Genomic DNA, 56,893 nt, shown 5'->3' with positions numbered 1-56,893 from the left:
GCATAGGGCATCATCAGGAAAACCTGATAGGGCACGATGCCGCCCGAAATTTGCTGCAGACGAACCTGATAGGCATCGAAGGCGGCGAAGAGGACGGCGCCGATCAGCGCCTTTCCTGGCCGCCATGAGCCAAAGACGACGAGTGCGATGCAAATCCAGCCGCGTCCATTGATCATCTGGAAGAAGAACGAGTTGAAAGCCGAGGTGGTGAGAAAGGCGCCGCCGACCGCCATCAACGCGCTACCGACGACAACGGCGCCCATGCGGATGCCCGTGACCGAAATGCCCTGCGCTTCGACCGCTGACGGATTTTCGCCGGCAGCACGAACGGCGAGACCGATGGGCGTGCGATAGAGGATCCAGGCAACGGCTGCAACCGAGATGAATGCGAGATAGGTCAATGGCGTCTGGGTAAACAGCGCCTCGCCAACGACCGGGATGCTGGATAAGCCCGGGATCGGCAGGGGCTGGAACGGCTCGATTTTGGGCGGCGACGTCACTTCGGGCAGCGCAAGGCGATAGACGAAATAGGTAAGGCTTGTGGCAAGTAGCGTAACACCGATGCCGACGACGTGCTGCGAAAGGCCGAGTGGTACCGTAAGCGTCGCATGCAGCAGGCCGAACATGGCACCGAAAAGGGCAGCGACCAGCAAGCCGGCCCAAAGATCGCCGCCGGAATATACGGTAAACCAGCCGGCGAAAGCGCCTACCGTCATGATCCCCTCGATGCCGAGGTTAAGAACGCCCGCGCGCTCGCAGATCAACTCGCCCATCGTCGCGAAAATCAGCGGAGATGCTATGCGGATTGCGGCAACCCAGAAAGAAGCGGTGAAGAGGATTTCGAGCGCGTCCATGTCACCTCCACCTGATTCGGAATCGCGTCAGAAGGATCGCGACAACCATCGTCAGTAACGAGGTGGCGACCATGACGTCGGCTATGTAACTCGGTACCTTGGCCACTCGGCTCATGGCATCTGCGCCGACGAAGATGCCGGCGACGAAGATGGCAGAGGCGATGACGCCGAGCGGATTCAGCATGGCCAGCATAGCGACGACGATGCCCGCGTAGCCGTAGCCTGGCGACAGGTCGAGCGTCAGGTTGCCTTTGAGCCCGGAGACTTCGGAAAAACCCGCGAGAGCGGCCAATCCTCCCGAAAGCAACGCCGTCTTCATCAGAGTGCGGTCGACCAGAATTCCGACAAAACGTGCGCCCTCGGGATTGATGCCGACGGCGCGCATTTCGTAACCGAGAACCGTCTTTTTCATGACGAGCCAGATGAGGACGGCCGAAGCAAGGGCGATGATGAAGCCATAGTGCAGGCGCTTGCCCTGGATAAGGCGCGGCAGTTGTGCTTCGGCAATGACCTTCTGCGATTGCGGCCAGCCGAGCCCCATCGGATCCTTGAGCACACCTTCGAGCAGCATCGACACGAACAGCAGGACGATGAAGTTAAGCAGCAACGTTGTGACCACCTCGTCGACGCCGAAACGCGTCTTCAGCACGGCTGGGCCGAGCAGAAGCAACGCGCCTGCGGCCATGACGGCGACCATAATTACCGGGATTAGAACAACCGAAGGCAGGGGCAGTGCGCCCGTTCCCAGCGCCACGGTGACGACGCCACCGATGTAGAGTTGGGCTTCTGCGCCGATGTTCCAGAGCTTTGCCCGAAAGGCGACGGCGATCGCCAAACCCGTGAAGATCAGTGGCGTCGCCCGGGTCAAGGTCTCTAGGAATGCGAACTGTGAGCCGGCCGCCCCCTTCGCCACAAGATAGAAGACGGACAGTGGGGAAGCGCCGGCGGCGAGAACCAGTACCGACGTCAGCACCAGTGTGGTGCCTATGGCAGCCAGCGGAAACAGCAAGGTGATCGCCAGGGACAGCGCGGGTTTCGGTTCAAGCCGCATGATCGCCGCGCTCCCCGCTGTGGCCCGCCATCAGTTCCCCCAGTTCCCGAATGCTGCGTTCGCCCCTTGCAGAGGGTGTGGAAAGGCGCCCCTTGAACATAACGAAGATGCGGTCGGACAATGCCAGGACTTCTTCGAGATCTTCCGAAATGAGCAATATCGCGGCGCCCCGATCTCGCGCTAAGAGCAGCATGCGATGAACATAGGCGACGGCGCCGACATCGAGGCCGCGTGTCGGCTGACTTGCCAGGATGACCGCGGGGTCGGCATCAAGGGCCCGGCCGAGAATGAGCTTCTGCATGTTGCCGCCTGAGAGTAGGCGTATGCGTGCTTCGGGCGAAGGGCATTTGACGTCGTAGTCGGCAATGAGTTTCTCTGCGAAACGCCCGGCGGCTTTCCAATTCAGGAAGCCCATGCGGCTGAACCGAGGGCTTCGGTAGCGTTCGGCGATGACATTTTCCGTCACGCTCATGTCGCCGATGCTGCCGATAGCGTGGCGGTCTTCCGGAATGCGGGCCACGCCATGTGCGAGCGCGGCGCGCGGCGACCAGTCGGCGACGTCCCGTCCAGCGATGGAAATGCTGCCGCTGGTGGGACGCCGGATGCCGGCTATAAGGGCAGCAAGGACAGCCTGACCATTGCCGGCGACGCCGGCAATTCCGGTGATTTCACCGGCTGTAAGGGTGAGCGATACTTTGTCGAGGCCCGCCCCGTTGTAGGCCGTTGCGGAGACCTGTTCGAGTGCGAGCAGCGGTGCTCCGAGCTTCAGCGGACTGACGTTGGCTGGCTTGACCTCTTTTCCAACCATGAGCGCTGCCAGTTCTTTGCGATCGGTCGAACCTGTTTCGCGCTCACCGACGAGCTGGCCGGAACGCAGAACCAGCACACGATCGCTGACGGCCATCACTTCGTGTAATTTATGAGAGATAAAGATGATCGACAGGCCTTTGGCGACGAGCAGCTTCAGCGTCCGGAACAGTGCCTCAGTCTCGGCGGGGGTTAAGACAGCCGTCGGCTCGTCCATGATTAGGATTCGGGCTTCGCGATAAAGAGCCTTTAGAATCTCGACGCGCTGTCGCTCGCCGACTGAAAGGCTGGAGACGGTAGCTGTGGGGTCGACGGCGAGGCCGAAATCGGCGGACAATCGCTCGATGCGCCGTCGCGCGGCGGCCCGGTCGAGCCGCAGGCGCCAAATGCTCTGCGTGCCAAGCGCAATGTTTTCCTGCACCGTCATGTTGTCAGCGAGGGTGAAGTGCTGGTGAACCATGCCGACGCCGGCATCTATGGCAGCGCGCGGATCTCCCGGCGGCAGCGGCTTGCCAAATGCCTCGACGGTTCCTTCGTCGGCGACGTAGTGGCCGAACAGAATGTTCATCAGAGTCGTCTTGCCGGCGCCGTTCTCCCCGAGAAGTGCTATGACTTCGCCCTGCTTGAGTTCAAACGAAATGCCGTCGTTAGCCCTGAGTGGGCCGAAGCGCTTGGTGATGCGGGAAAGACGAAGGGCGGTTTTGCTAGACACGTCGGCGACCGGAAGAGGAGTTGTGGGGACTTCCTTTCCCGTCCAAGGAGAGAATGGTCGCTGTTGGCGAAGTGTAATTCCTGGTCCGCCACAGCCGACCACTTCTCCCATGAACGCGAGGAAGGAAGGCTAGGTCGACTTCGGCTCGGCGTCGTTGATCTCGACGGCGAACGAACCGTCCTTGATCATCTTTTCCTTTTCCGCGACCTTGACCTTGATGGCGTCCGGAACCTTGCTCTCAAAGGTGCCGAAAGGCGCCAGTGAACAGCCGCCGTTTTTCATGAAGGAATAGATGCCATAGTCGTCAGCCTTGAACGCGCCGGCCTTCACTTCGCTGATCGCCTTGTCTAGCGTCGGTTCGAAATGCCACAGTGCGGATGCGACAACGGTGTCCGGATAGTCCGCCTGGGTATCGATGACATTGCCGATGGCCAAGACCTTCTTCTCCTTGGCGGCGTCGGACACACCAAAACGTTCAGCATATAGCAAGTCCGCACCCCCATCGATCTGGGCGAAAGCGGTCTCTTTGGCCTTTGGCGGATCGAACCATGAGCCGATGAAGGCGACCTGGAATTTGGTGTCCGGGGCCACTTCCTTCACGCCGGCCATGAATGCATTCATCAGCCGGTTAACCTCTGGGATCGGATAGCCTCCCACCATGCCGATGTTCTTGGACTTCGTCATTGCGCCGGCGACAAGGCCGGACAGATAGGATGCGTCCTGGATATAGTTGTCGAAAACTGAGAAGTTCGGAATAGCGGCGTCGGGCTTGAAGCTCGAGCCCATCAGAAAGGCGACATCCGAGTAGTCTTTGGCAACCGTGCGGGCCGCATCCTCGACGCCGAAGACCTCGCCAAGGATCAACTTGTGACCCGCCTCGCAATACTCACGCATGACGCGCTCGTAATCGTTGTTCGCGGTGTTTTCCGAATAGACATATTCGATGTCGCCGCGCTCCTTGGCTGCATTCGCTGCCTTGTGGATACGACTGACCCACTGCTGCTCGACCGGAACGGTGTAGATGGCCGCCACCTTTATCGGATCCGCAGCGAGCAGACGGCCCGGCAGACCCGTCGCCGCCACCACGGCGGAAGCGCCAGCAGCTTTGATCAGGGTTCTTCTGGAAATGGCAAAATTGAAGGAATCGCTTTGCATTAAGTTCCCCTCTGATTGATTGCGCGTTTGGCGCGCGTCTTTTTTACCACTTGGTCAATGTAGGGGAAGTTGGAGTTTGCAGCAATTGGGGTGTGGTACGCCATTCAACCGGATATGACGCAGCTTGCGCGACAAGCTCTGTGCAGTCTGAACAAAGACGTGTCGCGTCTGAAGCCGCTAACCGATCATTCAAGTTGGAGGCCTCACTTGAAGACCGAGAGCCGTGCGTACTTTGGGCGCAGTTTCGAGAAACCGGTTTCTTGGTTGCGACCTGGGCGAACAAGTTCCAGTGCGACCGGCAAAGCAAGTGTGAGATCGGGCTGAAGTCGATCCACTGCAGCTGTGTCCAACGACGTCTTTCGCGCTTCTCTTTCAATAGCGAAGATGGTCTAAGGTCGTGGCTGGGAGACTTTTGAAGGGGCCAGGTCACCAGGATCATGCGTTGTCCAGAGGCATGAGCAGTGGAGCCGGAAACTGGAGCTTCTATCCTGATAAAGAAGCGGAGGCGCGTGAATGTTTCTGATCGACCGTGAACTTGAGGCGCTCACCGTTTTTCGGCGCGAGCTGCACCGGCGGCCGGAAGTCTCGGGCGAGGAGCGGGAGACGGCGGATACGATCGTCAAGGCTCTGGCCGAGACGAAACCGGATGCGGTGATCACAGGTCTTGGCGGGCACGGAGTGGCGGCGATCTATGAGGGCCGAGAGCCAGGGCCGACGGTGATGGTGCGTGCCGAGCTCGACGGGTTGCCGATCGAGGAGATCTCGGAGATCGGCCATCGCTCGGAGATCAAGGGCAAGGGGCATCTCTGCGGCCATGACGGCCACATGACGATCCTGATGGCGCTTGCCAAAGGGTTCGCTCAAATACGGCCAGCGAAGGGGCGGGCGATCCTGATGTTCCAGCCGGCGGAGGAAAACGGCGCCGGTGCTGCGGCGGTGCTTGCCGACCCAAAATTTGAAGAGATCAAGCCGGATCTCGTCTTCTCGCTGCACAACTTCCCGGGATTAAGTTTTGGCCGTGCGGCGCTGCGCTCAGGGCCGGTCAATTGCGCCTCGCGGGGCATGCGGATTTCGCTTTCCGGCAAGACCGCGCATGCCTCGACGCCGGAGGACGGCATTGCGCCGACCTTTGCGATGGCCGCCTTGCTTTCCGGGCTGACGGCGCTTGGCAACAACGGGCCGCTTAACGAGGATTACACGCTGGTCACGGTGACGCATGCCCGCCTCGGCGAGGCGGCCTTCGGCATCAGCCCCGGCTATGCCGAGATCTGGGCGACGCTGCGCACACTGACCGACGAGCGCATGGCCGATCTCGTCGCCCGGGCCGAGTGGCTGGTTGCGAAAGAGGCCGGTGCTGCCGGGCTGAAGGTCACGATCGGCTACGAGGACGTGTTCCACCAGTGCAGCAATGCGGAACGCGCCGTGACGGCGCTTGGACGGGCCATGGACGAGGAGGGCGTCAGCCGTGACCGCGGCGAGGGCGTGCTGCCAATGAAGGGTTCGGAGGATTTCGGGCTTTTCGGGCGCGTGGCGCCAGCGGCGATGTTCTTCCTCGGCGCTGGCGAAAACCACGCGCGGCTGCACAATCCTGATTATGATTTTCCCGATGGCCTGATCGGTATCGGCGCCAAGGTGTTCATGCGGGCGATCCGCAACGAACTGGGGTGAGGGCGCCGGACGGTCGCTTGCACGGCGGGCGCCGTGACGGCACTCTCTCACAGTGCGCAGTTTCGGCCGAGAGCCGTTTCACGTCGCGCCGGATGTACGCTGAGAAGGAGCAGGGGATGAGGCAGTTCAACATTCGTGTCGCGCTTTGCCTGGCGCTTGCCATCGCGGGGATGACCGCCGCTCAGGCGGCGGATACGCCGGCTGCCGATGCTGTTCCTGAGCCGCAGCAGACCGAGAATGCCAGCCTGCAAGACTTCATCAAGGCCAATCCGGATTGCCTGGAATTCACCGATCAATGCTCGCACTGCGTTATCGTTAATGGCATTGCCGAATGCTCGACGGCGGAGATTGCCTGCATCAAAGGAGAGAACCAGTGCACCAGGCGCATCGCTAATTGATGCATCCTGCAAACAGGACGACTATCAGGACCTCGTTGGGCGAAGCCTTGAAGCGCGGCAACATAGACACTGCACAAAGATGGGGCGCCGACGGCAGGGACGTCTCGGGCATGGTCGAGGGCGCCTTCGGGCGGCACGATCCCGAGGTTGATCGCGCCCTGATCTCATTTCAACGCATGCCGTGCCGAGCTGTAGGTATGTGGGAGCTGGGCTGAGCCCTATTCCAATTCCGCCAGCCGCTCCTGACAGATCATCTCGACGAGGCGGAGGAGATGCTCCGTCCGCTCGAGAAGCCAGCCGAGCCCTTCCTCGGTGATCTCGAAGTGCTTCGAATAACGTGCTTTCACATAGGCTTCGTTGAGAACGTTGTACCAGGCGGTAAAGCGATGCTGGTCCCGCGGCCAAGCCTCGACGAGCCGCTGGTCGCGATCCTCGGCGAGACCGCGGAGAAATTTGAGGTTGTGCGACGGCGGGCTGTAGTTGGTGAGGACCAAGAGAACCGCCGCGTACGATTGTTCGATCGCTTGGTGCAGTAGAAAAGCCGCTTCTTTGAGGTCGTGTTCCCTGACGCAGAACGTTGCGGTCTTTAAGAAGACCCTCGCGTGAGGTATCCGGTCATCGAAATACTCCTTGGCAAATCGAAACGCATCAGCTGGGGAGAGCCGTTTCGGCTCGGCCAGCGGCCGGTCGTCGAGTTCGTAGAGCACGATGCCCTCGCGCAGAATATCGACGAAGAAATATTGTCCGTCCGCAAGGAAGTTGTTCACCTCCCGGGCGCCATGGACGATCAGCCCAACCGGCGTCGAGACCCCCTTGTCCCACATCAGACGGTCGGTAGCCTTATCCCAGTATTGCGGTTCTGCGAGCTTCTTCGAATTGACAATGACGAGGATATCGTAATCGGAGCGATAGCCCTTCATCGTATGCGGTTCGTCAACAAAGGTGCCGCGGGCGTAGGAGCCGAAGAGGATGATTTTCAGGATCCGACCGCGCTTCTTGAAGTCGGCCGAGCCCCCCTCGAGTGCATCGGCAAACTCCTCGTGAATGATCTCCACGACGCGCGCAATCTCGCGCTGCTTCTTCTCGGGAAGATGTTCCAGGCTCGTTTTCATACTCAACCGATAGGATAAAGACGATTCGCCGTCTACTGCAGCAATTTATGGGTTTCGTGTTATTAAAAAATAACAGATTGATCTAACTCCGCGATTAATGGATGATATGTGTCCTTGTAGACTGGCTTGCGTGGATGCAGAGGACAGGCGAATGGAATTCCGTCAAATGAGGTGTTTTGCAACCCTGGCCGAGGAGTTGCATTTCGGGCGCGCTGCGGCGACGCTCTCCATGGCGCAGCCCGCCCTTAGCGTGCAGATACAAACGCTGGAAAAGGAGCTCGGCGTTCAGCTTCTCATCCGCTCTACGCGTCGTGTTCAACTGACAAAAGCCGGCGAAGTTTTTTACGAGCGGTGCATCAATGTTCTGCGGGAGATCGAAAACAGTTCCGCTATCGTCCGGGCCGTTGCGGGCAAGAATGTCGATCGGATCACCATCGGAACCATATATCCCGCGACCTTCGGTGTCTTGCCGCTTTTTCTGAACAAGCTCGGCAAGCGATTTCCCGATATTCAGATCCACGTGAGCAGTGGTTCCACCGATGCAATCATCCGCGACCTGGAGAAGGGCCGTATCAACCTTGGCTTCATCCGGCCGGTCGAAAACATCGGATCGCTCCGTTGGCAGAGCATCGCCAACGAACGATATCTTCTGGCGGTGCCACTTGGCAGCCGGCTTGAGACGGCGGAGACCGTCACAATGAGCGATCTGAAACGGGAACGGATCATCTCCTTTTCCCGCTCAAATCTATCTTACACGGAAAAGTACTTCTTCGAGCAGTTCAGAAAATTTGGCCTTCTCGATCAGGTTGCCTGTAGTTGCGACGACACGCTCTCGTTGGTTTCGCTGGTTGCGGCCGGGATGGGCGTAGGTTTCGTGCCGGAATGGACCAGAGATTTGCCCCACCAGTCGTTCCGCCTTCGGGAAGTGGAGGGGGTGGATTTCACGATCGGCATGGGGCTTGCGTGGAACAAAGAGGACCCGACCGCGAACCGTGAAGAGATCGTAGAAGTTGCCCGCACGCTGGCCGCGGCATCGAGATCGCTTAAAGCTGTGGGTGACGATACCGGAAGAAGCAACACCAAGCGCGGTCTTCCGGCCCATGGCGAATAGGTAGGTAAGTGGCAACGTAAGCCGTCAGAGGTTGGCGATGGGGGTCCTTGGCAGGAGCACAACTTGCCGGCGGCTCTCCAAAAGGTCCAGAATGTCGCTGGGCCGAGTATTGTTTGAGTAAGACGAGAGGGCAAAAAAGGAGGAGAAGGTGAAGGGCTGGTTTCAGAAGCTAACCGATGTTTCCACCGTGGCGCGCACCAAGGAGATGTTCAATGAAGCGCTCACCGAGCTCGCGCAAGAGCTCGGCTTCGAGTATTACGCCTACCTTAATCTTCAACCAATCGGAACATTCGCCGTTTCGAATTATCATCCTGAATGGCAGGATTGGTACTTCGCCAAAAGCTTCAACGAGATCGATCCCGTGATCCAGATTGCAAGGGCGACGATGAAGGCGTTCACCTGGTCTTCCGAAAATTCAAGGACTGTCAGATCGAGGCGCGTTCGGCAGTTTTATCTGGATGCCGCCGGTTTCGGTATTCGGTCGGGGATCACCATTCCAGTCGCGACTGCGTTCAGACGTATAGCAATGCTGACCATGGCCTCACACAAGCCTTCCCTCTCGCTGAAAGGTGATGTCGATCCGGTAGCGGCCGCCATGGCGGTCGCCCAGCTTCATGTGCGGATCGAGCAAACGAACATTGAGCCTACAGCAAAACCGAGCATCGCTTTGACCACTAGACAGGCGCTTATGCTTAAGTGGGCGTCCGAGGGCAAATCCATGAGAGCAATCGCCGACATCGAGAACATGACCTACTGGAACGTCAACTTCCACATGAATAATGCGCGCAGGAAGCTAAATGCCTACTCGCTTCCGCAGGCGACGGCTCTGGCGACGAAGCTAAAGCTGATTTGAAGCCAAGCGCTTCGCCGCCAAACGTCTGAAGTCGAATTTCTAGGAGTACAGATGAAGCAGGCGGCGAACGAGCGCGCGGAGCATTTACGGGCGATTTCGCGTGAACGGCTTGAGGCGCTTGTGCTGGAACGTGCCGAGAGAGACGAGGGCTTTGCCCTTTGGCTCGATGCCAGGTTCGCGGCTTCGGTAGCTGACGAGGCAAGCGCGCTGCTCGATCCGGTGCCGTTTCGTCGTCGCGCCGAAGCGCTTTTCGCTTCGACCGGTTCGGGGCGGCATCGGCACAGTTGGGGCGAACGGTCTGCGGGTATCGATGAAGCGGCGCTCGAACAACTGATTGACGAGGCTGAACCCCTTCTTGCTACCGGGCGCGGCGCCCATGCATTAACGATCTTGAAGCCCGTTGCCTCGGGGCTGGCCGCATATTGGCCGGAAAACGCCGATTGGGATGAAACCCTGCACGAGTTCTTTCCCCGGCTTGATCAATTGATCGCTCAAGCCGCCCTCATGGATGGTGTCTCACAGGAGGCGCGCGATAACCTCGCCGATGAATTGGCCGACTGGCAGCGCGAACTCGCAGAATTCGGCGCCGACGATGCCTTTGCTACTGCCATTGCAGCTTGCATGCAGGGCTGGGACGAGCCAGGCCTTCAGGCGACGCTCGCAGGGCTTGGGCAGAGCTGGCCGCCTGGAGGAGGTAGCGATCCGCTCGATGCCGATCTGACGCGGGCCCGACTTGCCGCGCTCGAAGCCATGGGGCGTGGTGAGCATTTCCTCAACCTTTCCCGTGCGGCTGGGTTTCATTGCGACCATGCTGTGAAGCTGGCGCAGATGGGGCGTGTCGGTGAGGCGGTCGCGCTCGCCCATGTGCGCCTAACCTCCCATGGTGATCTCTTGCGGCTTGTCGAGGTCGTGGCTTCTGTCGGCCGGGTGGAAACCGCGTTCGACCTTGCTGCCTGGGGGCTGTCGCGAGACGGGCGCGACGAAGGCGAAGAAAACTGGCATCACAGAACAGGCAGGGCAATGCTGGCACGCTGGCTGCGCGAAAAGGCGCATGAGGTAGGCAATCGGGATATGATGTTCAAGGCAACGCAAGTAGCCTTCGAAGAAAGCCTTGCACGGGAAGATTTCCGCGTGGCCAAGAAACTCGTTGCTCCGCCGGATTGGCCGAAGTTGCGCGAATTGCTGCTTGCGGCGCTGACGGCGGCACCTTACGCCTATGAGCGGATCGAAATCCTGCTCGACGAGGACTTGGTCGCCGACGCCGTTGCTTGCATCGACCTGCAGGAAACGCGTTTCTTCAGTCCACGTGACCCTACGCTGGGTCGACTTGCTGAACGGGCATTGGCGGATCACCCCGATTGGGTGATTGTCCTTGCATACCGCATGGCCGACCCGATTATGTCTAAAGGAAGATCAAGCCGCTATGACACGGCCGCATTGTGGCTCGGGATTGCCGCCCGCGCGTATAAGGCTTGCGGGCGGTCCGGCCAGTGGCTTGCGTACCTTGATGGGCTTATCGAGCAGCACCGGCGCAAGCACAAGCTGCGACCGCTACTGGAAGAGCTGCGGCGCACGGCCAAGTGATTAAAGTACCTCTTGGGATATCGCGATGCAGGCATTCGCCTGACGGCCGCCGAAAAGCAGACCTGGATGGCCGAGTTGAATTTATCGGCCCCAAACCTACGCCTTCTGAAAGGTCACGATGCTGCGCGTGCTGGTTCAACGCCGCCGTCGCGTGATGCTGTTAGTGTCGTAAAAAAATCACTAAGTTCAAGGTTTTTGCTGCTCGGGACTTAACCTCAGGCGATCGAAAACGTCCGGGCAGAACTCAAACTGCCTCGCAGTTCCTCGTCCCATCGAATTCTTCACAATCGTTTCGGTCAATATCCCCCGCGCGATCAGAGGATCGATCGATTCCGCCACAGCATTGCGCGTCAAACCGGTAATTTGGCTTATATTCGAGAGCGTTAGCTTTTCATGGTTTTGATGCATCATATAGAGCACCGTCATCATTCCGACCTGCTTCAAACGCGATTGCGGCGTCTCTCCCTCAACCGGTTTGTCGAAAACTTCCTGCAGTGCGTAAGCCGAAAACAGCTGGCTCTGCCAATGGGCATTAAGTGCGCTTGTCATTTTTTATACTGTCAGATATATGATTGTAAAAAGCGTCGCGAAATTGCGCCGCTATTAGGATTGCGCACAATCGCGTTGGTGAAGGTGGTGGCCATGAACAAGTCTCTTACACGGGCATTTGTCACTGCAGCCAGTTTAGCGCCATTCTATCTTGTTTTCGAGAGTAAAGCGCAGGCGGGCGAATGGGGGTGCCAGGTTATCCTGTGCCTTTCCAATCCGAGCGGTCCGACGCAATACGCGGAATGCCGGGCGCCAATCCACAGGCTCTGGCGCGCGCTTGCAAGAGGGCGCTCCTTTCCCACTTGCGGCAGCGTTGGGTTTCAGGCCTCGCGTCCTCGATACGACCCCTATTATTGCAATGACGGTTATCGCCTGACAACGCGGTATGGAGACCATGGGCTCGAAGCGAGTTGTATCTCGGCCACGCAACAGACCGTCTCGAACGCTGAATGCTACTCCAACGATGATCGGATGAACTCATCGGCAGCGTGGCGGCGGAGAGACGGCCGTACACAGTGTCAGCGCTATGTGACGACTCGACCGAACATCCGCCCCCAACCCCATTACATCGACGTGATCATCGACGGGGTTGGCAAGCAACGAGTGTGGTACTGAGCATGCCTGTTGCTTTCCTCGATTTGGCGCAAACGTGCGCACCCACAATTGCAAGCGAGACGCTCGCCGCCATCGTCAGCCTTGAAAGCCGGTTCGAACCCTTCGCCATCCGGGTCAACAGCGGCGCGACACTCTCGGTGCAGCCCACAACCAAGGTGAAGGCGATCGCAATCGCCACGTCATTGGCAGCCGAGCGGCACGACATACAGCTCGGCCTCGGCGGCATCGGCATGGAAGAACTCCGCAAGCTCAATCTATCGATTTCAGATGCCTTCGACCCATGCCGCAACCTTCGGGCCACGGCCACCATTCTCGATGGGTACTACCGGCTGGCGGTGAAAGCGGGCGCTGACCCGAGCCGGGCCGAACAGGTGATGCTGCACTCCTACTACGGACGAAACGATCCATCTGTCGGCGCGATGGTCAGGTACGATGAGCAGGTCCGCCAGGAAGAAAGCCGGCTCGCCAGCACCATCACGACGCTCATGATCGAAGATGATGGACGGGAGAGGGAGCTCAACGAAGCGCCTCTTGTCGAGGCGATCGGCGATGCACGTAAGGACGAGGCCCTTGCCGATCAAACGGCGTCGGTGCCGTCCTGGGACGTTTTCAGATCGAGACGGAGGTCCTCCGTCCTCGTGTTTCAGAACAGTCATATGGAGGAGAGTGAATGACTTTCAGCGCCCGTATCCGCCCGATCGCCGCATCCGCCGTAATGGCAACGGCCATCCTGGCATCCATGGTCGAACCTGCCTTCGCGCAGGCGGCCGGCATCGAAACCGTGCTGCAGAACATCGTCGATATGCTGACGGGCAACATCGCCAAGCTTCTGGCCGTCATCGCGATCATCGTGATCTGCATAGCCTGGATGTTCGGCTACATGGATCTGAGACGGGCAGGGTTCTGGATCATCGGCATTGGCGGCATCTTCGGCGCTACCGAACTCGTGAACACCATCGTCGGAAGCTGACGCCATGGCGAGTTCGCGGCTTGAGGAAGACACGCTGTTCATCGCTTGCACCCGGCCGGCGATGATCGCGGGCGTGACGATGGAAGCCATGGGTATGAACATCATGCTGACGACCATTCTTTACATCGTCGCCGGCTCGATCGCCTACTTGGCTGTTGGCGTCGTCTTTCACCTCATTTTCCGCGCGCTCGTCAAACACGACCACAACATGTTCCGCATCTTGCTGGTTTGGGTGGAGACGCGTGGCCGGTCGCGCAACAGCGCCTTTTGGGGCGGAGCGACGCTTAGTCCCCTGAAGCTCGCCCGGAAATACGATGAAAGGGACCTCGGATTTGCCTAGCCTGACCACACTCAGATCTCGCGAACTCGGTCCGGAGACCTTCATCCCCTATGTCCGCCATGTCGACGTGTCGACGATCGCGCTCGGTTCCCGGGCGCTGATGGTAATGATCGCGCTCGAAGGCGTCTCTTTCGAGACCGCGGATGTTCTCGACCTGAATGCTCTGCATCGGGACCTCAACACGCTCTATCGGAACATCGCCGACGAGCGGCTTGCCTTGTGGACTCATCTCATCCGCCGTCGCGACAACAGCTATCCGGAAGGCACGTTCACCACACCTTTCTCGGCGGCGCTCAATGATAAGTATCGCGCGCGCATGGTTGGGGAGGACCTGTTTCGCAACGACCTCTATCTGACGATCCTGTGGTCTCCGGCCCGCGATCCGTCCGACAAGGCGGCAAGGCTGCTGGCGCGCTTGCGTCGGGCACGTCAGGCCGGGGCCGAACTAGACGAGGAAGCCCTCAAGCAGCTCCGCGACAAGGTCATCGATGTCACAGCGGCGTTGAAACGCTTCGAACCGCGCGTGCTGTGCCTCTACGAACGTGACGGCCTGTTGTTCTCGGAGCCGAGCGAAGTGCTGCATCAGTTCGTCGGCGGCCGTCGGGAGCCGATCCCGCTGACGGAGGGGCGTATCGCCTCGGCGATCTACTCGGATCGTGTCATTGTCGGCCGCGAGACAGTCGAGATCCGGCACGAGGCCGAAAGCCGCTTTGCCGGCATGCTGAGTTTTAAGGAATATCCGGCCAGAACTCGGACCGGCATGCTCGACGGTGTGCTCACTAGTCCCTTCGAACTGATCCTGACGCAATCCTTCTCCTTCGTCTCGAAAGCGGACGCCCGCGTGATCATGGGCCGCAAGCAAAACCAGATGGTCAGCAGTGGGGACAAGGCGGCCTCGCAGATCGAGGAACTTGATGGGGCGATGGACGATCTGGAGTCCAATCGGTTCGTGCTAGGCGAGCACCACCTGACGCTTTCCGTCTTTGCACCATCGGTGAAGGAACTGACCGACAATCTCGCCAAGGCGCGCGCCAGCCTGACCAGTGGAGCCGCCGTCGTCGCGCGCGAGGATCTCGGCCTCGAGGCGGCCTGGTGGGCACAACTACCAGGGAACTTCCGCTATCGCGCCCGGTCCGGCGCGATTACGTCGCGCAACTTCGCGGCGCTCGCACCATTCCACTCCTACCCGATCGGTCGGAAGCACGGCAATGAATGGGGACCTGCCGTCGCTCTTCTCAAGACGGCGTCGGGGTCACCGTACTACTTCAATTTCCATTATGGCGATCTCGGCAACACTTTCGTGTGCGGACCGTCCGGTGCCGGCAAGACCGTGCTTTTGAACTTCATGCTGTCGCAGCTCGAGAAACATGACCCGCATGTTGTGTTTTTCGATAAGGACAGGGGATCTGATCTCTACGTGCGCGCCGCCGGCGGCACCTATCTGCCGCTGAAGAATGGTGCCCCGACCGGGTGCGCTCCCCTGAAGGCACTGGAACCGACGCCGGACAACAAGGTGTTTCTGACGCGCTGGGTCGGCAGGCTTGTCGGCTCGGCGACACGGGAACTGACTGTGACCGAGCTCCGCGACATCGCCTCCGCGATCGACGGCCTTGCCGACTTGCCGGTGGGGCGCCGGACGATCGGCGCGCTCAGGACCTTCCTCAACAACGCCGATCCCGAAGGCATTGCCGCGCGACTGCGGCGATGGGAGAGAGGTGGCCCGCTCGGTTGGGTGTTCGATAACATTATTGAGGACATCGGCTTCGACGGCAAATTCGTCGGCTATGACATGACCGATTTCCTCGACAACGAGGAAATCCGCACGCCGCTGATGGCCTACCTCTTTCATCGCGTCGAGCAACTGATCGATGGCAGGCGCATCATCATCGTTATTGATGAGTTCTGGAAGGCGCTCCAGGACGAAGGATTTCGCGATCTCGCACAGAACAAGCTCAAGACGATCCGCAAGCAGAACGGGCTTATGCTCTTTGCTACGCAGAGCCCGCGCGATGCGATCGTATCGCCGATCGCTCATACGATCATCGAGCAATGCCCGACGCAGATCTTCCTACCGAATTCCCGCAGTAACTACGCCGACTATGTCGACGGCTTCAAGCTCACCGAGCGGGAGTATGAACTCATTGCACGCGAGCTCTCCGTCGAGAGCCGCCGATTCATATTGAAGCAAGGACACAATAGCGTTGTCGCCGAACTGAACCTCAGCGGTTTTGACGACGAACTTGCCATCCTCTCCGGCCGCACCGCGAATGTCGAACTCGCCGATGCCATCCGCACAGAAGTCGGCGACCGGCTCGCGGATTGGCTTCCGATTTTTCAGCAAAGAAGGAGATTGAGCTAATGGCTTCTAATCGAATTCACGGCGCGGCAATAGCCGCGGCGCTCATTCTCTGCGCCGGCACGGCAGCCGGGCAGGGAATCCCGGTGATCGACCGAACCGCGATCGCCAAGCACCTCGAGAGTATCGCCCAACTGAAAGCTCAGCTTGATGCGCTCAACCAGCAGATAGAGCAGGCGCAGCAGCTTTACGGCTCGCTCAACAAGATCACCGACATGGCGGATGTTGCCGGCGTCTTGAACGATCCTGCCGTTCGCAAGGCGCTGCCTGAGGACTTTAACGTCATCGAGGGACTGTTCAAGGGAAGCGCAACGGGCGTGTTCGGCGATACGGCCACAAAATTCCTTGAGGGTAATTCGACCTATCGGACCAGCGCAGAGGACTTCTACGCGCAGGAGCTTTCCCGCATTCAGAACAAGAATGCCGGGCAGATGAGCCTAGCGCAGCATATCTACGATGCCGCGGCCAAGCGCGTCGATGGCATTGACCAACTGCGCGAGAAGATTTCGACAGCGGCTGACGCCAAGGACATAGCCGACCTTCAGGCGCGACTTCAGGCAGAAACAGCTTTCCTCCAGGCCGATGTACTGCGCATGGAGGCCCTCCGAATGGTCCAGCAGGCACAGGCACAGGTCGACGAGCAGCGCGAGGTGGAGGACTGGCGCCGACGCATGGATGCAATGAAGGCTGCACTGCAATGAAGGGCCATATCGTTCTTCTCGCTGTCCTATTGGTCAGCTGCTCCGAGCAAGCCGAACGGACCTACACTGTCGACGAACTCATCGCCGACGAGGCTCTGCTGGCCGAAATCATGGCGGCGTGTGGCACCAACCCCGGTGAATTAGGAAATACACCGAATTGTCAAAACGCAGCGGCTGCAGATTTCAAGGCTAGCTTTCGACGCATGCGAAAAGCGCTTGGAGGCTGAGGCATGTATCAGGTCTTCGCCTTCGTCGACGAGCAGTTCAAGGCTCCGCTGGAGACCTTTATCTCCGACGGAACCTCGAACGTCTCCGAGTGGATCTCGGGTCCCCTGACGGCAGCGGTCACGCTCTACGTCGTGCTTTACGGCTATCTCGTGCTCCGCGGCTCGGTCCAGGAACCCATCCTCGACTTCGCATTTCGGACGATCAAGCTAGCCATCATCGCGACGCTGGTGAGGGACGCCGACGAATACCAGACCTACGTCACAGACGTCTTCTTCGACGTGTTGCCGCGTGAGTTATCGCAGGCACTGAACACCGGCGCGGCGCCGAGCGCTACAACGTTCGACAGTCTGCTCGACAAGGGACAGGATACAGCCGTCGATATCTGGTCCCGTGCTACTTGGTCGTCGAGTATTGTGATGGGTATCGGTGGCGCAATGGTGATCGGCGCGAGCTTCACGGTAGCGGCGATCGGCTACGTTGTATCGCTTTATGCCCGGCTGGCGCTTGCCATCGTGCTCGCCATCGGTCCGATCTTCGTGGCCCTGGCGATGTTTCAGGCGACGCGGCGCTTCACCGAGGCGTGGCTGGGACAACTTGCAAACTTCGTGATCCTCCAGGTGCTCGTCGTCGCCGTCGGCTCACTGCTGATCACCTGCATCGATACGACCTTCACGGCAATTCAAGGATATTCCGACGTGCTGATGCGTCCAACCGCGCTCTGCGCCATCTGCCTCGCTGCCCTCTATGTCTTCTATCAGCTTCCGAACATTGCTTCGGCGCTTGCCGCCGGCGGCGCGTCGTTGACCTACGGCTACGGCGCTGCACGCGACGCCCACGAAAGCACGCTCGCCTGGGCGGCGTCCCATACCGCCCGTGCGGCCGGACGCGGTGTCCGGGCCATTGGTCGAACCTTCAGCTCGAAAGGCTCGGGCTCGTGACGCTTTTCGCACGAACAAGAAAAAAGGGCTCTTCAGGAATGATCAGAACATTTCCGCTGCTCTGCATGGCGGCTGCCTTAAGCGGCTGCGCAAAGCTGACGTATCCGCTCCCAAATTGCGATGGCTATTCGCGCCGCCCCCTCAATCGCTCGATGTGGCAGTGGGAAGACAATAGCAACGTCAAACAGAAACAGTCCTATGCGGGACCGGCGACCTCTCAGTCCGTCGCCACCGCGTATGTCGAAGAGGGTAGGGAATCTTTCGCCTTTGCCCAGTTCGACGTCGACGCCTCCTATCGTCCAGGCGGGGGCTGACGCGATGGTCTCCGGCGACGAACTCAAGACATACTTTGACAAGGCGCGGCGCTTCGACCAGGAACGCATGATCCAGGTCGAGCGCTCTTCACGCGTTGCCTGGTCCATTGCCGTCGCGGCAAGCATTCTCGCCGGCGCTTCGATCCTTGCCGTTGCCGGCCTCACGCCGTTGAAGTCGGTCGAGCCGTTTGTCGTGCGTGTCGACAATTCGACAGGCATCGTTGATGTCGTCTCGGCGCTGACGTCGACGGCCGGCACCTATGACGAGGCCGTGACGAAATACTTCGCCGCGAAATACGTCCGCGCTCGCGAAAGCTACGTCTGGAGCGAGGCAGAGGACAACTTCCGCACAGTCGCTCTTCTTTCGACGCAGCCGGAGCAGGCTCGGTTCTCGGCCCTCTATCGCGGCAGCAATCCGGCGTCGCCGCAGAACACCTATGGGCGCGGCGCCACCGCACGCATCAGCATCGCATCGATCTCGCTGATCAATTCGCATGTCGTCTCCGTCCGCTACATGCGCACCATCACCCGCGGGGAAGAAGTCCGGACAACCCATTGGGTTGCGACGCTGACGTTCTCCTATGCAAACGCGCCGATGTCGTCGACGGATCGGCTGGTGAATCCTCTCGGTTTTGCCGTCAGCGAATACCGAGCCGATCCGGAGGCCATCAACTGATGCGGCCTATTTTCATTGCTACTCTCCTCCTTACGACGTCCGCCAGCACGGCATCTGCACTCGATATTCCGCGCGGCGCGGCGCAGGACAGTCGTGTCCGCTTTGTCGATTACCAGCCCTACAACATCACTCGCATCATAGGCTCCTTGCGTTCTTCGGTGCAGGTGGAGTTCGCGGCCGACGAGGAGATCGCCCATGTTGCGCTGGGCAACAGTGTAGCTTGGGAGGTGGCGCCGGCAGGAAACATCCTGTTTCTCAAACCGCGGGAAAATCAGCCGGTCACCAATCTCTCTGTCGTCTCCACTCGGCGCGACGGCTCGACCCGAAGCTACCAAATGGAACTGATGGTGCGGGACGGAAAAGTGGAGGTGGGTCATAACACCTACTTCTACGTCAAGTACCGCTACCCGGCCGATGAAGCGCAGCGGCGCCGCCAAGCTGCGGCGGCGCGAGAGATCGCTGCTCAGTCGAAGGAGGCCGACAATGCCCTGGCCATTCATGAGGGCTATGGTGCTCGGAATTGGCGTTATTCGGCGCAGGGCTCCCAGGCGCTGGAGCCGCACTCGGTCTACGACAATGGCAAGGTTACGACATTTGCCTTCGTCGGCAATCAGGAAATACCCGCGATCTACATCGAGAACTCAGACGGTAGTGAAAGCCTGGTGCCGAAATCCGTAGACGGCAATCTTGTCCTGGCCCACGCGATTGGCCGGAAGTTCATCCTGCGGAGGGGACGGGACGTGCTCTGCGTCTTCAACGAGGCCTATGACCGCGTCGGTATCAATCCGGACACCAACACGACCTCGCCGTCGGTCGAGCGGGTCGTTCGGACTGAAGCCGGCGCGGCGCAATAGGAGACAGTCATGCTTGAGGAAGATGAAAACCGGATACCGGGGGAGCGCGGCGAAACGGTTCCCGGGGGGAGGATCGACAGCAATCCTTTCTTGAAGCGCGGCGCGGTTGCGCTGGCTGTTGTTACCTTTGTCGCTTTCGCCCTGTGGTCGATGAGCGGCGAGCACACTCCGACGGACAGAACCAGACCCGAGCGGGTTGTCATCCGGCAAACGGCGAATTTCGAGCCCGTCAAGGAGAAGATGGAGCCGGTCCAAGCCGTGCCGGAAGTGAAGCTGCCGACCCCGCGCGCGGCAGAGGAGGTGCAGGCCGAAGATCCCCTGCTCGACTCGGCGCGCCGGGCGCCGGTCATGGCCTTCAGCGGTGGACAGAAGAACTCAACGTCGCACCATGAGACCGCGGATCCGGCGGTGCCCGCGGACAGCCATTTCGTGCCGCTTGATGGAAGCATGATGGGTCAGAACTCGGCCAACGCCGACGAGCAGCGGTTCAACGGGCTGCTACGGCCGACCAGGCTTGAGGGCTCGCGCGCCGGCACGCTCGGCAATCGGAACTTCGTAGTTGCAATGGGATCGTCAATTCCGTGCGTATTGGAAACTGCCATGGCATCCGATCAACCCGGCTTCACCAGCTGCGTAATCAACCGAGATGTTCTATCGGACAATGGCCGGGTTGTCCTGATGGAGAAAGGTACGCAAGTTGTTGGCGAATATCGGGGCGGCCTCCAGCGAGGACAGAAGCGCCTATTCGTGCTCTGGAACCGCGCGAAGACCCCGAACGGCGTCATCGTCACCTTGGCTTCGCCGGCAACGGATGTGCTCGGCCGGGCGGGCGTGAATGGCTATGTCGACACTCACTGGTGGGAGCGGTTCGGGAGTGCGCTTCTCCTGTCCATCGTCGGCGATGCCACGAGCTACGCCAACAGTCGCCTGCGTAACAGCGACGTCGACGCTGAGACCACCACAAACGCAGGCCAGCAGGCGGCAGCCATCGCCGTCGAGCAATCGATCAACATTCCGCCAACGCTCAATAAGAACCAAGGCGAGCTCGTCTCGATCTTCGTCGCGCGTGATCTCGATTTTTCCGGTGTTTACGGATTGCGCGTGATCGGGCCGAAAAACAAAATCCTTGACCGCGCGTTGCTGGGAGATGTCCGCCCGCGGTCGGCGCGCGTGACGAAGTAGGGTGCGGGCGATGACCGAAGGTCCTGATGCGACGGTCGTTCGTGAACTGCTGTCTCCGTTCATGCCGTACCTTGACGACCCCTCGCTCTACGAAGTGATCGTCAATAGGCCAGGCCAGGTGCTGACAGAAGGCTCTGGTGGATGGCGGACCCATAATCTGCCGGAGCTATCCTTTGAAAAGCTGATGCGCCTTGCCAGGGCCGTGGCTAGTCTTTCCCATCAATCCATCGATGAAACGCGGCCGATCCTGTCGGCAACACTGCCGGGGAATGAGCGAATCCAGATCGTCATCCCGCCTGCGACCACTCGGAACACGGTCAGCATCACCATCCGAAAGCCCTCGTCGGCCGCATTAAGTCTTGGCGACCTTGAGAAGGGTGGCTTGTTCACTGACATGGCGCCCGGCAGTCACATGGCCGGTGCGACGGACCGGAAACTCATCGATCTGCATCAGACGGGCGCGTGGGCCGAGTTCCTTCGCCAGGCGGTGCTGGCCCGGAAGAATATCGTCATCTCAGGAGCGACGGGGTCGGGGAAGACAACGCTCTCCAAGGCACTCATTCGTCATATTCCGGATGATGAGCGGGTCATCTCTATCGAAGACACGCCGGAACTCGTGATTCATCAGCCGAACCACGCGCGGTTATTCTATTCCAAGGGAGGTCAGGGGCTCGCCAAAGTCGGCGTGAAGGAGCTCCTGGAATCCTGTCTGCGCATGCGGCCCGATCGAATCCTATTGCAGGAACTGCGCGATGGGACGGCTTTCTACTTCATCCGCAACGTGAACTCTGGGCATCCCGGCTCAATCACAACGGTGCACGCTGACTCCGCGAAACTGGCGTTTGAACAGTTGACCCTTCTGGTAAAGGAATCGGAGGGCGGACAATACCTGCAGCGCACCGACATTCGCGAACTCTTGAAAATCGCCATTGACGTCATCGTACAATGCAAGCGCATCGATGGGCAGTTTCGCGTAACGGAAGTCTATTTCAGGGCCCATTGACGAATAGATGTTTAGGAACGGTGCTGGAGCGACGACCTATTTCGTTAGTTCGTCGTGTCGCACATTGCCACACCACACGCTGCGCGGGATAAACATCGAATGCTGGCCAGTGATTTAAGGAACGTGCTTGAGGAGCTCTATAACGCGGGCGCCTATCGGGTGCCGGGAGATGAAATCTACTGGCCACCGGAACTGCACCCGGCGGTCTTTCGCGCCCTGAACATGCAATACATCACGCGAAGAGAGGTAGATGACGGTCGCGTTGAATTCTCGCTGACACAAGCTGGCTACCAGGCGATCAATGCCGAGGTGCCTTGGTCCGTCATCCTGCGGCGGCGACTGCGACATTTTTTCCGCTTCGACAAAGGTCGCTAAGTATTCGCCTCCCTGCTGAAATCCGGAACGTTGATCGGGATCAAAGGAATAGGCCTCTCCACGCACTAAGCTTCCTCTGGAGCTTGGAAGAGGAGGATCCCATGTTTCGCAATATTCTTATAGCCACCGACGGCTCGCCCTTAGCAACAATCGCTGTCGATGCAGGCATAACCTTTGCAAAGGACGGCGGCGCACGAGTGAACATCCTTGCCGTTACCGAACCATTCCACCTCTATTCGGTCGATCCCGAGCAGTTGTCGAGCACGCGCACCGAATACGAGGCGCTGGCCAGCAAACATGCCGCGGAAATGCTCGCGGCTTTAGCGCGCAAGGCTGCGGCGGAAGGCGTGGAGTGCCAGACGGAGCAGGTCCGCAGCCACGAGGTCTACCGCGCGATCTGCGACCAGGCGATATACAAAGATGCCGATCTCATCATCATGGCGTCCCATGGTCGCAGTGGAGTCGGAAGCCTGATGCTCGGCAGCGTAGCTGCCAAGGTGCTGGCTCACTCCACGATACCGGTATTGATCTATCGCGCGAAGAAGTGAGGCGACGTCGCGCGACGCCTCGTTGATGTCCTACATACGCCGCCAACGCGTTGACGGCGTTCGACGAACCCCGACGAGGAGGGACGCGCTTTTCCATAATGGCAACGGCCCGGTGGTCTCTCGACCCCGAGCCGTTCTTCATCATCCTTGGAAGGATAAGGCGCCCTCGTGGGCGCTGGAATTTGTTAGCCGCGGCGCGTGTCGGGGAAGTTCGCCGGATCAATGCCCAGCGTGTGCAGGTCGCTTGCCTTCGGGCGGCGGTGACCTTCGACAGCGGCGGCGGCAGCGCTAGCAGCGCCGAGAACTGCGAATGCACGACCGATGAAACCCTTGTGATAGGTTGTGGTAGTCATCTTCTTGCTCGCTTTCGTTTTCTCTTCGATGAAATAAAGATGAGGTCTGGTCGGTCTTTTTGCAATGCACAATGAAGCACCCCAGCCATGCAACGAAAGCACGCTGCTTCAACTTGGGACGAGTGGGCGTCGGACCGTCTGCCCTCTTGAGCCGGGTCTATGAAGTGCCGGGGGCTGAAGATGCCGGCTGCCGGAAAATAAAACGGCTCGGTGGTCTCTCGACCCCGAGCCGTTATATCCTTGGGAGGATAAGGCGCCCCTCGGGGCGCTGGAATATGTTAGCCGCGGCGCGTGTCCGGGAAGTTCGCCGGATCGATGCCCAGCGTACGCAGGTCGCTTGCCTTCGGGCGGCGGTGACCTTCGACAGCGGCGGCGGCAGCGCTAGCAGCGCCGAGAACTGCGAATGCACGACCGATGAAACCCTTGTGGTAAGTTGTGGTAGCCATCTTCTTGCTCGCTTTCGTTTTCTCTTTGATGAGCAAAAGATGGGGTTTGGTCGGTCTTATTGCAATGCACAATCGGACAGGCCAGCCATGCAAAGGAAGCAGGCCCGGTCGGTTTTCAAACCGGCCGGGCCTTCGGATAGGCCTTGGGAGGAGGCGCTATGTCAATCGGGTCCGAAAGGGTTTCCGGACCCGATTGTTATTGGGGCTTAGTCTTCGTTGGCGGCGAGCTGCGAAAGGACTTCGCCGCGGCCACGGGCCCGAAGGATGAGCGGTACGATCAGCGCTGCAGCTGCGATGATCAGGAGGCCTGCGGCAATCGGCGAGGTGAACAGGACCGAGTAGTCCCCCTGGCTGATCGCGAGCGCGCGGCGCAGCTGCTGTTCGGCGAGCGGGCCCAGGATCAGGCCGACGACGACAGGCGCGATCGGATATCCGAAGATGCGCATCGCGTAACCGAGCAGGCCGAAGGCGAGCAACATGCCGAGCTCGTAGACCGACGGGTTGGCCCCGATCGTGCCGAGCGTGGCAAACAGCAGGATGCCGGCATAGAGCCAAGGCTTCGGAACTGTCAGCAGCTTCACCCAAAGACCGATGAGCGGCAGGTTCAGAACCAGCAACATGAAGTTGGCGATCAGAAGGCTGGCGATCAGGCCCCAGACGAGCTGCGGATTGGTCGCAAACAGCAGCGGTCCGGGCTGGAGGCCATACTGCTGGAAGCCGGCAAGCATGATCGCCGCGGTTGCCGTGGTCGGCAGGCCAAGCGTCAGGAGCGGCACGAGCGTGCCAGCGGCCGAGGCGTTGTTGGCCGCTTCCGGACCGGCGACGCCTTCGATCGCGCCATTGCCGAATTCTTCCGGATGCTTCGTCAGACGCTTTTCGGTGGCGTAGGACAGGAAGGTGCCGATCTCAGCGCCGCCAGCCGGCATGGCGCCGATCGGGAAGCCGATGAGGGTACCGCGCAGCCACGCCTTCCAGGAGCGTGCCCAGTCGGCCGCATTCATCCATACAGAGCCACGGACGGCCTCGACCTTGTCGGGCCCCTTGTCGCCCTGTGCAGCGATGTAGAGCGTCTCGCCGATGGCGAACATGGCAACGGCGAGCGTCGTGACTTCGATGCCGTCAAGCAATTCGGGAACGCCAAAGGAAAGACGTGCCTGGCCGGTCAGTTGGTCGATGCCGATGACTGAAAGCGCCAGGCCGACAAACAGCGATGTCAGACCGCGAAGGGTGCTGTCGCCGAAGGCGGAGGAAACGGTGACAAAGGCGAGAACCATCAGCGCGAAATATTCGCGCGGACCGAAAACCAGGGCCAGCTTGACGATGTAAGGCGCGATGAAGGCAAGAGCAAGCGTGGCGATCAGGCCGGCGACGAAGGAGCCGATCGCGGCCGTTGCCAGTGCGGGCCCGCCGCGACCCGCCCTCGCCATCTTGTTGCCTTCGAGCGCAGTCACGATCGAGGCGCTTTCACCGGGCGTGTTGAGCAGGATCGACGTGGTCGAGCCGCCATACATGCCGCCGTAATAGATGCCGGCAAACATGATCAGCGAGCCGCCGGGATCGAGACGGTAGGTGACCGGCAGCAGGAGCGCCACGGTCAGTGCCGGGCCGATGCCGGGCAGGACGCCGACCGCCGTGCCGAGCGTTACGCCGATCAGCGCGTAGAGCAGGTTCATTGGCTGCGCAGCAACCAGCAATCCCTGCATCAGGAATTCAAAAGTAGCCATGGTCGTCGGCCCTCTTAGAAGAACAGGCGTTCAAGCGGCCCCGCGGGCAGCGACAGGAGCAGCAGCTTGGCGAAGATCACCCACACGACAAAGCAGATCGCAATGCCGACGGGGAGCGAGAACCAAAGCTTGCGCTTGCCGAAACCGCGTGCGGTCAACGCGAACAGAATGCCGGTGGCGATCGAGAAGCCTGCAATGTTCAACAGCAGCATCTGGGCGGCAAGACCACCGACGATCCAGATAACCGGAGCGACTTCCTGGTGCTCACGCTCTGGAAAATCGCCGCGAAACGCTTCGATCGCGGTCCAGATCGCAAGGCCGAAAAGACAGCAGGCGATCGCATAGGGGACCGTCGTCGGCCCGACCTGGGAGTAGCCGGCAGCGCCCGTCAGGCGCGACACATCCCAGAAAATGAGTCCAGCGATAGCGGCGAGAACCACCGCGATGAAAAGCGCCGCCCGATCCGGGCGACGCGTTGCAGTTGAAGGGTGATGCCCCTTGATCATTTCACCAGTCCAATGTCCTTGAGAACGCCCTCGGTCGCCGCAACGTCCTTGTCGAGCTGGGCTTTGAACGCATCGCCGGCGAGATAGCTGTCCTGCCAGCCCTTGGTCTTCAGGACTTCCTGCCAGCCAGCGGACTTCGCGAGCTTCTCGATATCGGCCGAAACGGCGGCCTTCTGCTCGTCCGAGAGGCCAGGAGCGGCTGCGACCATGCGCCAGTTCTCGACGACGACGTCAACGCCCGATTCTTTCAGCGTTGGAGCATCGACGCCGGCAATGCGCTCGGCGCTGGAGACGGCGAGCAGGCGGAGCGTGCCGGCCTTGACCTGCGATTCGAACTCGCCGTAGCCCGAGATACCTGCGGTAACCTGGCTGCCGAGGATAGCAGCAAGCGCTTCACCGCCGCCGGAATAGGCGATGTAGTTGATTTTGGTCGGATCGACGCCGGCCGCCTTGGCGATCAGGCCAACGGCGATGTGGTCGGTACCGCCGGCCGAGCCGCCAGCCCAGGACACGGCGCCCGGATCCTTCTTCAGGGCTTCGACGAGGTCGCCCATGGTCTTGATGTCGGACGAGGCCGGAACGACGACCGCTTCGTATTCGCCGGTGAGACGCGCGATCGGCGTGACGTCCTTAAGAGTGACCGGGGACTTGTTTGTGAGGATTGCACCGACCATGACGTAGCCGCCGACGATCAGGGCGTTCGGGTTGCCCTTCTGCTGGCTTGCGAACTGGGCGAGACCGATGGTGCCGCCGGCGCCCGGCACGTTCTGAACCTGAACGTTGCCGGAGATGCCTTCCTGCTGCATGACCGTCTGCAGCGAACGCGCCGTCTGGTCCCAGCCGCCGCCCGGGTTTGCAGGTGCAATGATCGTGTAATCAGCGGCAACAGCCGGGAGCGACATCGCACCGGCGAGAATCGTTGCGAGGAAAATATGTTTCAAGGTCAGTCCTCCGTGAGGCGCGTTTTCACCGCGCACGTTGTTGCTGTGTGCGAAAGGGAAGACGGCGACGGGCTCTTTCGACCCTTATCGCTTGACCGGATTGGTGGCTTCCTCCCAGTACGCAACCGGCGGCCCGCCTCCACGGGTGCCAGTGACCTTAAGGCACCATAGAAAGCTGACATTTAGCTGACATCAAGCCCCGAATGCGAAAATCCTGCCTCATCGTTTACGGAATTTTAGGTTCTCGCATGCGCTGACAGGCGATGTTGCCGGTTCCCGGCGTTCAAATTGAGCCAGGTCCCGACCGGATTTCGCGACGGTACCACGAATCGTTGCTCGGATATTGCCGCCAGCCGGCCCGAGCCTAGGTATGAGGAGCAACGCCGACAAAGGCGAAGACGGTTTGCACCGGCCCCGCCTGAAGGCGAGCTCCGGCAAGGATGATGGGAGAGTAAATACGATGGCAAAAGCGACGACCAAGGCGAAAAACGACGATGCGGCAGAAGCCGCCGCTTCTGCCTCCGGGCAGATTGACGCGAGGATCGCGGAACTTGGCGACTGGCGCGGTGCGACGCTTGCGAAGATACGCAAGCTGATCAAGGAAGCGGATCCTGACGTCGTCGAGGAATGGAAATGGCGAGGCGTCCCGGTCTGGGAGCATGCCGGCATCATCTGTACCGGCGAGACCTATAAAGCGGTTGTGAAAATGACTTTCGCCAAGGGGGCAGCACTCGACGATCCGGCAGGTCTTTTCAATTCCAGCCTTGACGGCAATGTCCGGCGCGCCATCGATATCCACGAGGGCGAGGCGATCGACGAGGAGGCGTTGAAGGCGTTGGTGCTTGCTGCCGTCGAACTGAACCTTTCCGCGCAGGCCCTACGGTCCGGGCGTACGCGGAACAAGGCTTAAGCCTGAAGCTGGCGGGATTTGCGATCGGACCGGGAGCGCCGCGCTTCCGGTCCGTCGTCTTCAATGGAGCCTCAGAACCTCGTTCCATTTGGCAATCAGCCGTGAGCGCTTTACCTGATCGAGATAGACCATCAGTCCCGGGCTTACCGGGACGGGGCGCAACTGGCCGCCAAGCATCTCCTGCATGGTGTTGGCGGTATTTTCACCCGCGACCTCTGGGCTGACGGCCGGGATTTGCAACTCCCGGGCCATAATCGTCTGGCCTTCCTTCGACATGAAGAATTCAAGGTAGCGCCGGCCGAGGTCGGGGGAGGCGGCAGCTTGCGGGACGAGGCCGATGCGCGACATCACCACGGTATAATCCTTCGGCAGAACGATGCCGACATCCGGATGCCGTGCCGCCCAGTCCGCCGCATAGGATCCGAGGATGTTGTAGCCGAGCACGAAGCGGCCGTCGGCGACACGCTCGAGGATTGCTTCGCTCGTCGAGTAGAGTTTGACGCCGGCCGCCCCCATCGCCTGGATGACATCCCAGATATCGCCGAACTGTTCCTGGTCGCGCGACATGAAGAGGAAGCCGACGCCGGACCGCTCGATGTCATAGGTTCCGATCCTGCCGAAGACGGCCGCGCCCTGGCGCTTCAGGTAATCGACGAATTCCGCGCGCGTCGACGGCGGTTTCTCCTTGGTGAAGCTCGGCTTGTGATAGACGAAGACGGCAGGCTCGAAGGTCAGCGCATAAGCCGTGTTGCGCCAGTTGGCCCAGGCGGGCCAGCGGTCGCTCATCGGCAGGTCGCTGCGCTGGGCGTAACCGTCGTTGCTGAGCTTGACTTGCAGGTCCATGGCGGAAGAAAAGGCGAAGTCCGCCGTCTTCATTCCGGCGTCGGTCTCCTTGATGATGCGGTCGTAGATTTCTCCGGTCAGCATGTCCTCATAGCGCACGGCAACATCCGGATTGGCCCGCTGGAAACCGATGATCATCGGCTTTGCGAGCGGCTCGTCGAGCGATGAATAGACGACCAGCGTGCGCACGTCCGCTTTGCCGGAAAGAGCTGGGAATATGATGGGGGCCGCAAGGAGCAGCTGGGGACAAAGAGCAAAAAAAAGAAAAGAAATCAAGAACCGCATGAATCCACAATGCCTCAGTGTCGCACCGTTCACAAGCAAGGCGTCGGCGGATAAGGTGGTCGGGGGAGTGATGATAATTGCGTATCTTGCTTGTTGAGGACAACCAGGACCTGGCCGAGGGCCTGTCGGCGATCTTGCGCGGCAGTGGCTATGCCGTTGACGTCGTCAGTGACGGTGCGTCGGCGCATGCGGTGGCCGCCACCGAAACGTTCGATCTTGTCATTCTCGATCTCAATCTGCCGGAAATGGATGGCCTCGATGTGCTGAGGGCGATGCGTGCTCGCCAGAACCGCGCCGCGGTCTTGATCCTGACGGCAAGGGGCGCGCCCGAAGAGCGGATCAAGGGGCTCGACCTCGGCGCCGACGACTACATGATCAAACCTTTCGACGTCGGCGAGCTCGAAGCGCGCGTGCGCGTGCTCTTGCGCCGTCAGGCGGGCCTCAGGGCCTCGACCGTCAGTTACGGCAATGTGTCACTCGATCTCAACACCCGCAGCTTCTCGTCCGGCGGCGCGCCGATCGAGATCCCGGCGCGCGAGCTCGGACTTCTCGAGCTTCTGTTCATGCGTGCCGGCAAGGTGGTCGCCAAGGATGCGATCATGCAGTCGCTGACAGGGTTCGACGACGACTTGAGCCCCAACGCGATCGAGCAATATGTCAGCAGGCTGCGCAAGAGGCTCGCACCGCATGGGCTGACCGTGCGCACCGCCCGCGGCATCGGCTACTATCTCGACAAAGCGGCCGGGCCGGAATGAGGACGACGGTCTATTCCCTCCGCCGGCGCCTGCTTGGCTGGCTGTTGATCTCGACGGTGGTGATCGGGGTCATTGCACTGATGGATACCTACCGCGAGGCCGTGACGACCGCCAACGTCGTTTCCGATCGGGTGCTTGCCGGCTCGGCGCTGGCAATCGCCGAGCGCGTGGTCGTGGCGGAAGACGGGTCGCTCGAAGTCGACATCCCCTATGTCGCGCTGGAAATGCTGACGTCGGCCGCGCAGGACCGGGTGTTCTACCGGGTCGACGGCCCGCCCGGCCAGTTCATCACCGGCTACCAGACGCTGCCGTCGCTGGCGGAGGAGCCCGGCGCATCGACCACATTTGCGGATTCGATCTTCCGCGGCGAACCGATCCGCATTGCCGCCCTTCGCCGCTCCGCGTCAACCGGCATCAATTCCGTGCCCTTCGTGGTCACGGTTGCCGAAACGACAATCGCGCGCCGACATCTGGCGCAGACGATCTTGGTGCGCTCGGCGCTCCGCCTCGGCATGATGATTGCCGGTGCGGCGGTGATCGTCTGGATCGCCGTTACCTTTTCCTTGCGCCCGCTCTACAGGCTGGGTGACGCGATCTCGGAGCGCAGTCCGGACGATTTGCATCCGATCGGCGAGCGGGTTCCGAACGAAGTCCAGGGTCTCGTCGATACGGTCAATTCCTTCATGGGGCGCTTGCAGTCGGCGCTCGATGCGCTTCGCAATTTCACCGGCAATGCCAGCCACCAGCTGCGCACGCCGCTCGCCATCATCCGCACGCAACTCGCCCTGGCGCAACGCGCCGGCTCGATCGAGGAGACGAGAAGTGCTGTGAAAAAGGCCGACGAGGCGGTCGCCAATGCCGAGCGCATTCTGGGGCAGTTGCTGCTGATGGCGAAGATCGACGCTGCCGGCAAGGACGAAACCGGTTCGCTCGAGCGCATCGATTTGGTCGAACTGGTGCGGGAGATAACGGCAGAGCATGTGCCGGCGGCCGGCGACGCGGATATCGATCTCGGCTTTGACGGTGAGGGTGAGGCTTTCATCCGCGCCGAGCCGTTGCTCATCGGTGAACTCCTCAAGAACCTGATCGGCAACGCGCTGCTTTATGCCGGCCGCGGTGCGGAAGTGACGAGCCGTGTCTTTGCGCGGGAGGTTTCGGTGTCGCTGGAGGTGGAGGATAACGGACCCGGCATTCGGCCGGAATTGCACGAGACGGTGCTCAGGCGTTTCGAGCGCGGCGGCAGTGATGCTCCGGGCTCCGGGCTCGGGCTGCCGATCGTCGAAGAAATTGCCGAGCTTTACGGCGCGACGACCAGCCTCAGCGAGGGGGCTGACGGCCGCGGCCTCAAGGTGACCATCCGCTTTCCAGCGGGCTAAGCACGAATAGGCTCAACCCGGCGCCGCCAAATGCGGGCCGGTTAAGCGAAAGCCATCTGCGAGCGGTCAGCCGACACGTTCACAGGGCTGGGGCAATTCAGGTTTTTTGGGGTCTTGCTTAGCGGCCGCGGTGGCCGAAGAAGGAAGCTGTCTCGCGGGTCTGTACCCGCAGCATCGCGTTCCAAAGCTGAAGAACGAAACGCGGCTGAAACTGGCTCGCAAGCTTGCGCTGCGACAACATGGGAAGTCTCCAATAGTTTTGAACGCCTGTCTTATAGTGCATCGCCAAGGATCTTGCCAGAGCGCGTGCGCCGGGGCAGCCCTGCGCGCCAAGCATATGTGGAAAACGGCTTGAGACTGGCGATATAGCCTTCTGAACAAAATAAAATGCCGGGATGACTTTCGTCATCCCGGCCAGTTGGCTTCACTGGGAGGAGAGTATTGCTTTCAGGACTCAGGCCTTCTTGCGGTTCTTCTGTCGATAGACGTCGATGACGACAGCCGCGACGATGATCAGGCCCTTGACGATTTCCTGGTAGTAGGCGTCGACCCGAAGGAAGGTGAAGCCTGAGGTCATGACGCCAAGAATGATGGTGCCGATGACCGTGCCGGTGACCCGGCCGACGCCACCCGTTAGCGAGGTTCCGCCGATAACGGTCGCGGCGATCGCGTCCAGTTCGTACATAACGCCCATGCCGGCCTGTGCGGTCTGGGCACGGGCGGCGGTGACGACACCAGCCAGCCCGGCCAGCATGCCGGCGATGGCATAGACCTTGATCAGGTGCGCCTCGACATTGATGCCGGAGACACGGGCTGCCTGCACATTGGCGCCGATCGCATAGGTGAACTTGCCGTAGCGGGTGTAGCGCAGCGCGATGTGGAAGATGAGCGCGACGACCAGGAAGACGATGACGGGCCAGATGCCGGTTCCGATGAAGTTGAACTGATCGGTGAGGCCCGAGACCGGCTGGCCCTTGGTGTACCACTTGGAAATGCCGCGTGCCGAAACCATCATGCCGAGTGTGGCGATGAAGGGCGGGATTTTGGTGCGGGCGATCAGCTGACCGTTGATAAAGCCGGCAAGTAGCCCGATGCCGATGCCAAGCCCGATCGGAACGATTGCCGGCATGTCGGTCAAGGATGGATAGAGCGCGCGCGGCCAGGTGGAGGCCTGGGCGACGCTTGCCGAGATCATCGCCGTCATGCCGACGACGGAGCCAGAGGACAGGTCGATGCCGCCGGTGATGATGACCTGGGTCACGCCGACGGCGATGATGCCGATCACGGACACCTGCAGGATCATGATCGTCAGGCGCTGCGGGTTCATGAGGAAGCTCTGGCCGACGAAAATCCAGCCGAGGATCTCATAGACCAGCGCGATGCCGATCAAGACCAGGAAGATGTTGAATTCAGGCGGCAAGCGGCGCCTTGTCCCTGAGAGCGGTGCGCTCGCGCCCTGTGCGGCGACATTGGTATCCATTTTCAGTCCTCCCTTTGGGGTCGTTTCCCGCTCAGCTCGCGGCGAGCTCCATGACCTTGATCTGGGTTGCTTCGGCCCTGTCGAGGAAGCCGGTGACGCGGCCCTCGTGCATGACCATGATGCGGTCGCTCATACCGAGCACCTCGGGCATCTCCGAAGAGATCATGATGACGGCGACGCCGTTGCGCGCGAGTTCGGTGACGAGACGGTGAATTTCCGCCTTGGCGCCGACATCGATGCCGCGTGTCGGCTCGTCGAGGATGAGGATGCGCGGATTGGTGAGCAGCCAGCGGCCGATCAGCACCTTCTGCTGATTGCCGCCCGATAGGTTCTCGATGCGCTCCTGCAGGTTCGGCGTCTTGACACGTAGCTTGCGGCTCATTTCTTCGCAGGCCGCCGTGACCTGTTTTTCGGTGACGAAGCCGCCCTTGACGAAGCGGTCCTGAAGCACGGCGATCTGCATGTTTTCGAGAATGTCGAGGATCAGGAGACAGCCAGTGTCCTTGCGATCTTCGGTGAGAAACGCCATGCGGTTCCTGATCGCCTTGTTCGGGCTGTCGATCGAAAGGGTCTTGCCGTCGATCGAAATCGCGCCGGAGCTTGCAGGCGTGACGCCGAAGAGGGTTTCGGCGACGTTCGAGCGCCCGGAGCCGACGAGGCCGGCAATGCCGAGGATTTCGCCGGCGCGGACGTCGAAGGAGACGTCGCGGAAGACGCCGTCAAGCGCGAGGTTCTTGACCGACAGGACAACGTCGCCGATCGGCACTTCCTCCTTCGGAAACATCTGGGTGATCTCGCGACCAACCATCATGCGGATGATGTCGTCGCGGGTAACGTCGCTCGACGCGTGCGTGCCGATGAACTTGCCGTCGCGAAACACCGAGAACTCGTCGGCGATCTCGAATAGCTCGTTCATCTTGTGGGTGATGTAGACGATGCCGATGCCCTGTTCGCGCAGGTCCCGAATGATTTCGAAGAGGTGGGCGACCTCGCGCTCGGTCAGCGCAGACGTCGGCTCGTCCATGATCAACACGTCGGATTCGTAGGAGACCGCCTTGGCGATCTCGACCATTTGGCGGTTGGCCACTGACAGGTGACGCACTTCGATTTCAGGATCGATCTTGATTTTCAGGCGGTCGAACAGACGCGCGGTGATGCGCTTCATCTCGCCGTGATCGACGAAGCCAAAGCGGTTCTTCGGTTCCCGGCGGATCCAGATGTTTTCCGCGACCGTCATGAACGGCATCAGGTTCAGCTCCTGATGGATCATGGCGATGCCGTTTTCGAGGGCGTCGAGCGGCGATTTCAGCCGGATTTCGGCACCTTTAAGCTTCACGTCACCTTTGTCGGGCGTGTAGATGCCGGCGAGGATCTTCATCAGCGTCGATTTGCCGGCGCCGTTTTCGCCCATCAGCGCATGTACCGTGCCGCGCTTCAGCTTGAACTCGACATCGTCGAGCGCGACGACGCCAGGGAATTCCTTGCGGATCCCTTCCGCAGAAAGAAGATATTCGGCTTTGGGTACCGCGCCGCTGGCGCGCACGGCTGCCATCGTTGTCGGACTGAGCGTCATGTTCCTTGCCTCCCCGTCGTTTCCGGCTGTCGCGGAAAGTCCTCGTCGCTGGCGGGTGACCAGCCCATCTTACCGCATGCGGCATCCATTGGACGCAGGCATTTGCGGACGGACTTGCATTTTAAAGGGGGAGCGCGGGTTTGCCCGCGCTCCCGACTGTGGCGATCAGTTCTTCGCCTGGTACTTGTCGAGGTTGTCCTTGGTGACGAGCTCGAAGGGAATGTAGACCTTCTTGTCCACCGGCTCGCCCTTTGCGAGCTTCAGTGCGGCGTCGACCGAGCCCTTGCCCTGGCCGGCGGCGTTCTGGAACACCGTGACGTCGAGATCGCCGGCGGCCATGGCTGCCAGAGCGTCCTGCGTTGCGTCGATGCCGCCGATGACGACGCTGTCCATCGAACGACCGGCGGCCTTCAGCGCCTGGATCGCGCCGATCGCCATTTCGTCGTTGTTGGAGATGACGGCGTCAAACTCAAGACCGGCCGAAAGCCAGTTCGTCAACAGGTCCGAGCCCTGCGTACGCGACCAGTTGGCGGTCTGCTCCTCGACGATCTCAATGCCCTTGCACTGGTCGGTGGCAAGTACGTCGTGGATGTCCTTGGTGCGCATGCGGGCGGCCTGGTTGGACAGTTCGCCCATCATCACGACGGCCTTGCCCTTGCCGCCAAGCATCTTGCAGATTTCCTGCGTCTGCAGCGTGCCGGATTCCTGCTCGTTCGATGCCACGAAAGCCTGCTTTTCCGGCAGCGTGTCGACATTGACCGGTTCGCGGTTGACGTAGACGAGCGGGATGCCGGCATCCGCAGCGATCTTCGACATGGCAGCCGTCGCATCGGTATCAACCGGGTTGACGATGATCGCGGTCACGCCGGCGGCGATGAAGTTCTGGATCTGGCTCTGCTGCTTGGAGACGTCGTTCTGCGCGTCTTCGATCTGCAGTTCGACGCCATCGAGCGTCTTGGCGTAGTCGGACATGCCGTTGCGCAAGACCGTCAGGAAGTTGTCGTCGAAAAGGGCCATGGACACGCCGATGGTCTCGGCATGGGCTGCCGTCGACATCATCATCGCCAGCGCTGTGCTGAGCACAAATTTCTTCATTGTCTTTCTCCTCCACAATGGTGCCCGGCGACACCTTCTCCTGCCGGGGATGCAATGCCGGATTGCGCTCATTCATTTCAAAAGCGGCACTCCCGCTGCGCTTTCGAATAAAACGGAATAAACGAACCGGCAAATTGCGATTACGGAATATGTATTCCATTTTATACGGGCGCCGTCAAGGCCTGATGCGGCGCCCGCTGTTGATTTGCCCGCCTCGCGCCGGGGGAGCTTAGATATGGCTTCGGATGTAATCCACGCTCTGTCCCACCGCGGCGGCGGGATCCGCCAATCCGTGGACTTCGGCGGCGAATGGCTCAAAGGAAAGTGGCCCCCCATAACCCGCCGCGCGCATGCGCCGAATCTGTCCTACATTGTCGAGCAGGTCGCTCCGATCGACGAGAACGCGGTGCGAATCACGTAGATCCGCCACCGCGACACGTTCATCCGCGACCCCGGAAATATGGATGAGGCCGGTCATCTCAGGATAGATTGCAGGTTCGCCGGCGAGGTGGTGGTGGAACGTGTCGTGCACCAGTCGGAAGGTCTTTTCGCCGTCGACTGCCTTGATTGCGTCAACAGCTTCCGTCTTCGAGCGCAGCGAGCAGATCTGGAAGCCGAGCGGTTCGACGAGGCCGATGATTCTGGCCGTTTCGAGCATCGGTTTCAGTGCCGCCAAAGCTTTGCGAAGGTTTTCCTGCCGCTCGCCATCGGCCTGGCCCGTGCCATCATTGACGGGAACGAGGACAAGGGCCTTGGCGCCGCAGTCGCGCGCATAGGCGATCAGTTCTTCGGCTTCGGCCTGACGGGTCTCGTTCCATTCGTTGAAACGTTGAAGGGCATTGATCGAGATGATCGTGATGCCGTGACGGCTGGCGAGTACGGCGACATCCTTCGCCGGGGTACCGTCGAGGATCGCGTTACCGGCGAGATCGTTGCGGATTTCGACAGAAGTCATGCCGAGCGATCTGGCGAGTTCGAAAAAGGCACCAAGCGGCAGGTTCGGCGTCGTCATGTGATTGAGGGCGAAGGGCAGGGCGGTCACGGGAATGTCTCCTCCAGTGGGATGGGTCAAAGGCTATAAATAGAACGTTCATTCCATTTATAGCCTTGCGGACAATTCACCAACTGTTGGAGCGCAGTCAAAGCGCGCAACGCGCAAAGGTCTTGCATCCCTGCAAGATTGCCTTTCGTTAATGATGGAATTCCATCAGGGTCCGCTAGATATTCTCCGGCGTAAAAAGGTCGAAGGGAAGGAAAGTTTGCCCCGGCGCCCCGGTCGGGCCTTTGTCGATCGCCTGGATCATCAGGTTGATCGTTTCCCGGGCGAGCGCGGGAGTCGGGGTCGATATCGCCAGTGTCACGACATCGTCGCCAAGGGCCGCACGGGAATCCGGTGTCAACTCGTTGACGACAGCGATCAGTTTTCCCTCAAGCTTTTCCTCGCGGATCGCCGAGATCGCCCCTTCCATCCCGCCGCCGCAGACATAAAAGCCGATCAGGTCCGGGTGGCGCTGCAGCAAATTGAGTGTCGCTTCATGGGTGATCTCGGCGGTGTCGAGGTTGACCATCGTATCCAGCACTTCGAAATCAGGTGCGTGCTCGCGAAAATAGGAACGAAAGCCAATCTCCCGAATCTCGTGGCCGAGAAAGCGGTGGCTGCCGACGAAGGCTGCGACCTTGCCAGGACGTTTGGCCGCCTTGGTGATCATCCACGCGGCCGTGCGGCCGACTTTGTGATTGTTGAGGCCGACATAACCTTCACGGACGCCAGCCGCAAAATCCGATAGCAGGGAGAAGACCGGAATGCCGCGTTCCTTGAGTTCCTCGATTGCGGTGGTCACTGCCGGGTAGTCGGGAGCGACGAGCGCAATGGCCTGGTTGCGCAATGCGGCGGCCCGAAGCTTCTCCGTGATGGCCGATGGAGTGGAATTTGCCACAAAATCGACCTGGGCAAAGACGCGGGCATGCGACAGCGACAGTGCCGCGTTTTCGATTTCCTTCGCGACTGTTTGGTAGAAAGCCTGCTCCGGCTTTTGCAGCACAAAGCCAAGCCTGTATTGCGGCAGGTCCTCAAAGACGCGCTGCCGGATCAAGCCCACGGCGTGATAGCCGATTGATTTAGCAGCCTCATAGACCCGGCGCGCGGTTTCCTCGCGCACGGGATGGCGCCCGTTGAGTACGCGGTCGACGGTGGCGACGCTGACGCCCGCAGTGCGCGCAAGGTCGGCAATTGTCGGTCGGTTGCTCATCGCGTCTCCTGATAGGTTTGCATCATGACTGAAATTTGAATGATGACATCATTTGAGAGAATATATCATTGCTGCATTGAGACCTGGCAAAAGTCAACCTATCGTCATTGCACGACATGAGACGTCGCCGGCCAGATCGGGTCGGCCCGCGGAGGGGAGCGCAAACGACGATGATGTTGACGAAGCGAGACTACAGCCTGCTTGGCCGAGATGCTGAGGCAGCCGTCGCCAACGGTCTCTCGGCCGCAGAGTGGTATCACACCGACATTCCGCGCAAGCAGATGAAGGAACTGATGAAGCGCGAGGATGGGCCGGCCATCCGCGACACCGCGATCTGGCTCGGTTTTCTCGTTCTGTTCGGTGCACTGGGCATCACCCTGTGGGGCACCTGGTGGGCCGTCCCGTTCTTCCTTGCATATGGCGTTCTCTATGGTTCCGCCTCCGACAGCCGTTGGCACGAATGCGGCCATGGCACGGCCTTCAAGACAATGTGGATGAACGACGTCGTCTACCAGATCGCCTGCTTCATGATCATGCGCAATCCGGTCACCTGGCGCTGGAGCCACACCCGCCACCACACGGATACGGTGATCGTCGGCCGGGATCCCGAAATCGCGGTCATGCGGCCGCCGGATCTGCTGCGCCTCGTCCTCAATTTCTTCGGTATGCTCGACGTTTGGCACGCGATGATCGACATGGTGCGCAACACGTTCGGCATCATCAGCGCCGAGGAAGCGACTTTCATCCCCAAAATGGAGCAGCCGAAGGCGATCCTGGTCGCACGCATCTGGTTTGCGATCTATGCAGCCACCATCGCCGCCAGTTTCTATCTCGGCTCGATCCTGCCGCTGATGCTGATCGGTCTGCCCAGGCTCTACGGTGCCTGGCACCACGTGCTGACCGGGCTGCTGCAGCACGGCGGCTTGGCCGACAACGTGACCGACCATCGGCTGAACAGCCGCACCGTTTACATGAATCCGGTGAGCCGCTTCGTCTATTGGAACATGAACTACCATGTGGAACACCACATGTTCCCGATGGTGCCCTATCACGCGCTGCCGAAGCTGCACGCCATGATCAGGCACGATCTGCCGGAGCCGAACCCGTCGATGCTGCACGGCTACCGAGAAATGATCCCGGCCTTTCTGCGACAGTTGCGGAACGAAGATTACTTCCTGAAGCGCGAGCTGCCGGCGACGGCAAAGCCCTACCGGGAAGAATTTCACAGCGATGCGATCGTGCACGCAGCCTAATAACCAACCGATGCCAGGGAATGGGAGGAAATCATGAGCGGAAACTGGGTTGAAGTCTGCGCAGCGGACGAAATCGACGAAGAAGATGTTATCCGTTTCGATCACGGCGGACGCACCTTTGCGGTCTACCGCAGCCCGGACGACGAGTATTTTGCCACCGACGGGCTCTGCACCCACGAGCATATTCATCTCGCCGATGGCCTCGTGATGGACGACATCATCGAATGTCCGAAGCACAACGGCCGCTTCAACTACAAGACCGGTCAGGCCAAGGGCGCTCCCGTTTGCGTCAACCTGAAGACCTATCCGGTGAAGGTCGAGGCCGGAAGCGTGTTCATCGCGCTCGGCTGAAGCCGCTCTCGATAGGATTGGGCTCGTCGCGGCGGGCAGGGAGGTTGAGATGGGTTCCATCGTCATCGTGGGCGCCGGCGAATGTGGCGCAAGGGCCGCCTTTGCCCTCAGGGAAAAGCAATACGACGGTAAGATCACACTGATCGGCGCCGAAACGCATCTTCCCTATGAGCGGCCGCCTCTTTCGAAGGAAGGGCTCAAGGCAGAGGTCGCGCCGAAATATGTCGCTGATGCCGAGCGCTACGCGGCAGCAGGGATCGAAGTGCTGACGGATATCCCGGTCATGGCCATCGATCGCGCCGAAAAGCGCGTGACGCTCGCAGACGGAAGCAGCATCGCCTATGACCGGCTGTTGTTGACGACCGGTGCGCGGGCGCGAACCATCGCCGGTTTAGATGAGGCGTCACGCCGCATCCGCACGCTTAGAACCCATGCCGATTCTGAAGAGATCCGCCGCGAACTTTCGCCCGGTCGCAAGCTTGCGATCATCGGCGGTGGCTTCATCGGTCTGGAGCTCGCCGCTACGGCGCGCCGACTCGGCGCTGCCGTATCGCTTATCGAAGGGTTGCCGCGCATCCTTTCGCGCGGCGTGCCGGAGGAGATCGCTGCAATCGTTGCCGCGCGGCATCGTGCAGAAGGCGTCGACATACGATGCGACGCGAAGATCGAACGTATCGACGCGGACGAAGGCCGTGCGCGCGTCGTTCTCGCAGGCGGTGAGACAATTGAGGCCGATCTCGTCGTCGTTGGCATTGGCGCGGTCCCGAACACTGACCTTGCAGCCGTCGCCGGCCTTTCAATCGAGAACGGCATTGCGGTCGACGCAACGCTTCAAACGAGCGATCCCGATATCTATGCCGCCGGCGATTGCTGCTCGTTCCCGCTCTGTCACTATGGGGATCGCCGAATACGCCTTGAGGCATGGCGCAATGCGCAGGATCAGGGAACGCTCGTTGCCGGCAATTTGCTCGGCGGTGGCGAGGCGATCACCACTGTGCCGTGGTTCTGGTCCGACCAGTATGATCTGACGCTGCAGATCGCAGGGCTTGCCGACGGCGCTGCGACGATCGTGCGGCGTGAACTCGGTGACGACGCTTTTATTCTTTTCCACCTCGACGATACCGGTCGGCTGCTTGCGGCCTCCGGCATCGGACCGGGCAATGCGGTCGCGCGCGACATCCGGCTTGCAGAAATGCTGATTGCAGCCGGAAAGCGGCCGGATCCGCAGGCGCTCATCTCGCCCGAAACCAAGCTTAAAGCACTCCTCGCCGCCTAGCGCGAGAAGCAAATCTCGCCCTGTTTCCATGATTTCCGGAGCCTTCTCATGAAAAGCCACCGTCCGACCGTTGCCGATCTTTTGTCGATGAAGGGCAAGCGCCAGCTCACCATGCTGCGTGTCGAAACGCTTGATGAGGCCGAAGCGGCGGAGGCCGCCGGCATCGATCTCGTTTCCGTCCCGCCGGCGCTCTTAGGGCCCGAGTTTCGAGAGGTGGCGCCGACCTGTTTTGCCTTTCCGGGCCTCGAATACGGCGACTACGTCACCGCGGAAGACTATATGCGCGCGGCCTTCAAGGCGCTGAAGGCCGGCGGCGATGCGGTCTACTGTGCGTCAGGGCTTTCCACCGTCCGGCGGATGCGCGAGGAGGGCATTCCCGTCTGCGGCCATGTGGGTCTCATCCCTTCCAAGGCCACCTGGACCGGCGGCTTTCGCGCCGTCGGCAAGACCGCGGCGAGTGCGCTCGAGATCTGGCGACAGGTCAAGGCGCTTGAGGAAGCCGGCGCCTTCGCGGCAGAAATCGAGGTCGTCCCGGGCGAAGTTGCAGCACCGATCAGTGCCAGAAGCTCGATGCTGATGCTCTCGATGGGGGCGGGGTCAGGCTGCGACGCCCAATATCTGTTTGCCGCCGACGTGCTCGGCAGCAATCGCGGCCACGTGCCGCGCCACGCCAAGACCTATCGCAACTTTGCCGCCGAATACGACCGGCTTCAGCGCGAACGTATCGCCGCATTCTCGGAGTTTGCCGAGGATGTGCGCTCGGGCAGGTATCCGCAGGAGGGGCACCTCGTCGGTATCGACGGCGCGGAATTGCGCACATTTTTGGCCGAACTCGAGCGGGGTTAGAGCCTGGATGGCTTGCGCGGAAGAGGGTGCTTGGTATAGTCCACGCGCCAATTCAACTTTTCTTTCCGCGACGGATCACGATTTGAGCGCCCTTCTTCAGGACAGTCTCACCTTTGTCGGCTTGCTGGCAGCGATTTATGCGGCGACGGTGGCGCTGTACTTCATCCTCGGCTACGGCACCACCTGGCTCAACGACCGTAACCCGGAACGTCGCATCCAGAAGGGGCGACGCGGCGAGAAGCGCAAGGCCATCGAGATCCGCCAGAGTATGGCCTCGATCCTCGTCACCTGCACGTCGGTCGCGATCGGCCTTTTCGTCCAGTACAAGGGATGGGCGCTGTTCTCGCCCTGGGACTTCAGCTGGTGGACGGCCGTTCCGCTCTTCGTGCTCTGCATGGTGCTCTTCGACGCCTGGTTCTATTTCGCTCATCGGCTGCTGCACACCAAGCTCTTCTATAAGTATCATCTCCTGCATCACCGCAGTGTCGCGCCGACGGCCTGGAGCAACGATTCGATCGGTCTGGTGGATACGGCCATGTGCCAGGGCTACTACGCCGTCATCACGCTTCTCGTGCCATTCCCGCCGATCATTCTTCTCGCGCATAGGCTTTTAGACCAGATCAACGGCACCTTTGGGCACGCGGGCTTTGAATATTTCGCCTCGCGCACCGCGCGCTATCCCTGGCCGATGCTTTGCACGACCTATCACGACCAGCACCACGCCGAATTCAAATACAACTACGCGAACTATTTCTCGTTCTGGGACCGCGTGATGGGGACAGTCGCGCCGAATTATGATCGGCGGGTAGAGGCTTTTGAAGGCGAGGCGCCTGCGCTCAAATTGCGACAATCACTCGAGGAACGGAACGTCGTCGAACGGCCTGTTGTCGACTAATTCTAGGCAGATTTCCGAACATGCTGTAGATGACGGAGCAGCCATTCCGCCAGAGATCCGCTGGTACCCCCCGCTTGGACCGTGGGCCTAACGGCTGTCGTTGGGCGCCGGCAGATTTCTGACACCCCGCGAAGGGTGTTACCCAATGAGCCCTGACACCACCGAATCGAGAGCCTCTCTCACATTGATTCGAGCTTCTTTCGACTCCGAGCTTGGACATGTGGTCAAGATCGAAGTGTATTTGGCAAATGGAGTTACTGAGACGACGTGATCGGGGTTCACGTACACAGGAGCGTTATTATCTCCGGCCAAGGTAAACTTCACCAATCGCATCGCGCTAACCCTGTCTGTCGCGTGGTTTTCTTCCGTGGCGATTGCTACGCGACCCACAGCAATCACCTTGCGCTATCATCGATCCAAGAGACCGGACTGTCCGGCGGGAGATCGGTCTCGCCTGCAACGAGAAAAACATAGGAGATTTCTTGATTGCCCACCTAGTTACTTCTCGCCAGCCTTCTTGTAATGGTTTTGTCCAAAAAACTCGATACCGTTTTTGATTGGAAGATGATGAGAGAGGTTAATCGAGTCGAGTTTAGTGTTGCACTTGCAGGTGCCGCGGACCGTTACGCCGATCGACCAATCAGGGTTTCGGTCTATGATCCCGACCATCGACTCGGACGCCGCCCACAGCTTCTTTTCAAGCGACGTGATCGGACGCCTACCACGGTCCTTCGCTCCTTCCTGATTGATCGGACGGGTCGCGGACGTTTCTACGGTTGGACACCGGTACAATTGGACGCAATCGGTTTGGCCGTCGACCCGGAAACCGCGAACGACACCGCCAAAATCGAGCCGGAGATCAGGATTCGTCGCCTAAGTCTCATCGAGGTCGCCGCCCTTATCGCATGTCGACGTACACTTACCTTCTTTCAAATCATTCGCCTTTTCCTCGCCGGCAATAAGAAGGGCGCAGCGTTTCGGTTCGTTCGGCAATGCGATGCGCTCTCCGCTCCTGACTACAGCGATTGGATAGAAGCCCAAGCACTCGCCGAGAAGAATGAAGCTCGCATGGATGGACAAGTCTCCCAAAGGAGCCTGCGGGTACTTGTTTCTATTGATGGCGGGGACGCGCTCGCGGTCGAAGAAACCAGAGATTCGTTGAATGCCCAGTCTTGGCGGTGCTTTGAGGAAGCCACTTCGGCGGATGTCGCGAAGCTGATTGAATTCAAAAAGGCGGATAAAGACACTCTCTGGATACGGCTTCCGGGCGGCGTGCGCCTTGCTGAGCGCGCACTCGAGAGATTGGCGGAGCCATTCGCCCTCTCTGAAGATGTTGCGATATGTTATTCTGACGAAGACCGTATTAGCGTTCGAGGCGAGCGCTTTGCCCCATTCTTCAAGCCCGCTTGGAACGCGCCACTCGTGCGCTCAGGCTGGCTTCCATTGGAGGGTGCGGTTTTTCGCGTGGTCCACATACCGAGAGGCGTTGCTGTGGAAAGTGCCTCCAGTGCAGAGATTGCGCTCGCAGTTGCGCAGGCGCGGACAGGCGATATTTTGCATTTGCCACGGGTCCTACTGCACCGTGGACAATCGTGCTATTCATCCCCGACCCACGCCGAGGTTGTTCAGCCGAGGCGCGAACGGCCAGCGGTCAGCATAATTATTCCGACGCGGGACAGGGCTGAGCTGCTTGAGGCTTGCCTTAAGGGACTGTTCGAAAACACCGCCCCTGCAGATCTTGATGTCATCGTCATTGACAATGAAAGCACCGAACCAGCCACGTTGGCGCTGTTCTCGCGGTATCAGCAGTCAGGGCTCATCCGTCGGATACCTCTTCCCGGAGCTTTTAATTTCTCTCGCGCCTGTAACATTGGTGTCGATTCAGCCCAGCACGACCTCATACTTTTGCTGAACAATGACGTGGAACCTATTGATTGCCATTGGCTCGAGTGTCTAGCAGGTGAGCTCGATGATCCCACTGTCGGAGCTGCCGGAAATTTGCTCCTTTTTCCCGATGGCTTCGTTCAACATGGCGGAGTGACGCTCGGTGCGGGGACAGTCGCGCGACACAGCTTTCACTTTCGCGATCCAAAGGACGGTAGCGACAGGGGGCTTTTGTGCCAACGTCGTGATATGTCAGCTGTCACTGCGGCCTGTTTGCTGACGCGCAGGGACTTGTGGCACCGCCTTCGCGGCATGGACGAACAAAATCTGACGGTCGCATTCAACGATGTGGACTACTGCCTGAAACTCCGGGAAGCAGGCTTCCGTATTGTCTGGACGCCGGCAGCGGCTATGTTGCATAGAGAAAGCGTCTCGCGTGGTGCCGACGACACGCCGCAGAAGCTTAAGCGCTTCGCGGGGGAGGAGCGCGCCATGCATGAGCGCTGGAGTGATGCGTTGAAAGCAGACCCTTACTACAATCCGAACCTCTCGCTCATTGCCGAAGAATTCGTTCTCGAAGCTCATCCGAGAACTCTTGCTGCGAGGTCGAGTGCTTGAGCCGCTTGCGTGAACGCTTGGCCCGCTGGATCGAGCGGCGGCTACCTCGACCACGTCTGCGGGAGGGCGGTACCGGTCGTCCGCGACGGCCGGTGAAGCGGATCATTGTTTTCGGCCGGATACCGAACCCAACCTTCGACTACTACCTCGCAGCCCGCCTTGAAGCGCCGGATATGCCGCCGTATGAGGTTGCGGACATTCGCGGAGGCGAAGTGCCGGCCGTGGACGCCGACGGAGCATTTGTCATCATCTGTCGCTACGCTTCGCGGGTTGTCCTGCGCTGGATCGAGAGCAATGCGGGACATCTCTCTGGCGTGGGCCTGTTCCTCGACGATGACATCCCTGCCGTTGTGACCGGAAAGGATGCGGATTTTTTCTATCGGCTGTTCCTTTGGTACCGGGCACTTTGGCCACTGGGGCACCTCAACCGCCACCTCGATATTGTCTGGGCTTCCACACCTCACCTCGCGTCTCGGTTGACGCAAGCAAAGGCGGCGGTTTTACCGCCGGCTCCGCCCAAGGCGCTTTGGGTAAGCGGACAGGACGATGTCGACGCGCCTGGTCGGATGAATGATGACGTTCTGATCGGCTATCACGCTACAGGCGTTCATCTGGAGGAGCATCGTTTTCTCCGCCCGATTATTGCGGAGGTTTTGCGTGAACGCCCGCAAGTTCGATTTGAGGTGTTCGCTGATCGACGTGCGAGGGCAATCTGGCAAGACCTCGAGCGTGTACAGATTCGGGAACCGATGCCGTGGACGGACTATTTAGCTGACGCGTACACAGGGAGAGTCGACATTATGCTGGTGCCGTTGGCGCCGTCGCATGTAAACGACAGCCGCGCACCGACAAAACGCATTGATGTGGCTAGATACCGGGCTGCGGGCGTTTTTTCTGCGGGTGCAGCGTATGGCCAAGCTTCCAGTGACGCCGAACTGCGGCCCGCCTATGACCCAACCAGTTGGCGCCAAATTATCTTTACGCTCGTCGATGATCTTGAAAGGCGCGACAATGCTGCAATTGCGACCCGTATGGCGGTCTTGCAAATGACCTTGGCAGCCGATACGGGATTTGAGGCTCTCAGGGCACGACATGAAAACCGGGTCAACCATCCGGGTTGAGCGCGGCTCCGAATATTAGAACAGCGGATCTTTTCGGAATGACGTCAAAGGTATTGTTGGTTCGACCCAAGCGATTTGGGGATGACCGCGGTTGGTTCTCGGAAGTTTACAACGAGAAAGCCTTTGCCGCATACGGCATCAGTGACCGGTTCGTTCAGGACAATCATTCGCTTTCTGTTCCTGCGGGAACGTTGAGGGGGTTGCATTTCCAGACCGCGCCTTACCAGCAAGCGAAGCTCGTTCGCTGCATCCGTGGGAAGATCTTCGATGTCGCTGTCGACATTCGCCTTGGTTCACCGAGTTTCGGACAGTGGGTGGGCGCTGAATTATCGGCGGAGAACGGTCACCAGCTTTATGTCCCCAGTGGCTTTGCCCATGGCTTCGTGACGCTCGAACCCTCGACTGAAGTGACCTACAAGGTGTCCAATTTATACTCACCAGAGAATGATGGCGGCATCCTCTGGAATGATCCGCAGATCGGTATCAAGTGGCCTCTTCCTGGCGGGAACGAACCCATCTTGAGCTCCAAGGATGCACGTCAGCCACTCTTGGGTGATTTTAATAGCCCCTTCGTCTACGACGGGGTGCCGCTCGAACTGATCGAAGTGTAGATTTCGGAAGGAATAGCCATGCGAATTCTCGTTACCGGCGGTGCCGGTTTTATTGGCTCAGCGCTGGTTCGGCACCTTATCAACAACACCGCTCATGAGGTCTTGAACTTCGACAAGTTGACTTATGCCGGGACGTTAACTTCACTGGCTTCGATAGCCGCTTCACCGAAATACCGTTTCAAGCAAGGCGACGTCTGTGACGAAGGTGCGGTGGCCGCGGCTATCGCTGATTTTCAGCCGGATGTGATTACCCACCTGGCCGCTGAATCGCATGTCGATCGGTCAATTGATGGTCCGAGCGCCTTCATAAAGACGAATGTCGTCGGTACCTATACAATGCTGGCGGCGGCATTGGATTACTGGCGCAAGCTTCCGGCAGATCGCGCGCGGAGTTTCCGCTTCCATCATATCTCGACGGACGAGGTTTTCGGCTCGCTCGGCGAGACCGGTTACTTCACTGAAACGACACCTTACGATCCCCGCTCCCCCTATTCGGCTTCAAAGGCGGGCTCGGATCACCTGGTTTCCGCGTGGGGGCACACATTTGGTCTGCCGATTCTGATCACCAATTGCTCTAACAACTATGGGCCCTACCATTTCCCTGAAAAGCTTATACCGCTGATGATTGTGAAGGCCGTCGCCGGCGAGCCGCTTCCTATCTATGGCAACGGTACGAATGTTCGTGATTGGCTTTATGTGGAAGACCATGTGCGCGCTCTGCAATGCGTGTTCGAAAATGGCGCGACCGGTCAGACCTACAATATCGGCGGAAATTCTGAACGACGGAACATCGATGTGGTGAACACCGTCTGCCAGATTCTCGATCGTCTGCAGCCTCGTGCGGATGGAAAAACTTACGCAAGGCAGATTACCTACGTTGCCGATCGCCCCGGGCACGACCAACGATATGCAATCGATGCAGCAAAGATAGGCAACCAGCTTGGCTGGAGGCCCGCTGAAACCTTCGAAAGCGGGATTGAGAAGACCGTTGCCTGGTATTTGAGCAACCGAGAGTGGTGGTCAGAAATTGTTGAGCGCAATCACGCTGTCCAACGGCGAGGTTTGGGGGTATGAAACCGCGACGCATTTTGATTACGGGGGGTACGGGGCAGGTAGGGATCGAACTGCTCCAATGTCAATGGCCTAGCGATATTGAACTCGTAGCGCCAAGCCGGCGTGAGCTCGATCTGAGTAATTGCGATCAAATTGAGCGATACATCGCTGAAGGCGACTTTTCCGCCGTCGTCAATTCAGGCGCCTACACTGCCGTGGATCGAGCCGAAAACGAGATTGTCGCCGCCTGGAGAACCAACGCATTAGCGCCCGCAGCCATTGCTGCAGCGACTAAGGCTTGCTGCATTCCCATCGTTCACGTATCGACCGACTACGTGTTTGATGGAGGAAAGGGGGCACCTTACGCTGAAGAGGATCGTGTTGCCCCTCTCGGAGTCTACGGTGCCTCCAAAGAAGCGGGCGAGCAGGCGGTTCGGACCGCGAATCCCCGTCACGTTATCCTTCGAACGGCATGGATCTTTAGTCCGCACGGGTCCAACTTTGTTAAAACGATGCTGCGACTGGGCAAAGAAAGGCCGTCAATTCGGGTTGTCAATGATCAGCGGGGTTGCCCTACAGCAGCGGTCGACATCGCGGAAGCTTTATCCACGATTGCTCTCCGCTTGATCGAGGACCACGATTCACCGGTCGGCACCTACAATTTTGTCAATGATGGCGATGCAACTTGGTATGAGTTCGCGTGCGAAATATTTGAGCAACGAAGAAATGCGCGCTATCCAACCCCTGCACTGGAGCCGATTGTGACGTGCGAATATCCAACACTCGCGCAGCGCCCAGCGAGCTCTTTGCTTGCAACGGACAAGTGGTGCCGGGATTTTGGTGGGAAACCTCGTCACTGGCGCATGGCGTTGCATGAAATGCTCGCCTCCATGCAGGATTGATTCCAAAGGAGAGATGTATTTTCTATGAAGGGTATTATTCTCGCGGGCGGGTCGGGCACGCGTCTGCACCCAGCGACCTTGGCGATCAACAAACAGCTAATTCCTGTCTACGACAAGCCGATGATATATTATCCACTCTCGGTCTTAATGCAGGCTGGAATTAGAGATATACTAATTATTTCATCATCTGACCATGTTGGTAGTTACGAGCGCCTTTTTGGTGATGGAGCGATTCTTGGGCTGCGAATGAGTTACGCAGTTCAACCCAAGCCTGAAGGTCTCGCGCAGGCATTCACGATCGGAGAAGAGTTTATCGGGTCAGATAGCGTAGCTCTGGTGTTAGGTGACAATATCTTCTTCGGCGCAGGGCTAGCTGAGTTGCTCGATAAGGCCGCAAACAGAACGTCTGGTGCAACTGTGTTCGCCTACGAGGTCGAGGATCCGGAACGGTATGGGGTTGTTGAGCTCGGAGCGGAAGGGCAAGCTCTCAGTCTGGAGGAAAAGCCCGCTTTGCCGAGGTCTCGGTTTGCGGTAACGGGCCTATATTTTTACGACAATCAGGTCATCTCGCACGCTAAATCTCTGCGGCCGTCCGCTCGTGGAGAGTATGAAATCACCGATCTAAATCGGATCTATATGGAACAAGGCAATCTCTTCGTGGAGAAAATGGCGCGAGGTTATGCATGGCTCGACACCGGTACCCACGACAGTCTGTTGGAGGCCTCAGAATTCGTTCGAGTTATTCAACATCGGCAAGGCACCAATATCGCCTGCATTGAAGAAATTGCCTATTTGAATGGCTTTATCTCCAAGGAGGAGTTGATTCAGTTTGGCAAGCGATACTCAAGTACCTCGTACGGAAGATACCTTTTGCGGGTCGCCGGGGAGGGCTGACATTGCTCAAATGCCTCTTCGCAAATTCCCGTGCTCCTGCCCGTCGCCGAGACAGTCAGATGTGCGCGCTTCCTAAGGCTTGGGTTTGCGATCAACTGAGTACCTTAACGGCGCCGAACCGGAATGCCCACTTCTGTCAGTCTTGCGGTGATACGTTGTTAGTGACGGCAACGCGTTCCAGCATCAGATGCTGCAGCAATACTATCGTCTTCATATCCAAAATTTCGCCGGAGGAGATCATTCGAAACGCCACTTGAAATGGCAGTTCTAACACTTCGATATCTTCTCCTTCGTCTGGTAGTCCGCCGCCTTCCTGCGTCTTCGAGTCGTAGGTGCCGATAAATAGACTAAGTACCTCCGTCACAGCGGCTGGTAGCCCGTAGGCGGTGGTGACCAATCGGATGTCTTTCACCACAACGCCGGCTTCTTCGAGGGCTTCCTTCCTTGCGCAGGTTGCTGGATCGTCCCCATCCAGGACGCCGGCGCATACCTCGACGAGAAACGGATTGCCGCCATTCACCATGGCTGGCGGTCGGAACTGACGCACGAGGATGACCATATCCCTCTCAGGATCGTGCAACAATATCGCTGCAGCGTGCCCGCGGTCGTAGACTTCTCGTGTAATCTCAGTGAGTTCGCCGGAGAGCTTTGAATATTGGAACGTGTATTGGGTCAGTGTTCCCCAAGCTTTCGCCACTACCTCGGACGCCAGTATTCTCGTGACCCGCACGTAAATCTCCCACGCTGGAAAAACTGTGAACTATTAATGAACGTAAACCCAAATAAGAACCCGCGTCGCACCGGCAAAATGATGGGCTCATTCCATAGTCGAGTGTTGGACCGCGTCAGTTGGTGCGTGTTGCAATGATGGGCAATTGCCGGTCAGTCAAGTCCTTACGGGGCATTCAAACATAGGGTACGCTTCACCCTTGATCCGGCGCCAGCTAGCCGATGCGCACGAAGTCTTGCGGAGAGCTGTCGTTTCTCCTAAGCATCGGCTCGATATTTAATAGCCAAACTAAATTAATTGAGGCGCGGCATGAAATTTGGAACGAGTGGTTTGCGCGGTCTCGTATCCGACCTCGTGGGGCGAACGACCACGATCTACACCCAAGCATTTGCTAGATACCTTCTCGACATCAGAGCTGTGAGGCCTGGCGACACCGTCCTTGTGGGACGTGATTTCCGTACCTCAAGCCCTGAGATTGCCGCCTCCGCAATGGGTGCGCTAGAACGCGCAGGCTTGATTCCCGTAGACTGCGGCGCGATACCAACGCCGGCACTGGCCCTCTATGGCCAGAAGCTGGGATCGGCATCGCTGATGGTCACGGGGTCGCACATCCCTGACGATCGCAATGGAATAAAGTTCTATCGACCAGAAGGGGAGATCGACAAGCAGGATGAAGTGAGGATCAGTGCAATTGCCGCCGATATCGAACAATATCCCATAGACTTAGCTCCGGGCACTGGACGGAACAAATCAAGAGAGGCTGAGGCGTTGTTTCTTGCAAGAAACAAGTGCGTATTGCCCGCCGCTTCCTTGTCTGGTCTTAAAATAGGCGTCTACCAGCACTCGACTGTTGCGCGAGACCTGCTGGTCGAGGTCCTGAAACACTACGGTGCCGAGGTTGTCGCGCTTGGTCGCTCCACACATTTCATTCCTGTCGACACCGAAGCCGTTTCTGATGAAACCGTTGCCCTGCTTCAGAGATGGGCCAAGGAACATAACCTCAACGCAATAGTTTCCGCGGATGGTGATGGAGATCGCCCGCTCGTGGCGACAGAAGCCGGAGAGCCAGTTCGGGGCGATTTGCTTGGAATAGCCGCCGCGGAGTTTCTCCGTGCGAAGACCATAGTCACTCCTGTAACTTCAAATTCTGGTGTCGAGGTCGCTGGCGACTACGACGTCATCCGGACAAAGGTTGGCTCGCCCTTTGTGATCGCCGGAATGCTTGACGCTTTGCATGTTGGTAACGCTGGAGTTATGGGTTTTGAGGCAAATGGAGGTTTGCTGCTCGGCTCCGAATTTGAGCTTGATGGGAGAGTGATTGGCGCGCTCCCGACGCGGGACAGTTTCCTGCCGATTCTCGCAATTCTCTTCCTTTCGGCTGCCAAGAAGGTTTCGCTATCAAATGTCGCTGAGAGTTATGGACCGCCATTTGCTGCTTCGGGCCGACTTGAGGCCTTCCCGGTTGAGGCGAGCGCAGCACTGATGACGCAGCTTCGTTTTTCGAGCGATAGCCTGAACATTTTTCTGAGGTCAGTAGGTGATGTCGTTCGCACAAGTGATGTCGATGGGCTTAGGGTCACATTGCGCGACGATCGAGTCGTACATTTTCGTCCATCTGGGAATGCGCCAGAAATGCGCTGCTACGTTGAAGCAAATTCCGAGCGCGCGGCGGCGAACCTTCTTAATCAAAGCCTAGAGCTCGTCCGCGAGTGGGCTCGTGGAACGGAAGTTAGTGATACTCCGAAGAGTGCTGGTTCAGTTCCTGGTGTAAATCCCGCGAAGGAGAGCAAAGAATTGAGTTCGGCTGGCAAAATTATTCCCGTGATCATGGCAGGTGGTAAAGGTACTCGCCTTTGGCCGCTGTCCCGCTCAAGTGCGCCGAAGCAGTTTATTCAGTTCGTCGGCGATCGAACCCTATTTCAGGCGACGCTTGCACGTGTAGCCGATGAGGAAATCTATGGGCCACCGCTCGTGATCACAAATGAGGATTTCCGGTTCCTCGCTGCTGAACAAGCCCGGGAACTTGGCATCAAACTCGGCGGGATTCTGCTGGAACCGGTAGCACGCAACACAGCTGCCGCTGTCGCAGTTGCGTCTGCCTTGGTTTCAGACCGTTACGGAGAGGACACAGTGCTCCAGGTCTTGGCCTCCGATCATGACATCGTTGCCGATCAAGGGTATTTCGATTCCATTAAGGTTGCGCATCAAACTGCGCTTTCTGGCAAACTCGTCACGTTCGGAATAAAGCCTACCGAGCCGGCGACGGGATACGGCTATATCGAGATCGGCGAGCAGCTTGGAACGAACGCTTGCAAGGTAAAACGGTTCGTCGAGAAACCGGCACGACAGGATGCACAGTCGATGCTTGATCACGGCGGCTTCGTTTGGAATTCCGGTATTTTCGTGTTTCAGGCTAACCAGATGCTTAGCGAAATGGCAAAGTTCGCGCCGGGCGTCGAAAACGCCGCTCGCACCGCACTCTCTTTAGCCGCGAGTGATCTTGACTTTATCCGACTAGACGCGGAGGCCTTCGCCGCGAGCCCGGATATTTCAGTAGATTATGCCATTATGGAGAAAACCGCGAATGCAGCGGTCGTGGTTTCCGCGATTGCGTGGAGCGATCTAGGTAGTTGGGATGCCGTCTGGAAGCTTGGTGATCGTGATGTGTCCGGGAACGTCGTCTTGGGTAATGCGACGGTATTGAATACCGCGAACTCGCTTGTTATGTCCAATACCAGCCATTTGGCAGTGTTCGGTCTCGAGGGTGTGGCGGTGATTGCAAGCGAAGACGCCGTGTACGTTGGCCGCCTCGACGACAGCCAGCACGTCAGCAAGATCGTCAAACACCTCGCTTCGGCGAAGACGACAGCAGCACTAACGGAAACCCATCCAACGTCTTACCGACCTTGGGGCGGCTATACTTCGGTTCTCAATGGTGATCGCTTCCAGGTGAAACGTCTTTTCGTCAACCCAGGGAAACAGCTTTCCCTACAAAAACACCACCATCGTTCCGAGCATTGGGTGTGCGTAAAGGGAACAGCGGAAGTGACTGTCGGGGATATGGTGAAAATGGTATCCGAGAACGAGTCCGTTTACATTCCGCAGGGCGAAGTTCACCGCCTAGCGAATCCAGGCAAGATAATGTTGGAGATGATAGAGGTGCAGACAGGTTCATATCTTGGTGAGGATGATATTGTTCGCATCGCTGATGAGTTTGGACGTGGCTGATGCTAGGCGTCGGGCGTCCTTCTCGAGAACAGGGCGTCCACGATCGTTACATGTTCATCCGAATTGCAAAATCACTGATACCAAAGCGCACCAGATTTCGTGGTCACGTCGATGGTATTTCCGACGGGTACATGTTTGGTTGGCTTTTTGACACTAAGTATCCGAAACGCAGCGTAGTTTTTGATTTGTTTGTTAACGGCGATTACCACGGGCAGTGGACATGCGCCTTTTTTCGGCCCGACCTACTGGCGGGGAACTTTGGCAACGGTGTTCATGGGTTCAAGGTTCCTCTACCAATCGCGGTCGAGGCATCCGTCCGAGATCGGGTGGAGATATTTGTCCCTGCGGTGGGATGTTGGCTCGCGACAAACGACGGGACACTTTGTGAACGGAATGTCGGTCGTGGAACCCGCAGAACCCGGTTGCGATTGTTTCAATCTCGCTTGGAGCGCAACGCTACGAAACCGATCTCGCGTCAAGTCGATGCCGCATCGATAGCCGCCACCCTATCTCGGTCTGATGTTTACAAGAACGAGAGGCAAGCGGACCTACAATCCTCAGATTTCACAGAATTTCTTAGGAGGATCATGAAATGGCGATCGGGCGACCAGCGTTTTTATGATTGGTACATCAACGATTATATATACAGATTAGACCGTAGGTTTATCCCGCTGTCTCGGGAGGAAAGAGAATTTATCAAGAATTTTTTGGAGCTCACGCGTCCCGATATATCTCGACCGCTTGTCGGCAGATATTTCAGAATTGCTATGTGGCAAGGCGCGCGTTCTTTCTTAGAAGTCTATCGTATTTATTGGTGGGCGATTGAAGGCGGTCGTCAACTCAATTTAGATTATTCTATTCTGAACTCCACCGAAATAGAAAAGTTATCCGCTTTGGTTCCATATGGTTTTGGACGTAGTTTCCCGCTAACCAATTTTATGTTGATGTTCGCGCTACGCAATGGCTTGGTGGGCGCACTCGCAATGCTTTTCCCATCTGGAAGGCGGCGGGTTTACAAGTGGTGTTCCTCTTATGCTCAACAGAACTCTCATATCCTCAGGTATATCGCGACCAACGATACGAAACGTTGCGAATCGGTACAGGTGGACACAGCTGGTTCTGCGGTATTAGGAGTCAATGCAGGGTCAGAGAAACAGCCTGGGATTTCCGAGACTTGTCCCGTTCAAATAATCGGTCCCTTTGACAAGTTGTTAGGTCTCGGAGAAAGCAGTCGCAGGCTCATGTCTGCAGTCGCAGAGGTCGAGCCGGAGTGCAATTTCGTTTGCTACAATGACGGAATACAGAGTAAATCATTGCAGGGCTCCTACAACTACAGAATTTCCCGAGCGAATATTAACATTATTCATCTGAATTTGGAACAAATTCCTGAGTTCTTTCTCAAGAATGGTGACATACTTAAGGGGGCCTATAATATCGTGTTCCCGTATTGGGAGTTGAGTAAACTCTCTAGCCTCCATTATCTGGGAGTTAGCTTAATCGATGAGGTGTGGACAGCATCATCGTTTGTAAGCGCGCTCTTCGATGGACGAGTCCTTCCAGTGGCGACGATTGGTTTGCCTGCAGTACCTTTGCCACGAGCCTCGAAAGAACGGGCCCGGAGGTTGGCCACATTCACCTTTCTCACGACATTTGATGCATTTTCGTGGCCGCAGAGGAAAAATGCATTAGCGGTTGTCGAGGCTTTTTTGACGGCGTTCGGTAACGCGGACAAAGTACGGCTGATCGTAAAAACTCAGAACGCTGAACATGTTCACAGTGAGCACCAAAGACGAGCATGGGCCGTACTCAAGGAACGCTGCACAAACGATAGCCGCATTGAAATTATCAACGAGACATACAGTCCAAAACGCCAGAGGGAGTTACTTTTATCATGTGACTGCCTCGTGTCTTTGCATAGAGCCGAAGGATTGGGCATCGATGTCTTGGACGCCCTGGCAAGTGGAATACCGGTTGTAGCGACGGCATACTCCGGAAACATGGATATTTGCACGGATCAAAATTCATGGTTGGTTGATTATGATCTTGTACCCGTGCGTGAGGACGAGTACGTGTTTGTTGAGGAAGGCCAGTTTTGGGCCGAGCCTCAGCATTGTTCTGCTGTTTCGGCTCTTCAAAGAGTTTTTAGCAATGAGAGGCTAAGATCTGACAAAGCCTCAACCGCGCGCAGTGACGTGCAAGCGCTCAGATCAATTACCGCTGTCGCAGAGAAGATCTCTGGACGATTGAGATCAATCGGCCGATTGAGGATTGCGTCCGAACAGGAGAACAATGCACTTAGCTGATGACCTTACCTCGCTGAAATAATCCATCTTGAAGTAAGCTCTGGCCCATTGAGAGGACCAGAGAATGAAGCGCAATCGTCTCACAAACGAACAGATTATCGGTATTCTGAAGGAGCACGAGGCTGGCACGCCAGTCTCGGAGCTTTGCCGCAAGCACGGCGTCAGCGATGCCAGCATCTATAAGTGGAAGGCGCCGGCGGTTGTCCGTGACCTGCCACTGAGAATTCCCTCCAGAATGGATTAAAGTCCGGCCCATAGAGGACGGACGAATGAAGAAGCAGAGATTTACGGAAGAGCAGATTATTGCGGTGCTGAAGGAGCAGGAGGCAGGCGCAAAGGCCGCTGATCTTTGCCGCAAGCACGGGATTTCAGAAGCGACGTTTTATAACTGGAAAGCCAAATATGGCGGCATGGAAGTCTCCGAGGCGAAGCGGCTGAAGGCGCTTGAGGACGAGAATGCGAGGCTGAAGAAGCTGCTGGCCGAACAGATGCTGGATGCAGCCGCACTTCGCGAGCTTCTCCAAAAAAAATGGTAGGGCCCGCTGCCAAGCGTGAAGCCGTCACGCATCTGAAGGCCGTCATGGGTCTGTCGGAGCGTCGGGCCTGCCAGATCATATCCGCCGACCGCAAGATGATCCGCTACCGGTCGTGCCGACCCCCGGAGGTGGAGTTGCGGACGAAGCTGCGCAACCTCGCCAATGAGCGGCGGCGTTTCGGCTATCGGCGGCTGTTTGTCCTGCTTCGGCGGGACGGAGAACCGTCCGGGGTCAATCGCATCTACCGGCTCTATCGCGAGGAAGGACTTTCCGTTCGCAAGCGGAAAGCCCGGCGGCGTGCCGTCGGCACGCGTGCGCCGATCCTGGTCGAGGCGAAAGTCAACGCTCGCTGGTCTCTGGACTTTGTGCATGACCAGTTCGCCTGTGGCAGGCGCTTCCGTGTTCTCAATGTCGTCGACGATGTGACGCGCGAATGCCTGGCCGCCATCCCCGACACCTCGATCTCCGGGCGTCGCGTGGCGAGGGAACTGACGACACTCATCGAGCGCCGTGGCAAACCCGGCATGATCGTTTCTGACCACGGCACGGAGTTCACCTCGAACGCCATCCTCGCCTGGTCGAAGGATCACAAGATCCAATGGCATTACATTGCGCCGGGAAAGCCCATGCAGAATGGCTATGTAGAGAGTTTCAACGGGCGCATGCGGGACGAGCTGCTCAACGAGAGTCTGTTCTTCGGCCTCGATCATGCCCGCAGTTCCATTGCCGAGTGGGCGGAGGATTATAACCATTTCCGGCCGCACTCATCGATCGGATACCAGACCCCGGCAGACTATGCCGGGTCCATCGCCGCAACCGGCTCCAACGCTGCGCAAGTTGAAAGCTTCGCGTTTCCGCCGGTTGCTCCCACCGCGCCACTTGGCGTATTCAGAACCGCGGGG

At 58.8% G+C, this 56,893-nt stretch carries 57 protein-coding genes and 1 pseudogene (1 of these 58 cut by a window edge); 39 read left to right on the top strand and 19 right to left on the bottom strand.

Features of this window, described 5'->3' with window-relative positions:
• The 4 genes from BLU15_RS29950 to BLU15_RS29935 all read right to left on the bottom strand — a co-directional run.
• On the bottom strand, positions 1 to 854 hold the 5' portion of the coding sequence (locus BLU15_RS29950; protein ID WP_034800188.1) for an ABC transporter permease. Its footprint begins 88 nt before the window's first position; only the first 854 of its 942 coding nucleotides appear in the window; its start codon is at positions 852 to 854; the stop codon falls past the left edge of the window.
• Position 855: 1 nt separating this feature from the next.
• Positions 856 to 1,905, bottom strand: a complete 1,050-nt coding sequence (locus BLU15_RS29945) for an ABC transporter permease (protein ID WP_090300443.1) — start codon at positions 1,903 to 1,905, stop codon at positions 856 to 858.
• Complete coding sequence (locus tag BLU15_RS29940; protein ID WP_090300441.1) at positions 1,895 to 3,424, bottom strand: ABC transporter ATP-binding protein; 1,530 nt, start codon at positions 3,422 to 3,424, stop codon at positions 1,895 to 1,897. The genes BLU15_RS29945 and BLU15_RS29940 overlap by 11 nt, the downstream gene beginning before the upstream one ends.
• Before the next feature lie 129 nt (positions 3,425 to 3,553).
• Positions 3,554 to 4,579, bottom strand: coding sequence for a BMP family protein (locus BLU15_RS29935; protein ID WP_090300439.1), 1,026 nt, complete (start codon positions 4,577 to 4,579; stop codon positions 3,554 to 3,556).
• Positions 4,580 to 5,092: 513 nt separating this feature from the next.
• Between BLU15_RS29935 and BLU15_RS29930 the strand changes: the two genes are divergently transcribed.
• Together BLU15_RS29930 and BLU15_RS29925 are read left to right on the top strand one after the other, a co-directional pair.
• A complete protein-coding gene (locus BLU15_RS29930; RefSeq protein WP_089045890.1) occupies positions 5,093 to 6,247 on the top strand; it encodes an amidohydrolase in 1,155 nt (384 codons plus the stop codon).
• Between the two features lie 116 nt (positions 6,248 to 6,363).
• Positions 6,364 to 6,645 carry a hypothetical protein gene (locus tag BLU15_RS29925; protein ID WP_063979503.1) on the top strand — a complete coding sequence of 94 codons (282 nt, stop codon included), beginning with the start codon at positions 6,364 to 6,366 and terminating at the stop codon, positions 6,643 to 6,645.
• 218 nt (positions 6,646 to 6,863) lie between these two features.
• Here the strand turns inward: BLU15_RS29925 and BLU15_RS29915 are convergent, their stop codons facing one another.
• Entirely contained in the window at positions 6,864 to 7,757 is an 894-nt protein-coding gene (locus tag BLU15_RS29915; RefSeq protein WP_090300434.1) for a nucleotidyltransferase and HEPN domain-containing protein, read from the bottom strand.
• Positions 7,758 to 7,908: 151 nt separating this feature from the next.
• Here BLU15_RS29915 and BLU15_RS29910 point away from each other — a divergent pair, with 151 nt between their 5' ends.
• The 3 genes from BLU15_RS29910 (at position 7,909) to BLU15_RS29900 (ending at position 11,305) form a co-directional block, all read left to right on the top strand.
• Entirely contained in the window at positions 7,909 to 8,868 is a 960-nt protein-coding gene (locus BLU15_RS29910; protein ID WP_082584582.1) for a LysR family transcriptional regulator, read from the top strand.
• A 148-nt stretch (positions 8,869 to 9,016) separates the two neighbouring features.
• Complete coding sequence (locus BLU15_RS29905) at positions 9,017 to 9,721, top strand: autoinducer binding domain-containing protein (protein ID WP_063979496.1); 705 nt, start codon at positions 9,017 to 9,019, stop codon at positions 9,719 to 9,721.
• A 51-nt stretch (positions 9,722 to 9,772) separates the two neighbouring features.
• On the top strand, positions 9,773 to 11,305 hold the full coding sequence (locus BLU15_RS29900) for a hypothetical protein (protein WP_090300432.1): 1,533 nt from the start codon (positions 9,773 to 9,775) through the stop codon (positions 11,303 to 11,305).
• A 186-nt stretch (positions 11,306 to 11,491) separates the two neighbouring features.
• Here the strand turns inward: BLU15_RS29900 and BLU15_RS29895 are convergent, their stop codons facing one another.
• Complete coding sequence (locus BLU15_RS29895) at positions 11,492 to 11,854, bottom strand: helix-turn-helix domain-containing protein (RefSeq protein WP_060582382.1); 363 nt, start codon at positions 11,852 to 11,854, stop codon at positions 11,492 to 11,494.
• Between the two features lie 93 nt (positions 11,855 to 11,947).
• Between BLU15_RS29895 and BLU15_RS40240 the strand changes: the two genes are divergently transcribed.
• The 15 genes from BLU15_RS40240 (at position 11,948) to BLU15_RS29820 (ending at position 22,954) form a co-directional block, all read left to right on the top strand.
• Positions 11,948 to 12,469, top strand: coding sequence for a hypothetical protein (locus BLU15_RS40240; RefSeq protein WP_090300486.1), 522 nt, complete (start codon positions 11,948 to 11,950; stop codon positions 12,467 to 12,469).
• Positions 12,470 to 12,471: 2 nt separating this feature from the next.
• Entirely contained in the window at positions 12,472 to 13,143 is a 672-nt protein-coding gene (locus BLU15_RS29885; protein ID WP_060582383.1) for a lytic transglycosylase domain-containing protein, read from the top strand.
• Entirely contained in the window at positions 13,140 to 13,439 is a 300-nt protein-coding gene (locus BLU15_RS29880) for a TrbC/VirB2 family protein (RefSeq protein ID WP_060582384.1), read from the top strand. Before BLU15_RS29885 ends, BLU15_RS29880 begins: the two co-directional genes overlap by 4 nt.
• A gap of 4 nt (positions 13,440 to 13,443) precedes the next feature.
• Entirely contained in the window at positions 13,444 to 13,779 is a 336-nt protein-coding gene (locus tag BLU15_RS29875; RefSeq protein WP_060582385.1) for a VirB3 family type IV secretion system protein, read from the top strand.
• Positions 13,754 to 16,138, top strand: coding sequence for a VirB4 family type IV secretion/conjugal transfer ATPase (locus tag BLU15_RS29870; protein ID WP_176960395.1), 2,385 nt, complete (start codon positions 13,754 to 13,756; stop codon positions 16,136 to 16,138). The genes BLU15_RS29875 and BLU15_RS29870 overlap by 26 nt, the downstream gene beginning before the upstream one ends.
• Positions 16,138 to 16,836 carry a P-type DNA transfer protein VirB5 gene (virB5, locus tag BLU15_RS29865; RefSeq protein ID WP_090300430.1) on the top strand — a complete coding sequence of 233 codons (699 nt, stop codon included), beginning with the start codon at positions 16,138 to 16,140 and terminating at the stop codon, positions 16,834 to 16,836. The genes BLU15_RS29870 and virB5 overlap by 1 nt, the downstream gene beginning before the upstream one ends.
• Positions 16,833 to 17,063 (top strand): EexN family lipoprotein, encoded by a 231-nt coding sequence (locus BLU15_RS29860; RefSeq protein WP_060582387.1) that lies wholly within the window; start codon positions 16,833 to 16,835, stop codon positions 17,061 to 17,063. The genes virB5 and BLU15_RS29860 overlap by 4 nt, the downstream gene beginning before the upstream one ends.
• 3 nt (positions 17,064 to 17,066) lie before the next feature.
• The gene (locus tag BLU15_RS29855; RefSeq protein WP_090300428.1) at positions 17,067 to 18,002 is read left to right on the top strand and encodes a TrbL/VirB6 family protein; all 936 of its coding nucleotides are present in this window, start codon (positions 17,067 to 17,069) and stop codon (positions 18,000 to 18,002) included.
• A gap of 38 nt (positions 18,003 to 18,040) precedes the next feature.
• On the top strand, positions 18,041 to 18,316 hold the full coding sequence (locus tag BLU15_RS40235; RefSeq protein ID WP_090300426.1) for a hypothetical protein: 276 nt from the start codon (positions 18,041 to 18,043) through the stop codon (positions 18,314 to 18,316).
• Positions 18,317 to 18,320: 4 nt separating this feature from the next.
• Positions 18,321 to 18,992: a VirB8 family type IV secretion system protein gene (locus BLU15_RS29845; RefSeq protein WP_060582390.1), complete on the top strand. Its 672-nt coding sequence runs from the start codon at positions 18,321 to 18,323 to the stop codon at positions 18,990 to 18,992.
• Complete coding sequence (gene virB9, locus BLU15_RS29840) at positions 18,992 to 19,846, top strand: P-type conjugative transfer protein VirB9 (RefSeq protein ID WP_090300424.1); 855 nt, start codon at positions 18,992 to 18,994, stop codon at positions 19,844 to 19,846. Before BLU15_RS29845 ends, virB9 begins: the two co-directional genes overlap by 1 nt.
• A 9-nt stretch (positions 19,847 to 19,855) precedes the next feature.
• Positions 19,856 to 21,028: a type IV secretion system protein VirB10 gene (gene virB10, locus BLU15_RS29835; protein ID WP_090300422.1), complete on the top strand. Its 1,173-nt coding sequence runs from the start codon at positions 19,856 to 19,858 to the stop codon at positions 21,026 to 21,028.
• Between the two features lie 10 nt (positions 21,029 to 21,038).
• On the top strand, positions 21,039 to 22,031 hold the full coding sequence (gene virB11, locus BLU15_RS29830; RefSeq protein WP_060582405.1) for a P-type DNA transfer ATPase VirB11: 993 nt from the start codon (positions 21,039 to 21,041) through the stop codon (positions 22,029 to 22,031).
• A gap of 99 nt (positions 22,032 to 22,130) precedes the next feature.
• Positions 22,131 to 22,406, top strand: coding sequence for a hypothetical protein (locus BLU15_RS29825; protein WP_060643727.1), 276 nt, complete (start codon positions 22,131 to 22,133; stop codon positions 22,404 to 22,406).
• A gap of 101 nt (positions 22,407 to 22,507) precedes the next feature.
• Positions 22,508 to 22,954, top strand: a complete 447-nt coding sequence (locus tag BLU15_RS29820; RefSeq protein ID WP_090300420.1) for a universal stress protein — start codon at positions 22,508 to 22,510, stop codon at positions 22,952 to 22,954.
• A gap of 185 nt (positions 22,955 to 23,139) precedes the next feature.
• On the opposite strand, the gene BLU15_RS29815 is transcribed toward BLU15_RS29820, so the two are convergent.
• The 5 genes from BLU15_RS29815 to BLU15_RS29795 form a co-directional block, all read right to left on the bottom strand.
• A complete protein-coding gene (locus tag BLU15_RS29815) occupies positions 23,140 to 23,307 on the bottom strand; it encodes a hypothetical protein (RefSeq protein WP_089045876.1) in 168 nt (55 codons plus the stop codon).
• Between the two features lie 278 nt (positions 23,308 to 23,585).
• Positions 23,586 to 23,753, bottom strand: coding sequence for a hypothetical protein (locus BLU15_RS29810; protein WP_089045897.1), 168 nt, complete (start codon positions 23,751 to 23,753; stop codon positions 23,586 to 23,588).
• 206 nt (positions 23,754 to 23,959) lie between these two features.
• On the bottom strand, positions 23,960 to 25,477 hold the full coding sequence (locus BLU15_RS29805; protein ID WP_060583819.1) for a tripartite tricarboxylate transporter permease: 1,518 nt from the start codon (positions 25,475 to 25,477) through the stop codon (positions 23,960 to 23,962).
• Positions 25,478 to 25,491: 14 nt separating this feature from the next.
• Positions 25,492 to 25,983 (bottom strand): tripartite tricarboxylate transporter TctB family protein, encoded by a 492-nt coding sequence (locus BLU15_RS29800; protein WP_034800575.1) that lies wholly within the window; start codon positions 25,981 to 25,983, stop codon positions 25,492 to 25,494.
• Positions 25,980 to 26,924: a Bug family tripartite tricarboxylate transporter substrate binding protein gene (locus BLU15_RS29795; protein ID WP_034800577.1), complete on the bottom strand. Its 945-nt coding sequence runs from the start codon at positions 26,922 to 26,924 to the stop codon at positions 25,980 to 25,982. The genes BLU15_RS29800 and BLU15_RS29795 overlap by 4 nt, the downstream gene beginning before the upstream one ends.
• A gap of 460 nt (positions 26,925 to 27,384) precedes the next feature.
• Between BLU15_RS29795 and BLU15_RS29790 the strand changes: the two genes are divergently transcribed.
• A complete protein-coding gene (locus BLU15_RS29790; protein WP_034800579.1) occupies positions 27,385 to 27,834 on the top strand; it encodes a DUF1801 domain-containing protein in 450 nt (149 codons plus the stop codon).
• A gap of 60 nt (positions 27,835 to 27,894) precedes the next feature.
• Here BLU15_RS29790 and BLU15_RS29785 read toward each other — a convergent pair whose 3' ends face one another.
• The gene (locus BLU15_RS29785; RefSeq protein WP_060610331.1) at positions 27,895 to 28,962 is read right to left on the bottom strand and encodes an ABC transporter substrate-binding protein; all 1,068 of its coding nucleotides are present in this window, start codon (positions 28,960 to 28,962) and stop codon (positions 27,895 to 27,897) included.
• 77 nt (positions 28,963 to 29,039) lie between these two features.
• Here BLU15_RS29785 and BLU15_RS29780 point away from each other — a divergent pair, with 77 nt between their 5' ends.
• Positions 29,040 to 29,717 carry a response regulator transcription factor gene (locus BLU15_RS29780; RefSeq protein ID WP_043616209.1) on the top strand — a complete coding sequence of 226 codons (678 nt, stop codon included), beginning with the start codon at positions 29,040 to 29,042 and terminating at the stop codon, positions 29,715 to 29,717.
• Complete coding sequence (locus BLU15_RS29775) at positions 29,714 to 31,093, top strand: sensor histidine kinase (RefSeq protein WP_060610334.1); 1,380 nt, start codon at positions 29,714 to 29,716, stop codon at positions 31,091 to 31,093. Before BLU15_RS29780 ends, BLU15_RS29775 begins: the two co-directional genes overlap by 4 nt.
• Before the next feature lie 118 nt (positions 31,094 to 31,211).
• On the opposite strand, the gene BLU15_RS40675 is transcribed toward BLU15_RS29775, so the two are convergent.
• The 6 genes from BLU15_RS40675 to BLU15_RS29750 form a co-directional block, all read right to left on the bottom strand.
• Positions 31,212 to 31,334 carry a hypothetical protein gene (locus BLU15_RS40675; protein WP_255381084.1) on the bottom strand — a complete coding sequence of 41 codons (123 nt, stop codon included), beginning with the start codon at positions 31,332 to 31,334 and terminating at the stop codon, positions 31,212 to 31,214.
• A 213-nt stretch (positions 31,335 to 31,547) separates the two neighbouring features.
• Positions 31,548 to 32,573, bottom strand: a complete 1,026-nt coding sequence (locus BLU15_RS29770) for an ABC transporter permease (RefSeq protein WP_034800589.1) — start codon at positions 32,571 to 32,573, stop codon at positions 31,548 to 31,550.
• Between the two features lie 31 nt (positions 32,574 to 32,604).
• Positions 32,605 to 34,146, bottom strand: a complete 1,542-nt coding sequence (locus tag BLU15_RS29765; protein ID WP_090300418.1) for a sugar ABC transporter ATP-binding protein — start codon at positions 34,144 to 34,146, stop codon at positions 32,605 to 32,607.
• A gap of 165 nt (positions 34,147 to 34,311) precedes the next feature.
• Positions 34,312 to 35,241 (bottom strand): sugar ABC transporter substrate-binding protein, encoded by a 930-nt coding sequence (locus BLU15_RS29760; protein WP_060521028.1) that lies wholly within the window; start codon positions 35,239 to 35,241, stop codon positions 34,312 to 34,314.
• 229 nt (positions 35,242 to 35,470) lie between these two features.
• Entirely contained in the window at positions 35,471 to 36,283 is an 813-nt protein-coding gene (locus tag BLU15_RS29755) for a TIM barrel protein (RefSeq protein ID WP_090300416.1), read from the bottom strand.
• 175 nt (positions 36,284 to 36,458) lie between these two features.
• Positions 36,459 to 37,490, bottom strand: coding sequence for a LacI family DNA-binding transcriptional regulator (locus BLU15_RS29750; RefSeq protein ID WP_090300415.1), 1,032 nt, complete (start codon positions 37,488 to 37,490; stop codon positions 36,459 to 36,461).
• Positions 37,491 to 37,660: 170 nt separating this feature from the next.
• Between BLU15_RS29750 and BLU15_RS29745 the strand changes: the two genes are divergently transcribed.
• The 11 genes from BLU15_RS29745 to rfbA all read left to right on the top strand — a co-directional run bounded on the left by BLU15_RS29745 (position 37,661) and on the right by rfbA (position 49,194).
• Positions 37,661 to 38,743 (top strand): fatty acid desaturase family protein, encoded by a 1,083-nt coding sequence (locus tag BLU15_RS29745; RefSeq protein WP_090300413.1) that lies wholly within the window; start codon positions 37,661 to 37,663, stop codon positions 38,741 to 38,743.
• 33 nt (positions 38,744 to 38,776) lie between these two features.
• Positions 38,777 to 39,094, top strand: coding sequence for a MocE family 2Fe-2S type ferredoxin (locus BLU15_RS29740; RefSeq protein ID WP_034800605.1), 318 nt, complete (start codon positions 38,777 to 38,779; stop codon positions 39,092 to 39,094).
• Between the two features lie 49 nt (positions 39,095 to 39,143).
• Entirely contained in the window at positions 39,144 to 40,370 is a 1,227-nt protein-coding gene (locus BLU15_RS29735) for an NAD(P)/FAD-dependent oxidoreductase (protein WP_090300411.1), read from the top strand.
• Between the two features lie 48 nt (positions 40,371 to 40,418).
• The gene (locus BLU15_RS29730) at positions 40,419 to 41,216 is read left to right on the top strand and encodes a 3-methyl-2-oxobutanoate hydroxymethyltransferase (protein ID WP_090300409.1); all 798 of its coding nucleotides are present in this window, start codon (positions 40,419 to 40,421) and stop codon (positions 41,214 to 41,216) included.
• Positions 41,217 to 41,298: 82 nt separating this feature from the next.
• Positions 41,299 to 42,111: a sterol desaturase family protein gene (locus BLU15_RS29725; RefSeq protein ID WP_244546849.1), complete on the top strand. Its 813-nt coding sequence runs from the start codon at positions 41,299 to 41,301 to the stop codon at positions 42,109 to 42,111.
• 528 nt (positions 42,112 to 42,639) lie between these two features.
• Positions 42,640 to 44,613, top strand: a complete 1,974-nt coding sequence (locus BLU15_RS29720) for a glycosyltransferase family 2 protein (protein WP_176960394.1) — start codon at positions 42,640 to 42,642, stop codon at positions 44,611 to 44,613.
• Positions 44,614 to 44,705: 92 nt separating this feature from the next.
• Complete coding sequence (locus BLU15_RS29715; RefSeq protein WP_090300403.1) at positions 44,706 to 45,734, top strand: glycosyltransferase family protein; 1,029 nt, start codon at positions 44,706 to 44,708, stop codon at positions 45,732 to 45,734.
• Between the two features lie 38 nt (positions 45,735 to 45,772).
• Positions 45,773 to 46,345: a dTDP-4-dehydrorhamnose 3,5-epimerase gene (gene rfbC / locus BLU15_RS29710; protein ID WP_090300484.1), complete on the top strand. Its 573-nt coding sequence runs from the start codon at positions 45,773 to 45,775 to the stop codon at positions 46,343 to 46,345.
• Positions 46,346 to 46,363: 18 nt separating this feature from the next.
• A complete protein-coding gene (gene rfbB / locus BLU15_RS29705) occupies positions 46,364 to 47,419 on the top strand; it encodes a dTDP-glucose 4,6-dehydratase (protein WP_090300401.1) in 1,056 nt (351 codons plus the stop codon).
• Positions 47,416 to 48,300 carry a dTDP-4-dehydrorhamnose reductase gene (rfbD, locus tag BLU15_RS29700; protein ID WP_090300399.1) on the top strand — a complete coding sequence of 295 codons (885 nt, stop codon included), beginning with the start codon at positions 47,416 to 47,418 and terminating at the stop codon, positions 48,298 to 48,300. The genes rfbB and rfbD overlap by 4 nt, the downstream gene beginning before the upstream one ends.
• 24 nt (positions 48,301 to 48,324) lie before the next feature.
• Positions 48,325 to 49,194, top strand: coding sequence for a glucose-1-phosphate thymidylyltransferase RfbA (gene rfbA, locus BLU15_RS29695; RefSeq protein ID WP_090300397.1), 870 nt, complete (start codon positions 48,325 to 48,327; stop codon positions 49,192 to 49,194).
• Between the two features lie 136 nt (positions 49,195 to 49,330).
• Here the strand turns inward: rfbA and BLU15_RS29690 are convergent, their stop codons facing one another.
• Positions 49,331 to 49,924, bottom strand: a complete 594-nt coding sequence (locus BLU15_RS29690) for an NUDIX domain-containing protein (protein ID WP_210187480.1) — start codon at positions 49,922 to 49,924, stop codon at positions 49,331 to 49,333.
• 309 nt (positions 49,925 to 50,233) lie between these two features.
• Here BLU15_RS29690 and BLU15_RS39670 point away from each other — a divergent pair.
• From BLU15_RS39670 to BLU15_RS29670, 5 genes and pseudogenes are all read left to right on the top strand, one after another.
• A pseudogene (locus BLU15_RS39670) lies at positions 50,234 to 51,640 on the top strand (phosphomannomutase); the annotation flags it as partial.
• A 111-nt stretch (positions 51,641 to 51,751) separates the two neighbouring features.
• Positions 51,752 to 53,152: a mannose-1-phosphate guanylyltransferase/mannose-6-phosphate isomerase gene (locus tag BLU15_RS39665; protein WP_176960396.1), complete on the top strand. Its 1,401-nt coding sequence runs from the start codon at positions 51,752 to 51,754 to the stop codon at positions 53,150 to 53,152.
• A gap of 587 nt (positions 53,153 to 53,739) precedes the next feature.
• Positions 53,740 to 55,455 carry a glycosyltransferase gene (locus tag BLU15_RS29680; protein ID WP_176960393.1) on the top strand — a complete coding sequence of 572 codons (1,716 nt, stop codon included), beginning with the start codon at positions 53,740 to 53,742 and terminating at the stop codon, positions 55,453 to 55,455.
• A 64-nt stretch (positions 55,456 to 55,519) separates the two neighbouring features.
• A complete protein-coding gene (locus tag BLU15_RS29675) occupies positions 55,520 to 55,699 on the top strand; it encodes a transposase (RefSeq protein ID WP_090300388.1) in 180 nt (59 codons plus the stop codon).
• A 25-nt stretch (positions 55,700 to 55,724) separates the two neighbouring features.
• Positions 55,725 to 56,893, top strand: a protein-coding gene (locus tag BLU15_RS29670; RefSeq protein WP_090300482.1) for an IS3 family transposase whose coding sequence is annotated in 2 segments (ribosomal slippage) — positions 55,725 to 55,977 and positions 55,977 to 56,893 — 1,170 coding nt annotated over the 2 segments. Because the reading frame shifts where the segments join, the coding sequence is not laid out codon by codon here. This gene is flagged as partial in the annotation.

Source organism: Ensifer sp. YR511, assembly GCF_900103045.1.
Classification (GTDB): Bacteria; Pseudomonadota; Alphaproteobacteria; order Rhizobiales; family Rhizobiaceae; genus Ensifer; species Ensifer adhaerens.
Note: the sequence above shows the minus strand (reverse complement) of the source record. Positions and strands in the feature narration are given on the sequence as shown.

Coding starts and splice junctions, on each gene's coding strand:
- rfbA (WP_090300397.1), top strand. CDS start 48,325: ATGAAGGGTATTATTCTCGCGGGCGGGTCGGGCACGCGTCTGCACCCA.
- BLU15_RS29925 (WP_063979503.1), top strand. CDS start 6,364: ATGAGGCAGTTCAACATTCGTGTCGCGCTTTGCCTGGCGCTTGCCATC.
- BLU15_RS40240 (WP_090300486.1), top strand. CDS start 11,948: ATGAACAAGTCTCTTACACGGGCATTTGTCACTGCAGCCAGTTTAGCG.
- BLU15_RS29910 (WP_082584582.1), top strand. CDS start 7,909: ATGGAATTCCGTCAAATGAGGTGTTTTGCAACCCTGGCCGAGGAGTTG.
- BLU15_RS29730 (WP_090300409.1), top strand. CDS start 40,419: ATGAAAAGCCACCGTCCGACCGTTGCCGATCTTTTGTCGATGAAGGGC.
- virB10 (WP_090300422.1), top strand. CDS start 19,856: ATGCTTGAGGAAGATGAAAACCGGATACCGGGGGAGCGCGGCGAAACG.
- BLU15_RS29805 (WP_060583819.1), bottom strand. CDS start 25,477: ATGGCTACTTTTGAATTCCTGATGCAGGGATTGCTGGTTGCTGCGCAG.
- BLU15_RS29675 (WP_090300388.1), top strand. CDS start 55,520: ATGAAGCGCAATCGTCTCACAAACGAACAGATTATCGGTATTCTGAAG.
- BLU15_RS40675 (WP_255381084.1), bottom strand. CDS start 31,334: ATGTTGTCGCAGCGCAAGCTTGCGAGCCAGTTTCAGCCGCGTTTCGTT.
- BLU15_RS29800 (WP_034800575.1), bottom strand. CDS start 25,983: ATGATCAAGGGGCATCACCCTTCAACTGCAACGCGTCGCCCGGATCGG.
- BLU15_RS29945 (WP_090300443.1), bottom strand. CDS start 1,905: ATGCGGCTTGAACCGAAACCCGCGCTGTCCCTGGCGATCACCTTGCTG.
- BLU15_RS29745 (WP_090300413.1), top strand. CDS start 37,661: ATGATGTTGACGAAGCGAGACTACAGCCTGCTTGGCCGAGATGCTGAG.
- BLU15_RS29735 (WP_090300411.1), top strand. CDS start 39,144: ATGGGTTCCATCGTCATCGTGGGCGCCGGCGAATGTGGCGCAAGGGCC.
- BLU15_RS29775 (WP_060610334.1), top strand. CDS start 29,714: ATGAGGACGACGGTCTATTCCCTCCGCCGGCGCCTGCTTGGCTGGCTG.
- rfbD (WP_090300399.1), top strand. CDS start 47,416: ATGAAACCGCGACGCATTTTGATTACGGGGGGTACGGGGCAGGTAGGG.
- BLU15_RS29855 (WP_090300428.1), top strand. CDS start 17,067: ATGTATCAGGTCTTCGCCTTCGTCGACGAGCAGTTCAAGGCTCCGCTG.
- BLU15_RS29915 (WP_090300434.1), bottom strand. CDS start 7,757: ATGAAAACGAGCCTGGAACATCTTCCCGAGAAGAAGCAGCGCGAGATT.
- BLU15_RS29875 (WP_060582385.1), top strand. CDS start 13,444: ATGGCGAGTTCGCGGCTTGAGGAAGACACGCTGTTCATCGCTTGCACC.
- BLU15_RS29825 (WP_060643727.1), top strand. CDS start 22,131: ATGCTGGCCAGTGATTTAAGGAACGTGCTTGAGGAGCTCTATAACGCG.
- virB11 (WP_060582405.1), top strand. CDS start 21,039: ATGACCGAAGGTCCTGATGCGACGGTCGTTCGTGAACTGCTGTCTCCG.
- virB9 (WP_090300424.1), top strand. CDS start 18,992: ATGCGGCCTATTTTCATTGCTACTCTCCTCCTTACGACGTCCGCCAGC.
- BLU15_RS29880 (WP_060582384.1), top strand. CDS start 13,140: ATGACTTTCAGCGCCCGTATCCGCCCGATCGCCGCATCCGCCGTAATG.
- BLU15_RS29680 (WP_176960393.1), top strand. CDS start 53,740: ATGAAATGGCGATCGGGCGACCAGCGTTTTTATGATTGGTACATCAAC.
- virB5 (WP_090300430.1), top strand. CDS start 16,138: ATGGCTTCTAATCGAATTCACGGCGCGGCAATAGCCGCGGCGCTCATT.
- BLU15_RS40235 (WP_090300426.1), top strand. CDS start 18,041: ATGATCAGAACATTTCCGCTGCTCTGCATGGCGGCTGCCTTAAGCGGC.
- BLU15_RS29740 (WP_034800605.1), top strand. CDS start 38,777: ATGAGCGGAAACTGGGTTGAAGTCTGCGCAGCGGACGAAATCGACGAA.
- BLU15_RS29935 (WP_090300439.1), bottom strand. CDS start 4,579: ATGCAAAGCGATTCCTTCAATTTTGCCATTTCCAGAAGAACCCTGATC.
- BLU15_RS39665 (WP_176960396.1), top strand. CDS start 51,752: ATGGCAGGTGGTAAAGGTACTCGCCTTTGGCCGCTGTCCCGCTCAAGT.
- BLU15_RS29860 (WP_060582387.1), top strand. CDS start 16,833: ATGAAGGGCCATATCGTTCTTCTCGCTGTCCTATTGGTCAGCTGCTCC.
- rfbC (WP_090300484.1), top strand. CDS start 45,773: ATGACGTCAAAGGTATTGTTGGTTCGACCCAAGCGATTTGGGGATGAC.
- BLU15_RS29785 (WP_060610331.1), bottom strand. CDS start 28,962: ATGCGGTTCTTGATTTCTTTTCTTTTTTTTGCTCTTTGTCCCCAGCTG.
- BLU15_RS29820 (WP_090300420.1), top strand. CDS start 22,508: ATGTTTCGCAATATTCTTATAGCCACCGACGGCTCGCCCTTAGCAACA.
- BLU15_RS29870 (WP_176960395.1), top strand. CDS start 13,754: ATGAAAGGGACCTCGGATTTGCCTAGCCTGACCACACTCAGATCTCGC.
- BLU15_RS29895 (WP_060582382.1), bottom strand. CDS start 11,854: ATGACAAGCGCACTTAATGCCCATTGGCAGAGCCAGCTGTTTTCGGCT.
- BLU15_RS29900 (WP_090300432.1), top strand. CDS start 9,773: ATGAAGCAGGCGGCGAACGAGCGCGCGGAGCATTTACGGGCGATTTCG.
- BLU15_RS29810 (WP_089045897.1), bottom strand. CDS start 23,753: ATGGCTACCACAACTTACCACAAGGGTTTCATCGGTCGTGCATTCGCA.
- BLU15_RS29790 (WP_034800579.1), top strand. CDS start 27,385: ATGGCAAAAGCGACGACCAAGGCGAAAAACGACGATGCGGCAGAAGCC.
- BLU15_RS29815 (WP_089045876.1), bottom strand. CDS start 23,307: ATGACTACCACAACCTATCACAAGGGTTTCATCGGTCGTGCATTCGCA.
- BLU15_RS29845 (WP_060582390.1), top strand. CDS start 18,321: ATGGTCTCCGGCGACGAACTCAAGACATACTTTGACAAGGCGCGGCGC.
- BLU15_RS29770 (WP_034800589.1), bottom strand. CDS start 32,573: ATGGATACCAATGTCGCCGCACAGGGCGCGAGCGCACCGCTCTCAGGG.
- BLU15_RS29765 (WP_090300418.1), bottom strand. CDS start 34,146: ATGACGCTCAGTCCGACAACGATGGCAGCCGTGCGCGCCAGCGGCGCG.
- BLU15_RS29885 (WP_060582383.1), top strand. CDS start 12,472: ATGCCTGTTGCTTTCCTCGATTTGGCGCAAACGTGCGCACCCACAATT.
- BLU15_RS29750 (WP_090300415.1), bottom strand. CDS start 37,490: ATGAGCAACCGACCGACAATTGCCGACCTTGCGCGCACTGCGGGCGTC.
- rfbB (WP_090300401.1), top strand. CDS start 46,364: ATGCGAATTCTCGTTACCGGCGGTGCCGGTTTTATTGGCTCAGCGCTG.
- BLU15_RS29760 (WP_060521028.1), bottom strand. CDS start 35,241: ATGAAGAAATTTGTGCTCAGCACAGCGCTGGCGATGATGATGTCGACG.
- BLU15_RS29930 (WP_089045890.1), top strand. CDS start 5,093: ATGTTTCTGATCGACCGTGAACTTGAGGCGCTCACCGTTTTTCGGCGC.